Below are 43,929 nucleotides of genomic sequence, written 5' to 3' on the forward strand. Positions count from 1 at the left end.
GCTGATAATTATATGGCCGCCCTCAAGCTTGCAGCGACGAGGATATGGATCGCCTCAGCTAATGAGTCTGTGTCCTAGGACAACGAGTGGGCACGCAACTACGGGTCCAGGATCGGCCCCAGGGACGGATGACGCTTCACCGCACAAAAGACGATTACCGCGGCCCTCGGCGTTATGTCCGCTACCGCACGAATCCGACTGCGAGGAACTTTGGGATGCCCCGCCTGTTCGCTACTGAGATCGGATAGTTGATTTCATATGACCAACCCACGGAGAAGCAACATGGCCAATCAGGGCGGATCACACGAACAGCACGTCAAGGCAGGCGAACAGAGCCACAAAAACACTGGCTCGCAGAAGAGCGCCTCCTCCGGCGAAAACCAGGGTTCTGGAACCCGCGGTGGCTCGCACGAGCAGCACGTCAAAGCAGGTCAGCAGAGCCATAAAAATTCTTGACCAGATTGCCGAGAGGCGCGCTAGCGCGGGCCTTTGTCGGTTTTCTACGTAAATTTCTCGCCGCAGACGCAGTACGTGGATGGCTGTAGAAAACGCGTGGCGGCTCCTGCGCTTCAGGTTCGAATTTGCCCAACCTGATGCCCATCGGCGACAACAAGCATCTTGCTCATTTTGATAAGGACCTCAGATGCGGAAGTCTGATCAAATCACCGCTCCGCCTCGAAAACTAAAGTTGGAAGTAACCGGGCCTCAGCCGACGCTCCCGCTTGCTAGCTTCGTTGCCTTTGCCTCACTTGCTTCTGCGATGGCTGGAGTCTTTGTATGGATAGTGATCTATGGTGCCGCGGGTGGCTGACGCAGATATTCAATCCATGACGCGACTATACCAGTTCGCAACTCGCCGGCCACAGAGATGAGCTACGGTAGAAGTGAGCTGCCTTGCACGAGCGAAACAGCGGCTTCAAGAACGTCGCTCTTTCGCCCTGGCACATAAGAAATCGAGTATCTGGTAGGCAATGCAGCTTTCCCCGGTGCCACCAGTCCGCTGCCTCGATACACCCGGGACGAAGAAGCCTCAGTGGGCAACTAGAGATCCAGTTTCGATTGTCTCATCCATTGATCTTCTTCCAAATTGCTCGCTCGGGCGAGCTTTTTGCTCAAAGGACCAGATATGCCTAAGTTGTTTCTACTCTTTCTAATCTCGGCACTGAGCAGTTGTAGTGTCACTGGCAGCGGGAAGCCCGTGGCAGATGGTATAGCTCCCATACCCGGCAGCATAACTTACGGAGGGCAACCTCGTACCAAACTGTCGAAATCGCCAGTCGGAACTGGTTTCAGCCACGAATTCTATAACCAGACCGGTAATCGCGTGGTCGAGCGATATGTAATTCAGCCAGATCGATCGTTGAAGATTACGAGCCAGGAAATCATAAACCTACCCGAGAACGACAATTAATGTAGATCGGTCAAATGCAGGAGAGGATAGGCAGCGGCTCACCTCACCGAGTCTACAACCGCCTCCTCATTCTTGCAGCGAGCTGTGCTGTTCTGTGTGTCAATAGCGCCGGCAACGGTAGCCTTATCTCGACCACCGAACGCTCTACCGATCTCTCCATATCCAAGGGCGAACTTTTGACGCACTTCCGACATGAGCAGCCGGCGGGCGGTAACCACTCGCTTTGAAGAGCAGCGACCAACGACGTCCGGATAGCTAACCTTAAGTTCAAGGCACCTTTTCTTAATGTAAGTTACCTCTGCTCGAACCCGTCGATTTGCGACGTGCAACTGGTAGGCTCGAACATGTGCATCGAAATAGATGGTGGCCAAAGTCCAGCGAGGGGCGTGCTCGAGTGCAAGAGGCCTGGTAGCCTTTTTTGAAGCTAAGCGTTGAGCGGCACGTGCCAGCCTTTTCTGGCGCTGCTTATGGTCATGCAACAAGCGCGAATGATAAGGCGTAATGTCTATTCTTTTGAGGGTCATCGCATACATCTTGGCGCAGATAATCCGGCCCTGAAAAGCCAGACACCGTCGGATGAAGAAAAGCGAGTTCGCTCCGACGCTCCACTGCGTCGGACGAGGTCTCAAGAATTACGATCCAGCCGCATGGGAGCCAAGGCTCCGAGATCGCCTCTTTTAGATGCATATTGGAGAGGCTCTTTTCAAGTGAAACGCGCGGTGATCTCTCAAACTTTCAGCCGTGTTCCGCTATGATGAGTTTGGCTATACGGAGTGGGTGTTCTCGCCACCCTGATGTTACTTTGCTTGCGTGGGCCGGAGCGGGATATGGGGGAAGCGACCGTCCACCGGTCGAGAAAGCCGGAACCGTTTCACCGTCGATCACGCCGACGTCCAATGCAGCGACGAGTAGCGGCACCGGAACCCTGAAACCAGCAAATAACGACCCACTCGTAGAGCGGTATCCTCGCACGCTTAGTGAAGGGTCGGACCAATGGGGTATTTTGGGTGCTTCGCATGGAAAGTCGTGAGCAGTCTCAACGCCCGCGCAGCGACATCCTCGGCAAGTTGTATTTCGGACAAAGCGAGATCGGCAGCAACCGCGAGGATCGCGCTACCGACGGAGCGCATAGCTAACTCCAGACCGTCGTCGCCCTCATCGCCTGCCCAACTCGCATTGCGCTCAAGTGTCACCGCGATCTTTTCCAGGACAGCTTGCCGCAGCGGTGCAGGCAGATCCCTCAGCATCGGACTATTCCGGGTAACGTCGCTGTTCGTCGGCATTTCGATCCTCCGGTTTTCGGTTAAACAAAATGCGCGCCAAAAAGATGCGTAGGCTACCGGACACTGCCTGCGTTGCCGCGAGCTTACGGCCGATTCCTGGCGGGAGCGTAACGCTGGTGACCTTGCGCTAGGTTCCGAAAACATCGACCCCTGCTTCGTGCGGTGAAGTGGTGAGAAATGATTCTGGATATCGATATCGTGCTTGATTGGCAGCAGCGCGGAATGAATGCCCGTACCCTTGGCTTTTCCTCCGAGGACTGTCCGCAGAAACGTGGCATTGACCACTCGGGTGATCCCCATGCACATGCAAAGACTGATGCGTGGGACTTCGGGTGGGCAATCGAACACGCTGATCGCACATCGCGAACCATCGTCACCCCTCCAGTGTTTTGGCCATCGTTAAGGCCTGGATCGTGAACTGGGCCTGCAGTGGTCCAGTGGTCCCGACGAGGCTGGTCGACCAAACAGCGGTGGAAGAAGTTTGACATCGCGGGTGAATGCGCCCTTACGGTCCAAGACCAGGCAGAAAAACCTTTCGGACCTAATGAAACTATCTCGTCCGCGACCTGTTCGCTGACATGAGGCGTTCGGTCCGCCTTCCGTGCTGGATACATGAAAAGCATCTACCGGGCGCCTCTCCATTGACGAACTCCAAATTGGCCCGCTCAGGCGGGCCTTTTTTGTCAGCGTGCCATTGCTACCACCCGCCGTCTACAAGATGTTAGTGCGAAAATTTATTCGGACCGAATGGCGTCCTTCGCATCCATCCGACGCGCTTTGTCCGCGCTAATCATACTTGGGATCATTATTCGGTTTTCGATGTTCGGCTGGAGGTGACAAGGAGACGATCATGAATTTGACGGCGACCGGGGAATTATTCTTAGCCCTGCGACGGATGCTTATAGAGCACGAGCTTCTGTTGGAGCGCAGAAACCGCCTCCAAGACTAATAGTCGGCTGGGACCGGTTACCAACGTCACACGTTTTCTGAAAACGTGGATCGGATAGCCGCCTGCCCGGCACAAGGCCACGTCTAACAAGTTTCAACAGGTTGCCTTCGCTCCGGAGTAAACGAGTCGGATGCAGGCCCCTGACTGCAAATAATTTGCGGCATGGCAATTTATTCGATGTTGGGTTCACGTGCAGCAGGTGTGCTATATTCTCTAGCCCAACACTGGTCGATTAAGTTCAAAGGAAAGGCCTTGCAATTAAGAAACCGCGCACGACTTATATACGTAGTGACAGCTTGTCTGTAGGGCGCTGTTACCAAGGGTGCAAAACCTTGCCCCAACAAAGGAGGACGATATGTCTTCCAAATCAGCCACTGCCGCGCTTAGCAAAGCCAATTTCACCCTGATTAGGGAAGTCTTGCGAGATGCTGGTCTTCGGGGCGTGGATTCACTCGGAAGCTCAGATGTGAAACACGGTGCGTTGATCTTCCTTACTGCCGAGTTCGGCCCCGGCGTTCGAACAAGAGGCGCACTCCCCGAAGCTATCTTTCCGCGAGGGGGGCCGGTTTCTGTTGTCCGGCCTTTGAAAGAACAAACGATACACCGTTGGACCGACGAAGGTGGTCAGTAATGGGCATTTCGTTTCCGAATTCAGCCCGCAGCTTTGACGGCAAGAACCGATGTGTACGTTTCACCGGCTATGACGGGATGCTCGAAATAAAGTTCTACTTGTCAACCGAAGTTCTAGCCTCCGAGAAATCTCAACGGAGTGTGAGCGAAGGTGAATATCTCACGTCTTTTGATACGCTTCGGCCAAGAATTCTGAAAGCTGCAACCTCTGCCTATTCCATCAATCGAAGCCGCAGCATCATGTTGGACCTTACGCATTTTCGTTGAGCATACCGTGATCCAGAAAGGATATGGACGTGCATCATCAACCCAAGTCGGTCCCTCTGGTCCAATCAAGTTTAGCGAAAACCGTACATGTCAGCGAATTCGCAAGAAGGTTTCGGTTGGATCACGCCGAAGAAAACCGGCTACGCAAGCTTCTGGGTCCGATCGCCAAGGAAATAGACCTGCTCAGGAATGCCGGCAGATAGCTGGCGCTATCACCGGATATGCTCACCCAAGGATTGTTATGACCATATGTAATTTCGTCTCGATTATAGTTGCTCCAGACAGATGGAATGTTCGCGTCGTCGAACAAGGTGTCATGATCGAGCGCGAGTTTCTGACTGAGTCCCACGCCCTTGCATGGGCGTCCGGTCAGCGCATTAGGTTGAACCTGCCGAACTTAACGATCCCATTTCCTGATCAGATGCGCACGTCTAGCTAGGCAAGACCTCTGCCCCATAAGGATCGAGATCCCGCAGTTCGACGAGGAGCCGATCGATGTCACATGGGATCCAAAGAAGAATTTGAGAGAACGTCGGCGCCGCTGGTCGTCGCCTGAACAGCTCTGACAGCGGTTTGATTGGGGCCAGTTCCGCCTTTCACGATACGGTGTTCGCAACGTGACCATTCGCGCCAACCTCTAAGCGTCGTCCCCCGTAAAAATAATAGTACTCGTCTCCTATTACCGCAGGAGAAATCAATGATTGAGTACGAAACTAAGACGCCGCAGTTCACCAGCGATCGCGCTGCTGTATATGAATTCGCGAAAAAATATCGAGTTGGCGTTGACGATGCTGAGCGAATTTATCTTAAGATTGGTGCTTTGGCGACTGAAGAACAGTTTCTCGCCGAAGCGAAGCTCCCTGCATCGAAAATGACGACGTCGATCGACAAGGTCGCGGATGCCCGATGTGCACCGTGCAGAATTTTGTCTCGTACAACACCTACTAGGAGCGAACTCCGGTTCGATTTTTCCAATGAGCACCAGACACGTTGAGAATCCCAAAGGCGCAGACTTACCGTCAAGCCAGCGACTGCTGAATCGATACAGGCAGTATCTTCAGTTCGCGGACATGAAGATTTCGGCGGGCGACCGTATCGGCGCGGAAAATGACTTCCAGCACGCCGAGCATTTTCTTCGCAGCGCTGCAGAACAGAAAGATACGGATCAAATATGACTGGATCAGTTGCCTTCGCCTCTCCAGGCGGAATCTCAGAAAAAGCCTGGCTCAAGATCCTGTCTGGATACCGCAAGCCCACATTAAGTCGTAGCTTCTATGAGCTTGCAGTGACGCTTGTCCCCTTCTTGCTTCTGTGGGGAGCAGCCTGGATCGCGATTCATTTCGGCTACTGGATTGGACTGATCCTAGTGTTTCCGGCCGCCGGGTTCTTGCTCCGGCTGTTCATGTTGCAACATGACTGCGGGCATGGATCGTTTTTTGGAAAGCGCCGTTGGGACGACTGGACGGGACGCGCTATCGGCGTTCTAACGCTCACACCCTACGACTACTGGCGTCGGGCGCACGCTGAGCACCATGCCTCTGCGGGAAACCTTGACGAACGAGGCGTCGGCGACATCACGACGCTGACCGTGGCTGAATATCGAGCTCTACGCCCACGCGGAAAATTGGGCTATCGCTTATACAGGCACCCCTTAGTGATGTTCGGATTAGGCCCAGCTTTTTTGTTTTTGTTCAAGCAGCGCCTTCCCTTCGGCATGATGCGATCGGGCGCTTTACCCTGGCTCTCGACAATGCTTACAAACGCCGCTGTCGCAGCATTAGCCGCGTTCTTGATCTGGGCCGTCGGTCTGGTGCCGTTTCTTTCGATCCACTTGCCAATCGTGCTCCTAGCCGGCTCAGCTGGCGTGTGGCTGTTCTATGTCCAGCACCAGTTCGAAGACACCCATTGGTCCAAGCCACCGGAATGGGCTTTTCCGCATGCCGCCATGCATGGCGCCTCGCATTATGATCTGCCGCGGCCGCTGAGATGGATCACCGGCAATATCGGCATGCACCATGTGCACCACCTATCCAGCAAGGTGCCGTTTTACCGACTGCCAGAGGTTTTGAGGGATTATCCGGAACTGGCGGATCTTGGCCGCATTAGTCTGGGCGAAAGCATCGCTTGTGTCAAACTCATCCTTTGGGACGAGGTTTCGCAGCGGCTGATCTCCCTTGAGGAGGCGAAAACGCTCCCGTAGGGCAGCTCCAACGGTTTGCCAATTGTACGGTCACGGACCCCAGTTCCCGCTGCAACCTGTACGGGCGGACCAGTTAGCATTGACCTGAACCCGTTCAGTGTCCCAAACTTTGCGTTGGAGGTACGAGCACCTGGTGTAAATCCGTGCACCCCGTCCGGACCAGGCGATCAACGTGGCTTCGGCGTCGGATTTGGCGTCGACCCTGGTCACAGAGGAAAGCATCGCGACAAGCGCGAGCACCATTCCCAGTCCGGCGAGCCAGCCCTTCAGCTTCGCCAGGATCATACCGGAGCTTACTTTCGACACTTGGTGTTCCACCAGCACTGGATGACGTCACGGTTTTCCGTAAACGCTGCCATGCGGCGGCGTTGTAGAGGTGGCCCTCGTGGACTTGGTTGCGGGTGCCGAACTTGAACCGGCGACCCCTTGGTGAGCCAAGTAAGCTGCCGAGCTGTCCTTCTCCGCATTATTTGGAATAACTGCACTCGGTACTCATATGAGGCCATGAGCAGCGGCCACCGTATGCGGCGATACCTTCACCGCCTCATCTCAAGGAGACAATCATGACAGAAAGAGAAGACGCCTCGGCGCCAGCGTCAGCCTATGAACCAAAGGTTTTACCAAGAAGTTCAGGATCACCCTCGAGGAAGCAGCCAAGATCATTGATCAGTACGGTTCCGCGTTAAATGCCGCGAAGCATTGGTAGCGCCGTCGCTGCCATTTGTTCGTAGTTGGTTCATGTGCGTACCAGGATCTATCGTCCAATTCGCATTTCCCATTATCGCGGTTCTGATGGATCGGACGATGACCGGCTCCATCAGTCACATGAGATAGCAGGCTCTTGGGAACCTCTCAGACCATGATCAGTTTTTATAGACTGACATGTTCAGGAGGCTGTTATGGTTGCTTCGTTTCTTTTGAGCGGTTTTGTAGTTATCGTGCTTGCATGTCTCGGCATCTGGTTCGCCAAAGGCTGGAATGACGATGGTACTGTTTGTCGAGATCGTGAGGCAAAACGCGAGCAGTGGCGTAATCTACAGGCTGAGCGCGCCGAGTGGCGTGATGCGTCACGCCATAGCTAGCCAGTTACAACAAGACGGCTTGTGTAGCAGCGTTCGCCGCTGAGGTAAAAGACACCATAACAACATGTTGGGCAGTCCGCTTAGAGCGGCGTGCCGGCCTTTTCATCGGAACAGCCGAAGACGGTGGTAACCCTGAGCCGCGGTTTGTTTATCACATTGACGGGATTTGAACCGGTGCCCCGCTATTTCAAATTCGCACAATACCAATGGTTTATGGATCCACGCGCTGGAGCGGAGCGATGCGAAGCGGACCAGTCAAAGGGCTCGGACAATCATCTGGAGCAAGCTCCCTGGAGCGATCTCGAGAGGTAATTGGGCGGGATTTGACAAGGATGCACGATGGTCGCAGCTCTAAAAGTACCGGGGCAGCAAATAAAGAGCCCCTGTGTTCTCCGCAGGCGCAGAGGCCATCGAACCGTCTCCCGGAAACCGCAATGAATAGTGGAGGGATAGGGACGTCATTGAAAATCAGTGCATATGGAGTGGACGGCCACAAATTTTCGCGACTGCTTCTTAACCGGCCACAAGCGCGCGTATCTTGGTCACGATATGATCGATTTCGTAGGGCTTGGGAAAAAACGGGACGCCCGTTGGCAAGACAGTGGCTTCGGGAATGCCCCTGCCAGAAGTAACGATGATACCGATTGGCGGCCATCGATCCCGGACAAATGCGACAAGCTTTAGGCCATCCATCGACCCTGGCATATCAATATCAGTGAATATCAGCCTAATTTCGGGGTGGTCCTCAATCATGGCAATCGCGCTGTCAGCACAATCGGCCTCGAAGACCTCGAAACCGGCAGATTGAAGCTCATCAGCGATACCGAGCCGAATGAGGGCCTCGTCTTCGACCACGAGGACGGTGATTTTTACAGAATGCATGAGCCATGTCTTTGCTGTTGGAGCGGTTTGGCTCTGCTTCAAGCCAACAACGTTTGAATGTCTGATATCGTACCAAATAGTCTCGGGGTTCGTTCGTTCCAGTAGCTTTCAGACATTCTTGAAATTATTCCCGAGCTCGCCGATCGATCCGCGCCTCGTCGTCAACTGAGCGCCCAGATCGTTAGCGTATCCTTGATCTCGTCCCTGCTGTAAAAAAAACCGCTCAATTGGTTTGTCGCCTGGCTATTCGCTGATGGTCGTTCGCATGAAGGAAGATAGGTCTCGAAGTAGCTCTCACCTGAGCAAGAGGTCCCATAATGAATTACGCCACATGCAAATCCCGCATCGCCTTCGCCATGTCCTTCGACGGTGGCAAGCCGAACAGCCGGGCATATTCCCGACTGAACTGGTTCGGGCTTTCATACCCCACCTCGAACGCGATCGAGGTAGCACTGCCCTGCCCCGCGATCAGTTGCGAGCGGGCATGAAGAAGGCGAATGCGCTTCTGGTACTGTAGGGGACTGAGCGCCGTAACCGCTTTGAAGTGGCGGTGAAACGCCGAAACGCTCAAGGCCACCATTTCGGCCAGCGCCTCCACCCTGATCTGTTCGGCGAAATTTCTCCGGATCCAGTTGATGGCAACACCGATGCGGGATAGTGCCGTGTCCGGCGAGGCAATATCACGCAGCATCCATCCAAGCGGCCCCTGAAGGACGCGGAACAGGATCTCGCGCTCGTAGGCGGGAGAAAGAACGGCAATCTCGTCCGGACGCTCCATCAGCCGCAGCATTCTGATCCAGGCATCGAGAAGGTCTTCGTTGACGGGAGCGACCGAAAAGCCCGATCCAAACAATGTGCTGCACACATTGACGGGCAGATCGCGAATAAGCCCCGCGACGATGGTCGGATCCAGCGTCAGGCTGACTGCGAGATATGGCGCACCTGTATCCGAAGCATGGATGGATCCTACGGCCGGAAGATCGACGGACATCACGAAATAGGTTGCGGGATCATATCGAAAGGTACGGTCCCCCACAGTCATGGTCTTCGATCCGGTCAGAATCAGGTTGATCATCGGGTCGTAGACCGCCGATAGCTGGTGTTCCGGGATTTCCCCCTGCACCATCGCGACGCGCGGGATACCCGTATCCGTGCGCCTGTTTTCGGCCTTGGCGGCCAACATTCTGAGCTCTTGAAGCTGCGTTTCCATGATCGGACCGTGGCAGAGGCTTCCGGCACGCGCAAGACGAAAGCAGGAATAGGCAAGTTTCAAGGAGGAATGGGTGAGTGCGCGCACCGTGGTGGGCTTAGGTTGGAAACACGCCAAACGCACGGAGACACAAAATGAAGATCGCCATCATCACCGGCAGCAGCAGAGGGCTGGGAGCCTCCACCGCCGTCAAATGCGCCGGACGCGGCATGGGTGTCATCGTCACCTACAACAGCAATCCGGACAAAGCGGCCGAAGTCGTCGCTTCCATCACCGCGACAGGCGGCAAGGCGGTCGCGCTGAAGCTGGATGTTGCCGACAGCCGCTCATTTGCCGAATTCCGCGGCGCCGTTGCCGTCCAGCTCCACAACGTCTGGGGCCGTCAGACATTTGACTTCCTCGTCAATAACGCCGGCTATGGCCTCTACGCACCATTCCCTACGGTAACAGAGGAACAGTTCGAAGGCCTCTTCAACGTCCACCTCAAGGGTCCGTTCTTCCTGACGCAGGCACTGCTTCCGCTGATGGAAGACGGTGGCCATATCGTCAACATGACCAGCGCCACCAGCCGTGTCGCCACATCGGGGGTCGCACCTTACGCCTCGTTCAAGGGTGGTCTCGAAGTGCTGACACGCTACATGGCCAAGGAGCTCGGCGAGCGCCGGATCCGGGCGAACTCGATCGCCCCGGGGGCCATTCGCACCGAGCTTGGCGGCGGCCTGAACGACGATTTCGAAGCAATGCTGGCAGGACAGACCGCGCTTGGCCGTGTCGGCGAACCTGAGGAGATCGGCGGCGTCATCGCCAGCCTGCTGTCGGAAGAAAACCGCTGGATCAATGCTCAGAATATCGAAGTCGGCGGCGGCTACGTCATCTGAACCAGGGATAGCACCATGCTAGATCACGTCTTCATCTCGGTCGCAGACATCGACCGTTCGATCACCTTCTACGAAAAGGCGCTCGCCCCGCTCGGCATCGCACATGTCGTCGATTACGACGGCATGCAAGGCCCTGCCGGGCATCCCGACCTGAAAGGGTTCGGCGCGAACGGGCGGGTGTTCTTCTGGCTCCGTGCGGGCGTGGTCGAAGGCCGCGCTGCCCATGTCGGCTTTGTTGCGAATGGCACGTTGGAAGTCGATGCCGCCCATGCCGCCGCAATCGCTGCAGGCGCTTCGGAAATCCACCCGCCAGGCCCGCAGCTTCACTACGACCCGCGTTATTACGCCGCCCAGGTCAGAGACCCTGACGGCTACAGCCTCGAATTCGTCTACAAGGAATGGCAGCACTGACATGAAGAAACTGATGATTTACGGCGCGACGGGCTATACCGGTCGCATGGCTGCTCACCACGCCACAGCAGCCGGAACCCCAATTGTCCTCGCCGGCCGCACGCGAGCAAGCCTTGCGTCACTCGGTGAGGAACTCGGAGTCGAACACCGGGTGTTCGCTCTCGACGACGACGGCCTGATTGACCGCTCACTGGAAGACATTGCCGTCATCCTCAACTGCGCGGGCCCGTTTGCGACGACCGCCGACATCCTGATGCGGGCAGCAATCCGCAACGGCTTGCACTATCTTGATGTCGCCGCAGAACTGGACGGATATAGTCTCGCTGAAGTGCTTGATGACGCGGCGAAGAGCGCAGGTGTGATGCTTCTGCCCGGCAGTGGTGGCAGCGTCGCGATGCTCGGATGCCTGGTCGGCCATGCCGTCGACAAGGTCGAAAACCCTCGCCGGATCATGGTCGCCATGCATGTCGCAGGCGGTCTGTCACGAGGTTCCGCCGTAAGCGCGATGGGAAGCGTCACCACCGAGACCCTGGAACGGGTGGATGGCAGGCTGGTTGGCCATGCCGCCGGAAGTATCCGGAAGTTCGATTTCGGCAATGGGGCGGTCGATTGTTTTCAGGTCGCTCTGCCCGATCTCATCACTTTGGGGCAGTCGACAGGCATTCCGGACATCGCGACCTTCGTGCATGTCACGGGTGACGGGTTCCCACAGGGCGATCTCTCGAAACTTCCCGACGGTCCGAGCAAAGCCGAGCGTCTTGCAAACCGATATCAGGCTGCCGTCGAAATCACGGACGCCGAAGGCCGGGTGACACGCTCGGTTCTCGATACGGTGAACGGCCACACGTTCACCGCGACGGCGGCTGCCGAGGCGGGACGTCGGGTCCTGGTCGGAGAAACGCGTCCCGGTTTCCAGACCCCAGCAGGTCTGTTCGGCAATGGATTTGCCGAGACGATCGCCGACACCACGATCATCGACATCTGAGGTGCCTGTAATGCAGAAGCTGGTCGAGAACTTCATGGGAGCCACGAATGCCTTCGACATGGAAGGGACGCTTGCCCTTTTCGCGCAAAACGCCGTGATCGATGATGTCTCCGTTGGCGACGCGTTCGTCGGCAAGGGGGGTGTCCGCACCTATCTTGAGCGCTTCTTCGTCGGATACAACACGGCAAGCAAGCTTATCTCCGTCAAGGAGCTGGACAGCTTCAATGCCACCGTCCGTCTCGATTTCACGGGCGACTTCGGCCACGAGGTCGGCATTCTCGCGATCGCGGTCAACCCCGACGGTCTGATCGCGCGGATCGACGCCGACCTCGAATAGCAAATCTCGACAACCAACCACCACCATTGGCGCGCCTTGAAGCGCCGATGCCGGAAAGGCTCTCATCCCGTGAGCCTCCGGCAAAGGAAGGACTGAACCCATGACAACGATTTCCACGATCGCCCAGCACACCGCCGACAAGCTCGCCATTGCCGAGGCACTTTATCGATACGCCGCCGGTATAGATCTGCGTGACAAGGCGCTGTTCGCATCCGCACTGACAGAAGATGCCGTTTCGGACTTTCGTCCGGCCGCGGCCAAGGCGGGCTTCGAATATCCCGTTATCGAAGGCATAGACGTGCTCGTTGCAGCCATTTCGACGTCACTCAGCAGTCTGGACACGACCCACACGATCAGCAACCAGCGTGTTACCATCGACGGCAACACGGCGCACCTGGAAGCGCTGGTCGAAGCCCAGCACGTGCCGCGCAGCGACAGCACCCGCCATTACCTCATGAAAAACCGCTATGATGTCGATCTGGTCAGAAGTGGCAACGACTGGCTGATCAGGCGGATCGTCGTCGACAATGTCTGGCGGTCCGGTGACCCGACCGTTCTATCCGTCGTTTAGCGCGGCATTCCGGAACATGCCGTGCTTCATCTGTGATAACAACGCGCCACGTTCCGGACGTTAAGCAGTGCAGGAAGAGCGTCATTCATCTTGAGTGGAATCGAACCATCGACCAGCTCATAATATTTTATAACTAGCTGATTTTGCAGTGTTCCAATGCACTCGGGCCCGAGGCGAGCCACATAAACCGCCATTATAGGACTTTTGGTGTACCGGCTGACCGCCGAGAAGTTGGGCAGGCATCGCTAAAACGATACGAGGCGAAGGTCGCCAGCCATACTAGTCATGGTGTCACCCTCGATACTCGGCCGCGGTGATTGCCGTAATCGCCTTCCCACGGCTTTGCGACAGTCTTTACCTTTGCCGCGGCGGCAGAAAACGATCGGACGACATCTACGCTGTCCTATAGTTGGCCCCTTTCATCGCGACGGACGTGGTAGCGTACCAGGGCACCCTTTGATATTACGATCGCGTCGCAGCCAGTGGACAACGCCGAGCGCAGGTAGACGAGCCCTGGGCCACCGGTACGGAAATCGGTTGGTCCCGCCTCGATCACGATATCGGCGCCGCTCTGCTCTAGAAAATCGGGCCCCGGCTGAAGGACTACCGCGCTGAAAAGATCGACATGGATTGCCGGCGCTGCGATCGATACGGCGTCTATGACCGCAAGGCGCTGGTAAAGAAGTTCGGCGCATCGGTTGAGTTTGTTGAAATCCGTCGTCGCCTCGCGATCGGCTGCGATCGGCGTGGATCTGACCAATGCGAGGCCCGTTTTCCCTGCCTTTTGAGTGCCGGGGTTCTGATCGAGCCGAGATACCAGTCAGCGAAGACGACGGCTCACGAGAACGAGCACGAGCCCGAACGTGAAGACTGGCAGGGGGTAAGCCAGCGCCGTCGGATATTCCCAAGGCCAGGGTGGGACATCGCTGCAGCCACCTGCGCCGGAAAGGCCGCAGGACAGGCCTGCAACAAAGTACCAGAGACCGGCTGCAAACCCGCAGATAGCCATCCCTGAAAAAAGAAACACGCGCCTCATGGTACAATCCTATGGGAAGCAGCTATAGGGCGGCTTTCACCGCCAAGCCCGTACGCCTTAATTCTCGCTCGAATTGCCGTCAGAGGAAGGCAGGACTGCTACGACGGTGATCCGTTCACAGATAACCGGTGTGTCCTCGGTAAAAGGGTTGCCGCTACTTGCGGCGTAGCTTCGATACCAATCACCGATTTTGCTTCGAAACCATGTCATGCTGCGGTCGCCTTCACCGTAAGCGAAAGCAAATTCCTCTGACACCTGGTTGAAGGGGACGATATCGACGGATGAGGTTTCAACGATTGCCCGCGCCTCTCCTCGTCCGTCCAGCAGGACACTGAGAGCACCTTTGTAAGGGATTTTACCGTCGGGAAACTCCCAGAATGGAGAGGATGTGGCTGTCTTGATGCCATCAAGGATCAGGCGCGCGCCCTCGTCAGCTGAAACGGGCGACGAGCCAATCGATATGGGACCAAAACACTGATCTTCTCTTCCAGGCATAGTTTCGGCAATTATCTTGGTACATGACTCGATATCCATCTCACCCCCCGGACAGTTTCGTCGTTGCAGACAGATCCAGTTTGTAGCCGATATGGGTGGCGCTGAATCCGAGCCGATCATAGAAGCGGTGCGCATCCGGGCGCTGCTTATCCGTCGTGAGTTGCATTAAAGAGCATCCACGGTCACGGCTAAACTGGCTTGCCCAGACGAACACTGCTTCGCCGATATGCTCGTTACGTCGACTGCTCAAAACTCTTACTGCTTCGATCTGAGCTCGCTTGGCTCCGCCTCGAGACAATCCCGGTATGAAGGTCAGCTGGAAGGTGCCGACGATTTCACCCTGATCCTCGACAGCACATAGAAACTGGTTCGGATCCGCAGTGATCTCCCGGAATGCTGCTTCGTACTCGACGTAAGCCGCGTCCGTTTGGGCTTCCCTTTCCGCCCCTAAAACATCATCTGCCAGAAGCCCGATAATGGCCTTTAGATCCGCTTCGGTGGCCTGTCGGAAAATCAAATCTGACATTCTTCTCTCCTTTGGACATCAGATCCAACGCTATGCAGCAAATTCGAAAGCGTCATTGCGGTCTGGCCATAATGAACTTCTGCATCTTGAAACGAATGAAGTCCTCACCGTTTCTGTGAACTATTTCCTGTTCAATCACGTCAAAGCCAGCGCGCTCAAATGTCGTCCGCGCTGCGAGACTGGCTTCAGTGTAAAGCCGATCGATCCCGTTCTCTCGCGCATAAGTTTCCGCTGTAAAGAGCAAACGGCTGGCTACACCCCGTCCTCCAAACTTCGGATGCACAAAGAGCATATCTACGTGGCCGTCGGGTTCGAGGTCTGTAAAACCCGCGACTTGGCCCTCCAGCTCGGCTATCCAAGTTGGTTTCTCCATTCTACGGCGTTCCCAAAGATCCCGGTCAACACGCGCCCATGCATCAACCTGCGAGGGGCTATAGTATCTCGAACCTGTTTCCCTGATAGCGGAGAGAAAGACGGAAATTACGTCATCGAGGTCGTTCTGTTGATAGAGGCGGATCATGCGCCGTAGAACCTTTTATGAAGTTGATATGCTTCGCCATAAGCCAGCTCCGCCGCAATCACCCGCGGCGCTCCGCCTGGTCGACGGATGCTGAGTATTCTCTTTGTCGCATCGCCCCAGTATCAGCGACCTCCTAGCCGAGTCACACTCGCCTCCAAAGCATGTGAAGCAAGGGATATGGTCGCCCCTCGGAATCAGTGTCCGATCGCGCTTGCTGCTCGAAGCCTAAAACTTTGTAAAAGCCTGTTCCGGAGATGGACTGCTCGTTCACGTCGACGGTCACTTCGTTCCGGGTCTCCATGAACGAATGCAGAAGGAGCCGTCCGATGCCTTGCCCTCTGCTCGTGGCGTGGACGAACAAGGCATCGACATGATTTCCGGTCGTGCCCATGAACCCATGCGGTACGTCGTCGGCGTCAACCGCGACCACGAAATCGCCGGTCGGTAGGTACGATTTCTCGACTAGCTCAGCGATCTCCGTAAAGTCCTTTGGCAAGAGGAAGTCGTGTGTCGCCTGAACCGAAGTGAACCAGATCTGGAAGTTGCGCGCTAGATCTTCGGCTCTTGACGCCCTCAGAGTGAACATGCGGCCTCCTTGAAAAGGTGCATCGCTGCATACTGCAGAAGGATAATGGTCTTGCCGTCGCGGATGCGGCCATCGGCGATCATAGCCAGAGCCTCTTCGATTGTCGGCTCCAGACGTTCGATGTCTTCACCTTCGTCTGCGTTGCCGCCGCCATCGGAGACTTCATCAGCAGCCGAATAGGCCGCCACAAAGAAGTGCAAGCGCTCGGTCACCGATCCAGGGCTCATGAACGCGTCGAACACTTGTCTCACATCGCTGACGCGGTAGCCGGTCTCTTCCTCCACCTCTGCCTTAATCCGATCTTCCGGTGTTGCCTTGTCCAGAAGTCCAGCGGGTGTTTCAATTAGGAGATCATCGTGCCCGTTGACGAAAGCAGGGTAGCGGAACTGCCGTGTGAGCAAGACCTTTCGGCGTTGCACATCGTAAAGCAGGATCGTCGCGCCATTACCGCGGTCGTACGTCTCTCTGCTCTGCCTCTGCCACTCTCCGTCCGAACGGCGGAAGCTGAAGATCGTCTTCTTAAGGATATACCAGTCGTCCGACAGGGTGGTCACCTGCTCGACCCTAACTCGATCTGCGACAGACATTTACATTCTCCATCAATTTTGCGCGATATTGCACGAATTCGCGATTCGTGCAATAATCGGAGACCGATCAGCGCCAGTGGTGGAACGATGAACTCGACCGACATAATAATTGGCGACATCCACGATGCACCCGGCCCCTAACCAGTGTCTGCGTCAATCAACGCATTCCGCTCGGCGCCTGAATATCCGCGACCTGCTAACTCCCTCACAATGTGAAGGGGGTATTCACCAAGCACTGATGAAAGGTGGATATGGCTTCGCTGCATCAAGGCTTGCCCAGACGTTTCCCCAAGTAGCCATCGGGCTGGGCTACAGTGCTGGGGGCACCCTGTTATGGAAGGCTGTTTGCTTGGGCATGCAGGTCGAGGCTTTAATATGCGTCGCGTCGACAAGACTACGTGACGAGGATCCGAAAGACATACAGGTCCCAACTCTTGTTGTGACAGGCGAGCTCGACCTTTTGCGCCGAGTAAGGACTGGGCAACTGGAAGCGGTGTTCGGCACATCATCCTGCATGGATGCGGGCACGGGTTTTATGGGACTGATAAGGGGCGCGTCGCGGCCCGGTTCCATATTCGGGAATTTCTAGAGGCAATCGAGAGGCCAAATTGACGAACCAATACAGCGTGAAGCCAGGTGCAATTTAGATTGCAAAGGTCTCCAAGAATTCATCTCAAAAGGAAGTCCACATGCTGACCACTGAGCGCAAAGCGCTGCTTCTCGATAGCCTCGGCAAGGAAGGCCGGATCATTGCGAAGGATTTCAGCGAAAAGCTCGGGCTTTCGGAAGACACAATCCGCCGCGACCTTCGAGAGTTGGCAGGTGAAGGACTGCTGCAACGCGTGCACGGCGGCGCTCTTCCGGTCTCGAAGGCACTCGGGGATCTTCCGACACGCCGTAATGTTTCTGCCGATGACAAGGCGGAGATCGCGAAAGTTGCCGCAGGGATGGTCAAGGAGGGACAAATCATCTTCTTGGACGGCGGCACGACGACCATTCGGATTGCTCGCGCCCTGCCGAAAGCGCTAAAGGCGACCGTTGTGACGCACAGCCCTGACGTCGCAACTGCGCTTCTTGACCATCCGGGAGTGGACGTGGAGCTAATTGGCGGCCGCATCTATAAGCATTCGAACGTCTCTGTAGGTTCAGTTGCCATCGAAGCTATCGGTCACATACGCACGGACCTATATTTCATGGGCGTCACCGGCATCCATCTTGAGCACGGTCTTACAACGGGGGACCGTGAGGAAGCAGCGGTTAAGCGAGCGATCTGCCGCCAGGCTGCGGAGACCATCGTGCTCGGTTCGAGGGAAAAACTCGGTGCCGTGTCTCCCTACAGCGTCGTCAGCCTAGATGACATCGATGGGCTTCTCGTGAGCAGAAAATGCCCGGAGGATTTGCTCGGGCCTCTTCGTCAAGCTCCCGTGCAGATCGTAGGCATATCCTCGTGAATTGGATGCTGCAGCTTTGGTTGCCCTCAAGAACGCGTTTCCAAGGAAACGAAGATCTTGAGTGGAGATACCGCGACCCGTTCCACGTTTGATGTCAAGCAAAAGCAGCTTCGGCGCAGGGCCACGCCGCCCTCAATGGGGCGGCTCGGCGGCAATCAGCGCTTCGAAAGCGGCCTCTTCCTCGGCAAGCTTCGCCTCTGCGGTCGCCAGCTCGGCCGCGATCTCGCGGCGCTCGGCCTGATCGATAGATGCTGCAAGTTCGGCACGCAGTTCCTGAATGTGGTCGTAAGTGGTCATCGTCAGCTCCTTTGAATGAAAACAAAGGTCGCCAACCGATAAGGGAGGGTCTGGGTCAATGACGGCCAAAGGCCGCCTACGGGGCGTGGGGGAGCCGATTTCGTGGCGCAGCGGCGAAATCGGGGGTACCGCGCATCATTGACGCAGACCCTCCCGTTCGTTGTAATTGGCTCATGTTGAGAGAGATAAAAAACCTCTCCGTAGTCCGCCCTCTTATCTTCGATCTTTCATGACTGTTATCCGCGAAACTCTTCGATATCATGCCGCCGCCAGCCGAGTTTATGCAGACACCTGGATGGTGGTCGACATTTTCACCGGCCTCCCGATCGTCGTCGGCGGTATCGTCATGGACGGGCTATCAGATGAGCGGGTCAATGAATTGGTTGATGAGCTGAACTACGAGGATCTGGTCTGCGCGACAAGCTGCGGCCTGACCCCTGACCATGACCCTGTTCTACAGATCCTATTTGATCACCTTCGGATTGCTGCTTGGGGCTGTCGCCGGCCTCGTCCTTTATCTCGATCAGACGGATGCAATCTCGCTGCATTGGGCCTTCACGGCCCTGGCATCAATTGCCGCCGTCGCCGGAGTCATCCTCGCGGCCACGGGCGCATTCGGAAAGCCCGCAACGGTGGTACGCTGGGCAGACAATGCGTCGTGCCATGCCGAAGGCACGGCTTACGTGTCGCTGCTCGCCTTGCCGGTCTTTGGTCTTCTGTAGATGTGCCGCCGCGACGACAAGCCTACAGTGAGCCCAATCAGCGAAATGTGGAACAAGCGCAAAAAACGGCGCGCGCGTCGTTCGTTGTAGTCATGCAGATAAGTGTGTCAGTCCCAACGGCGTTCATCGCGGGCGCGATCATCCATTGCAAAGCGCATGGCAGCCGCCCGACTGCACCGCCTGCGGTTCATAATCGTTTCTACGAGATCACGGCGGCGCGCTTCAGGCATCAAAGCGAATACATTTCGAAATTCGCGATCAAGACGCGACGTTCCCCAACCTGTAGTGGACAAGAACCGGCGAATATTGGCCCATATCCAAATGGCGACAACACCGATGCCTGCACCTACGAGAACCGTTTCCAGGATACCCATGATCTACCCCGTCGTCACAACCGACGAATGAGTAGTGCATATCTTCCCGTCTTACGATCTGAGCTTACTACCATGGTTAAGGCGGCAATATTCGTTCTTGAGTTGGCCCTCAGTGCCTTGTCGCAGATAGGTTCTGCTCAACCTCCGATAAAAGCCTGACAGCCTCGAGGACCGTGACGGCCGCTCCTTCGAGATCGGCTGCGATCGTCTCATGATCGCGCTCGATCCGCTCGCCCAACGCGTCCATATCCTGCCAGCGTTCATACGCGACGGCGCGCGAGGCAAGCGCTCTAAACCGCAACGTCTTGCTTAGCTCCTGAAGAACTGCGTCGCGTTCTGAAGCGTTCATTTCGGAGAATATCTTGCGGTTCGATCCGCCAAAATCCTGCGCCATACTCAATACTCCGTGGCTGTTTCGGGACTCCAACTGCAGTTCGTGGAATTCGGTTCCCGTAACGAAAATCGAGCATCGCTAATACACTAACCTGACATTGACTATGAAACCGATGGAACAATGACATGCTGCACTGCAGCCATATGTGTCGCTCGATGAGCAAACATGATGATTGGCTTAGAGCTGCAGAGGAAGCCTGCAGCTATCGACGCGTGTACGCGTTGGCCCAGGAAATATCGATCGAGACCATCGATCTAAAATTAAAATCGGCTGCGGATGATGTCGTCGAGGTGCTGAAGGATGTCGTCGGGTTGGCTCTTGCGCCTTCCGACACTCTCAAGGAGGCGAGGCGGCGCTTTACCGTTCTTACGAACGTCCTCGCTGGCACAACCGAAATGGAACAGTTTGTCATCTCCGCTGGTTCTCCCTCTGAACAGGTAGAGGAACTGCTATGTCAAATTCTGGAAAAGGTCGCGAACAGGACCGCGCACGAGTTGCCGGCAATCAAAACCATGAAGTCCGATACGAGGCCGACAAAGAAGGCGTCTCCAGGGAGATGGTGAAGGACACCATCAAGGAAGTCGGCAACAGCCGCGACAAGGTTGAAGGCGAGTTGGATCACAAGAAGTGAGTGGCCCTAGACCACTCACCCCGCCAAGCGACTTCGTAAAACTTGCGTCCAGTACGATGGTGCGGTCTGCTCTTCAGTCCAATCCCCTTCACCGGCCTATCGAGACCGACGACGTTTTCAGCAAATTGCTGGCCCGTCTGGATGGCGCTGAGAAATCACGCGTTCAGAACCGATAGGCAGCAAAGCGGCCTTGTCCACCCGCGTCGGTTGATCCATATCCGATATTCAGCTGCGCCAGACTCCCGGCACGCTGTTCCCCTCTGGAGGTTTTAGCCTCTCAATTTCAAGGGCCGCGCTCGCGCAGGCCCTTTTTCTTTGTGTGCCAAGACTCGTAATCACGGTTGAGAGAAAATCCCTGACGCTGAAGCTTGCTTTGCATGCCCAAGGATGGCAGAGCGGAGTTCCGGTATCCAATTCAAGGAAAACTCCATGCCGGACCTAACCACCATCCTTATGTTCGCTTCCGCCGCTTTGGTTTTGACGGCCACGCCAGGACCGGACATGCTTCTCATCGCCTCTCGCAGCGTAAGCCAAAGCCGCACAGCCGGTCTCCTCACCTTTCTTGGGATAGCATGCGGTACTTATTGCCACGCCATCGCTGCAGCCCTCGGTCTGGCCCACCTTCTCAGGACTGTCCCAGCGGCTTATGAACTGGTTCGCTGGGCGGGATGCGCCTATCTGTTATATCTCGCGGTCAAGACGCTGCGAGCCGATGCACTCGCCGGTGTCCCAGCCAGGGCAGTGGCGAGCATGTCGAAGCTACGTATCTTTTCCGAAGGCTTGGCGACCAACCTCCTCAATCCGAAAATGGCGCTGTTCGTCCTCGCGCTGTTCCCGCAGTTCACCGCACCGGGGAATGGGTCAATCGTATTGCAGATGTTGGCCTTGGCGACCATCCTAAACGCGGTGGGATTTGCTGTGAATGGCTCGATTATCCTGATCGTTGGACGAGCAAAGAAGGGCGTGAAACTCCCCGCACAGTTTGCTCGCCTGCCGAATTATTTTCTGGCCACGGTCTTCGCAGGACTGGCTTCGCGACTAGCGTTTGCAGGAAAGACCTAAGAAGGAGAGCATCACACCCGCGCGGTTTAAGGTGTGCGTTATGCCGAATTGACGATCGGTTTCTTCGTGTCGGTCCCGTCGTAACGGGACGAGTTGACCTCGCGACCGACACGATGAAACACCAGCTCATCGTCTATCTGGCGATTGAGCAACAGCGCCTTAGCGTCGTGACCCTTGATTTCGGTATCCTCTAGCCGACAGAATAGCCAGGCTTGCAGAAACCGAGCGCGTTGCAGCCGAGACGATCGCCGCCGAGCGCAAGGCGAGGGCGGAGAAAACGATGCGGCTGCGAGCGGCCCGGCTTCAGTCCGAAAGCGATGAAGCCAGCGACGAAGGCAATTGATCATGTCGCCAACTATTTGCGGATAGATCTCGTTGCCTTGGGTATCGCCGTCGTTTCGGTCGCAATCGTCGTGGTGACATGACAGCCGTGGAGCCGTCATGATTCCTTAATTCGACAGAATGAACCAAAAATGGTATCATCCGGCATCGTCACCCAATTGCCAGTGGGCGGTGACGACTGAGAGTTACCACGCTCCCGCCTGCCAAACAGGGAGTACCTTTATGCTTCAGTCAGTTGGCATGCAGCCCGGATTGTCAGATATTCTGCTGGAACGGGCAAGCCGATATACCCCCGATCCGGTCGAGCAGGCAAAGCTTGCAGACCGCACAATTGCCGTCGCGCTCGACAATGTCGATTTCATCGACGACCCTTACCCTCGGCTGGCGCTTTATAACGCCATGCACCGTATCGTGCGGGAGGATCATCTTAAGGTTTCCAAGCCAGCGTCCAGCAAAGCTCAAAGCTAGAAGCTCAGGGGGAGGGGAACTATCCCTTCCCCCTTATGTTCGCTCCGTATGCACGGAGGAACGCATGCCAAGATACTATTTCAATTACCGTATCGCAGGGGAGCTAGAAACCGATCACGAGGGGAGCGAGCTTCCCGACGAGGAAAGTGCCGTGGAGGAAGCCAAGGCGTGCGCGCGAGAAATCTTGGCGAGGAAAGTGCTGGCGAGCGAATTGATCAACGGCGACGTGTTCGAAATAACGACTAGCGCTGGAAAGGTCGTGAGAACCTTGCCTCTCCGTTCGGTACTCAACCTCAAATGAGAAGGCAGCGCCCTATTTCCGGAGTGAAGAACTTCGGCCGCACGGTCGTTGATACCGTGATCTGGCTTGTGTGTCTTTCAGCTGTGGTCGTCACAGGCTGTTTTGTCATGTTGGATTGGTAGACCGGTGGTCTAGTGCATCGAGAAATACGCCGCTGACGCCGCGCGTTGGGCGCGGTAACAATCCTGATCCTCGTCACCTGTCGCTACCTCGGAACCCGTCTGCTCGTCGGGCAGCAACCGCCAGCGCCACTCCGCGATCTGGTTTCCGGTAAGGCCGTGCGACCAAACCTCGGCAACCTCATCGCCTTCGTGGTAACCGACCCAGCGATCCCTTTCAGGCGGCAGAAGCCAGCGTAATTGTTGGTTCAAACGAAATTCCAGACCGATGACAAAGCAATAATTTAGATTGCAGTGTCCGGGAAAAACCTTGGATCGTCAAGTTTCGGCGGTCTTCAATCGCCCGTAGCCTGACGGATCGCGTTCAGGATCTCGACGAGAACCTGCTCTCCGTCCTCTGTAATATGGGCGCGATCGCTATTAATCCGGATCAGGCCAGCTTCGATGAGCTCTTCCTGTCCCTTGCCGCTGGCCTTATGACCGGCTCCGTCGTCCAAAACCACTTCTTTGACCGGCTCGCCGCTGGTCAGTTCGTGATAGGCCGCAAATACGAGGATGGATCGAGCATCGTCAGAGAGGTTCATCTTGAAATCCTAGTTGCAACTTAACTCAAACACCCCGATCCGCGGATCGATCCAAACTAATATCGGAACGATGTGTCGCGCGGCGGGTTGACCCCACGAGCGGATCGTTAAACGGCCGACGATGGACTTCCCCGGCGTTTTGACCGGATAGCAACTCGAACGACGTGCGCTACCGCTGGCAGATACAGGAGGATCCTATGGGTTCGACATCAGACAAAGTTTCCGGCAAGGCTAATGAGCTGACCGGCAAGGCAAAGCAGGCAGTCGGTGACGCCACCGATAACCGCAGCATGGAAGCGAAAGGCGCAGCGCAGGAAGCCAAGGGCGATGCGCAGCAGGCCAAAGGCCATGCAAAGGACGCCGTAAAGGACGTCGTTGATAAAGGCTAATCAGCTTTGTGCTTCCCAGCACTCTGGCCCGCTTTCGAGCGGGCCTTTTTTTGGTCGCGAAGGGGGCCCTGCGAGCTATCAGCACGGCGGTTCCAAGTGCCGTGGAGCAATGGCAGGCGATCTCAGAGTCTTGGCTACCCTCATCTCCGAGTAGCCAAGGTGATTGCTGATGACGCCCAAACGCTCATATTCTTTTTCGGGACCGCCGTAAAAGTCTGCCGCAACTTTCTCAAGTCCTAATCGGTCGATTATCGTGGCGTCGCCTCGGGTCGAACGAATGAGCATCTTACCTTCAAGGGTATGCATGGCGTTCGTAATGCTCGGCCGTCTTACTCCCATCAGGACTGCGAGCGTGTCGTGAGTAACGGGAAGATGCTCATGATCGCTCCTATCATGGCACATCAGCAACCAGCGAGCGACGCGTTGCTCCACGGAGCCTCGCGCGTTCGCGACGGCAGCGCTGGCCGCTTGTACAAAAGCAAAATCTAAATATTTTCGCGCAAACTTTCGCAATGTAGGACAGTGCTGAAGAATGATGGCGAAATCGCTTCTATCCAGACGGAAAGCCTGACCTGAGACAACGATTTGCGACATCAACTGTACTTTCCTCACGTCCGCCAAGTTTGACGCACCCAAGAAACCTTCTAGGCCGACCATGCCAATTTCGATATTGAATTTGCTGCCTAACCTGTACGTCACGGAAGCAATGCCACCTTCAACAAACCATACGTGGCTGGTCTCCACGTCAGGAGACGTCAGCACGTGACCTTGCTCAAGAGCCACGGGTGTCAACAAGGGCTTGATCGTCGTTACTTCTTTCTGCGGCAAGGCCGCCAAGATGAAGTTGCGAAATTTCCCAGCCATAGTTCGACTCTTTGGCCTCCAGCTAGGCAGTTAAAAATAGTGCACCAAACGAAATAGAGCACACCTTCGCTCAGGCAATAATTTGACCCCTCACGAGACGCCCATCGCCTCGCATCTCTCCAAAAACTCGTGCACAACGTGTCCAACGCGTTGCTAAGAGGGCCGACCGAAAATATTCTCCAAGAGACGGGAGAGGGTGATGACGCGTGATCAACGACGAAAATCTTCGAAAAGGCACGCCAAAATGCCCTTAGTCGAGGCATCACCCTGGATGATGACCCATTTTTCTAGACGCGGTCGAGCACTGGAGTGCTGGAGACATTGAAATGGATGAATTGCGGGCAAAATATGCCCTGCTTGTCTCCAAAAGATCCAAACGCGTTCAACACGAACGATTTCATCTAAACCGCGCCGCACCCTTCGTTGCTTCTCGCCCTGGAAACGAATTCAAAACCTAGCCCGCTTCGCAGGTGTTACAGCCTGTTTAGTATTCGTCATCGTCCCAATCGATCGCAGGCTTGCTGCTCGATGGCATAGCTTTGCCGCTATCCCACTCAGCACTAGCTTGTACCCAATGCTGATGGTCCTGTCCCTCCGGTCGGCCGGCCTCTTCCCAAAGCTGATACGAGCGTTTTGCTATCCACTCTTCGCGGTCCGTTCCCATCAATCACTCCTCGTCGATCGGTCGCTACAGCGGATTCGATCGTTGCCCAAAAGAATTGATTTGGCGGAGTTGAACTCGTCGTCAAGCCTAAAATTTGTTGTCGTCTTCGATCATCTGGACGTCGATATTCGCGGGCTCTAGACCTAGCTTGCCAGCTATTGACACTTTCAACGCATCCACATTTGGGAAGAACACATGAGGGTCTGAGACTTGATCCGAAACGTCGGCACCAAGCCGGTCCTTGACATCAAGAACACGAAATTTCTCTCGGCCGTTATCTGCGAAAGCAAAACGTGCGTCAAAGCCAGTACGTTGTGTCATGACCAATGGTCCATCATCAGAGGAGTAGAAGCATCGGCCACTTTCGGCTCATATTCCAGATAGGGCAGAAAAGACGGAAAGACAGGGCTGTCGTAAGGGAGGGACACAATGGCCGATCTCATTGATTAACCCGTTTGGGACCTATCTCAGCATACTGTTTAGGATGCTCGGGCTTGCTGCTGCTTCTGGACATGAAAACAACAGGACAGCCTTGACTGATCTATAAAACCGTTGAACTTGCACCACTAATATCGATCGTGCGTTGTGTTTGTGGCTACGCCGGACATTACAAAATCTTCGATGGAAGCTCTCGCTGCAATCAGCCACTTTCGTCGCCAGCGGCGGCTAGCAAATCCTGGGTTGTCGGTGGTCGAAGGCTATCATCGGCGACTGTGGCAAAGTTGGAGCAAAAAAATCTTGTTCGTGAGCTCGCCTTCAAAGGAGAGCCAGCCCTCGTATTGACCGATAAGGCTAAAGCGATCCTTTCAAGCAATTAGAAGTAACTAGAAGAAAAGCTAGCCTCAGACATCTCCAGAGCTCCGGCGGTTGGTGATTTCCGGCGGCCCTGCTTTGCTATCGCTCGCATTCCATGCCGAATTTAGCGCGTGATCGCCAAGATCCAACCGGGAACAGAATTCGCCCTGTCCAGTTTACTGCAAAACCGTGGAGGACGAACGTGGCTGCACATCGCGCGCAATGGAAAGGTCATCTTAAAATCGGGGAGCTGAGCTGCGCCGTTGGTCTGTACACTGCTGCATCGACCTCTGATCGCATCAGCTTCCACATGATCAACGAGAAGACCGGGAACCGGTTGAAACGCGAATTCGTTGACAGCGAGACCGAAGAAGTCGTTGAACGCGACAGCCAAGTGAAGGGCTTCGAGACCGGCAACGGCGATTATATCATGATCGACCCTGAGGAGGTCGCAGCCGTTATTCCCGACTCTGACAAAATGCTGGAGGCGGAGGCCTATATTCCGTGCGGCAAGATCGATGACGTCTACTTTGACAAGCCTTACTATCTGGTCCCGGTGGACGATGCGGACCAGGACGCATTCACCAGCATGCGCGATGCTTTGAGCAAGACCAGCGCTACAGCAATCGCCCGGACGGTCCTGTTCCGAAGGATGCGCACTGTCCTGATCCGGGCCCATGGAAAGGGCATCATCGCAACAACGCTCAATTTCGACTATGAGGTCAGATCTTCGGACGAGGCGTTCAAGGATGTGAAAAAGATCAAGGTCGAAGCGGAAATGCTCGATCTTGCGAAACACATTATTGGAACAAAGAAAGGCGACTTTAACCCGGCGAAATTTGATGATCGGTACGAAGCGGCCCTTGCTGCGCTGGTGAAAGCAAAGGCGGAAGGCAAATCTCTGCCGAAACCAAAGCCGGTAAAGGTTTCCAAACCAAACGATCTCCTCAAAGCCCTGCAGGAGAGCGCAGGCATGGACAAGTCGAACTCCAAGAAGCCTAAGGCCGCCAATGCCAATTCTGGAAAGAAAGCGGCCACGTCCAAATCCACAAAAAGCCGGGCAAAACCTGCTCAGAAGAAAGCGAGCTGATAGATGGCACCGCGTCGCCCTTACTGGAGAGGCTATCTCAAGCTATCGCTCGTCACCTGCCCTGTCGCCATGACACCTGCGACCTCGGGTTCGGAGAAGGTACGCTTTCACACCTTAAACAAAGACACGGGCAACCGTGTCGTCTCACAGTACATCGACAGCGTTACCGGAAAGCCGGTCAAGGATGAACACGAGGCGAAAGGCTACGAACGCGGCGAGAACGAGTACGTCTTGCTGACGGATGACGATCTAGAAGCGGTTGAGCTAGAGAGCGTCCGAACGATCGACATCGAGACATTCGTTCCGCGCGGAAGCATCGAATGGGTGTATCTTGAGACGCCCTATTACCTTACCGCCAATGATAAGATTGGCGACGAAGCGTTCGCCGTGATCAGACAGGCTATGGAGGCGGAAGACGTTGTCGGCATCTCCCGGGTGGTCCTTGGTCGTCGCGAGCGTGCAGTGGTACTAGAACCTCGTGGCGAGGGCATAGTCGTGTGGGCTCTGCGCTTTGGCGACGAAGTGCGGCCGGAGACGGAGTATTTTACCGGCATAGACAAGAAGTCCGACGCGCAGGGGGTTTCTGGGCTGGAGAAAGTCATCAAGAAGGGACTGAAGGACTGGTCCCCGGCCATGGTTTCGGACCCTATCCAGGAAAGTCTCTTAAAACTTATCGACCAGAAGAAGAAGGCGAAAAAACCGACAAAGAAGGCTCCTGCGAAATCGAGAAAAGACGATTCCGAGAAGAGCAACGTCATCGATATCATGGACGCCCTAAAGAAATCGGTCTCGAAGGAGCTGAAATCGCGCCGAGCTGGTTGAAGCTTGCCTTGTACCGTGGGCAACCTAGATTTGACGCATGACCCCAGCTCGCGCCATTGTCCTTCAAAGTCCGGTTCCGAATAGTGATCGTATTCAGGCGCTGGTAGACATATGTCTTCTGGACGACGTTGCGCTGATCGCTATCAGCGGCCGGGATGCGTTCAAACTGGAGGCGGAAGTAGACTGGTTGATCATCGGTGACGGAACCACACCGGAGCGCATCATATGCACCTCGACCCACACTGATGACGATGACCAAGACGCACTTGGCGATGCTCTGTGCTTGGCAAGGTCGTTTTCGGGAGGCATGGTTACGTCGATCGCGTCGTGGTTATCGGGCACGCGGTGATGAGATACCGGTCAACCCGATAGATCGTCTAAACTATCGTCCTCAATTCTCTGGAACAATCCTGCGCCGCATCGATTGAGTCGCTGAAAGGCGCAGCCATTCGGCGATTTTGTTTCCTCTGTTCGAGGTACCAGTAATGCGTAGCCGCTCCAAACCGCTTCTCCGCGAGATCACGTGGCAAAGTCGAAGCCACGAAAACGAAGAGACCCGGCGCAACCCCAACTTCCCTTCGACAAACTGCCGGAGCGTATCGAGCCCGCCCTCGCTTTGCTGAAGCCAAGGGCACCGCAGGGGGATCAGTGGCTTTTCGAACTGAAATTCGACGGCTACCGTCTGGCAATCCATATCGAGCCGCAAGGTGTTCGAATCTTGACGCGTGGAGGCCACGACTGGACGGACCGTTTCCCAACCATCGCTGAGGCGGCCCGTAAACTTGACGTCGGAACTGCCATACTGGACGGTGAGGCGGTGGTGTTGGACGCCGAGGGCCGCTCAGACTTCAGCGCGCTTCAGCGGTCGCTCGGTGGACGGGGTGGCAAACGAGCCTCCGCAGAAGCAGTCTTCTACGCTTTTGACCTCCTGTATTTCGACGGTCACCTCTTAACGAACACCGAGCTGTCAGTTCGCCGTCACCTGCTAACCGACTTTTTGGACAACGGCGACGGCGGGATACGTCTGTCGGAGGAGATGGAGGGCGACGGTTGCGAGCTATTGGCGACGGCATGCGCACATGGCCTAGAAGGTATAATTGCCAAGCACCGGGATAGTCGATATCGCTCCGGACGTGCTGGCGACTGGATCAAAATCAAATGCATTCAAAGCGAGAGCTTCGTCATCATCGGATATGAGCAATCATCAGTCGCCCGGGGCGGCATCGGAAGCCTCCTCCTTGCAGCCAAAGACGGTACCGCCTTACGCCATGTTGGGTCCGTGGGAACCGGGTTTAAGGAGAAAGACGTCGTTGCTCTTCGATCTACGCTCGACAAGCTGAAAACCAAACGACCGGTCGTACCGATCAAAGGCAAAAACCTCGTTTTCGCCCAGCCCACACTCATTGCCGAAATTGAGTTTCGCGGATGGACGGATGACGGCAATCTTCGTCACGCATCATATAAGGGCCTACGAGAGGTCCAAGACAACGCAGACATCTACAATCTTGGAACCAAGACCTAAGGCTAGCCTCGGCTCCGAGGAGGCGTAAATGCTCAGGATGTTTTCGGAAACAACGGCGTGATGTTTGTTTCATCCGATGGAACCGAACCAGCGCCTCGACGCCTCGCAACGGCTTCGACGTTACGGAGGACCTTCGAAAGTCCCTCGGCTTGCCGATAGTAGTCTGGCTTCTCAGGTAATGTCAGGTTGAACTCGATGCTTAACTTTTCAATCAAATCCATCGCTCGGGCTGCAAGCCGGGCATAGCCTTCAATCCGTCGCTCGAAGAAACCATCGTGGTCGTTTTTCGAGAGATCCAGGCTTTCCAACGCGTTTTCGAGGTTGATCACTCTGTTCGCGAACCACAACATTTCGTCACCCAGGTCTTCACCAAGAAGCTGCCAGTCGACATCCTTTGGCAACGAAAGGACCGGCTCCGGGATGTGAAAGGCGAATTCAACCTGATCGGCAGGGTTAAACTCTGGCACATCGTGAACTGCGGCATAGCAAGAGCCGACGTAATCATCGAGCGCAAGGACCGAGAGCATTGCCAAGCTTCGAGCGTCCCTCCGTTTCTTCCCGGGGCGAAAGAAGGTTTGAACCGCCCGTCCGATTGAACCACTTGTACCGAGAGCGTACCCCCCAGCGCCAATCACAGCACCAAAGATCATCAAGCCTTGCATCGTAGTGAGAAAGTCAGTCACCAGATACCTCATTCGTATTGGGAAACCTTGGAGTCGGGCGGGAATCAGTATTGCATCTGAGAGTTTGTTCCGAATCTGCGATCAGGCAACTTCGGCGTTTGGGCCAAGCCTAAATCCACAGCCATCAAGGTAAATCTGTCATAGGAGATGTGGTGCCTCTCATGACCTTGCAAGGTCTGTAGAATTTACGCATGCGTCCGGATCTACTCACTGGTTACGGCGCGATATCAGAGGGTGCGCGGCCCAACCTTGAACGACGTCAGAAAGGCTGCTCCGTTGAACATACGAGGATGATCTGGGATTGATGTTGCGGGCTAACCTTGTTTGACAGGGATTTCGGGCGTGCGAGACAGTTGCGTCATCTCATGCGCGTTCCGATTTGAACGTCACCACCCGGTAGATGTAAATGACGACTAAGATCGCCAGGACGGTCGTTGAGATAGGATCAACGTAATCCTGTATAACACTGTACGCCTGCCCCAACAGAAACCCGGCCATCGCCAACGCGGCGGTCCAGATAAGAGTGCCGATCGTCGAAAACAGCAGAAACTGGCCTAAGGGCATGTTCGCGACTCCAGCGGGCACTGAGATAAGCGTGCGAACAGTCGGGATCAGCCGTCCCAGTAGCACGGACGATTTCCCGTGCCGCTTGAAGCGCTCCGAGGCAGCATCCACGTCGGATGGCGACATGGTAAGCCATCGCCCATGCTTTTCCGCGAGGCGACGCACTCCGTCGTGACCGAGACGGCGGCCGAGATAGTACCACGGCAGCGTCCCAAGCAGCGATCCGACGGTGCCCGCGAGCATGACGGTCACTATGCTCATGTCGCCTTGAGTGGCGAGATAACCAGCCAGTGGCATAATCAGCTCGGACGGGATCGGCGGGAACACGTTTTCCAGGAACATCAAAAGCCCGATCCCGAATGGACCGAGCTTCTGCATCAACGTCTGCACGAAAGCTTCCATCAGATATGAGCCCTAACGCGAAACGTTCTCACATTTCAACCTTGGCGTTGTCGCCCATATCCGGACGGGCGCTGGATACGGCAGCCGCCGCCATTTTAACATAACTGATGATGGTGCCGGGGCTATCCCAGTATTCAGCCGACGAAGGCGTAACTTTCAAGATCCGGATCGAGGGATCTTCGGGACTATCCCACCAAGCCTTAGCTGGCGTTGCCCAAAGGTCGCGGATATTCTCCCGATCGTTCTGAATATCAGCAGTTCCGGAAATCGAGACATATTTCTGCCCCTTCGAGTCGGCGAAGGCGAGGCACACATTGGGATGACGAGCAATTTCTTCATCCTTGTGGCTTGCGACGTCAGTCAGGAAGTAGAAGGCGTTTTCGTCGCGCTCACTGTAAGCCGACATCGGTCGCGCTCGAAGATCGAGCCCGCTCTGCGTGGTTAGCATGCAGAAGCCGATCTTTTCTGCCAGTTCCCAGACCTTCGTGTTGTCGTCATCCAGATGCGCCATTTGTAATCTCCTGCTGTTGCAGCCTGAGAACGACAGGCGTTCCTGGAAGTTCCGCCTGTGTCCCTGCTATGACGCATGGGCGACGATAACCGCACGATCGTTTGCAGGTTGGACTCTGTCGTCGAACTTCTGGTCCAGCAGATCAAGGATATCCTGCACGCCGAACGGCTTGGGAATGAACGTCCAGTCGCTGGCCAAGCCATCCGTAACTGCCCGGCCCGAGGTGACGATGATCGCTGTACTCGGCGCATGGGACGCGACCATCGCCGCCAGATCGGTACCGCTAAGGCCTCCCGGCATATCGACGTCTGTTATCATAAAATCAAACGCTGGGTTGCGCCCGATCACACCTATCGCTTCAAGGAAATTCGAGGCCATAGAGACATGATAACCTTCATCGATGAGTGCTTCTGCGAGTACAAGGCGGATGAGAGGTTCATCTTCAACTATAAGGACAGAACGCGTGGACATGGCAGGCCTCCGTTGACGTCATTTCACTCACAACTCGTCCGGACCGATGTTCGGCCTGCCCCGTCGCCTATTATTTGTGAACATATTTAATAAAATACCAACTGATCGAAACGCATCCCATCATTTGGATACGCGGTTTCGATCGATATGCGTGTTGCCCCGGGAGGATCATGCTGTGCGCTTGGACGCCTTGTCCAGACGCTTGATAGCTTGCTCTAGCGAGCGCTGCCCGTCGCAGTAGTCCTGCCAAGCCGTGCTGTCCTTCAGAAGACCAGGAACTGTACGGATGGTGAAGCGCTTTGGATCGAGGCCCTTTTTCACTTGGCTCCAATTAAGCGGCATCGACACGGTCGCACCGGGCCGAGCACGAGGTGATAGCGGCGCGACCGCCGTCGAAGTTCTGTCGTTGCGGAGGTAGTCCAGGAATATGCGACCGTTCCGTTGCGCCTTGGACATCTTGATCAGGTAAAGCTCGGGGTTGTCCCTTGCCATCGCCTGGCAGACATTATGGGCAAACGCTTTGCCATGATCCCAGTTCAGCTTCTTGCCCTTCGGCACCAATAGCGGCGTAACCACATGGAGACCCTTGCCCCCAGTCGTTTTGCTAAAGCTGACCAGGCCCAGTTCCTCCAACCGATCCCGGATCTCACGCGCGCCCTCGATTACCGTATCAAAGTCGACATCTGGACCGGGGTCCAAATCGAACACCAATCGTCCAGGGACTTCTGGCTGATACGGCTCGCAATTCCAAGGGTGTAGCTCCGCTCCACCGATCTGCGCGACTGCGGCAAGGCCTTCGACGCGGTCGATCTGCAGATATGGCTGTTTATCCCCGGATACCTTGACCTGTTCAATCAGGTTAGAGGTTCCCTGCATGGCATGGCGTTGGAAAAACTGCTCGCCGCCGATGCCGTCGGGCGTGCGAATGATCGAGCAGGGCCGCCCCTTGATCTGATCAATAAGCCAAGGACCGACTGCTTCATAATACTGAGCAAGTTCAACCTTGGTAACCGGCTCGTTGTCGAGCGCATCAGGCCAAAGCTCCTTGTCTGGGCTTGAGATCAGCACGCCCATAACATCAACCTTCGCGCCCTTTCGCAGGCGAGAGTTCTTTTCACGAACAGGGGCAGGTTTCGCACTTTTTTTGGGATCGGGAGTATCGACCTCATCCGGCTCTGCAGGTTTTTCGGCTTCGACCTCCTTTGCAGGTTTGTCCTCGCGCAAACCTTTGAATGAAGCCTGTCGCACCTGACCGTCGGCGGTCCATCCTGCGAATTCGATTTCGGCAACCAGTTCGGGCTTCAGCCACACGATATCAGCGGACTTCTTTGGGGCTCCTATTCCTGTGAACGGGGATTTTGAAGCCTCTACCTTCTTGAGCTTCGGCAGAATCTGATCGACCACCTTCGCACCGTAGCCCGTCCCTACCCTGCCTACGTAGACGAAGTGATCGTCGCGATAGACGCCGACCAGCAGTGAGCGGAACGCGCCGTTTGTCGTCGCATAAGCGCCGATCACAACCTCATGCCCTGCCCTGCACTTCGATTTGGCCCAAGTATCGCTGCGACCCGACTGATAAGGGGCATCGCCCTTCTTTGAAACGATGCCTTCAAGTGACAGGCGACACGCCGACTTCAGGACAGCATCACCTCCTGTTTCGAAGTGCTCGACAAAGCGCAGTCGTGGATCTTCGCCTGAATCTGACAAGAGAGTGGACAGGCGCTCCTTCCGCTCGATCAACGGCTCAGCCCGCAAGTCGGTCTCACCGTCAAACAAAAGATCGAAGGCAAAAAACACCAGATCGTCGGTCTTGCCCTCCGACAACGCAGCCTGGAGAGCGGCAAAGTCGGGCGCGCCGTTTTCGTCTAAAGCGCATATCTCACCATCGATGATAACGTCGGGGAGCTGCGCGGCAGCCTCAGCAATCGCCGGGTACTTGCCCGTCCAGTCTAGGCCTTTCCGGGTCTTCAGTGTGACCTTTCCACCTTCGACCCGCATCTGAATACGGTAACCATCGAATTTGATCTCATGTATCCAGCCCTTGGCTGAAGGCGGCCGCTGCAGGGTCTCACACAGCTGGGGTGCGATAAAGTCTGGCACTGAAGATGACGCAGCGCTGCGCTTTTGCCCGGAAGTTACTTTCGTCTTTCTGGGCGCTGGCCCGGGCTTCGCTTTCGTACCAGCTTTACGTTCCTCAGCGGCGAGCCCTTCGCTGCTGTCCCAAACCGCATCAGCTCCAACCTCGCCTCCTGTCGTGATGAAGGGCTTGGGTTTCCGCCCTTTTCCCGATGCAATCGCCTCCATCGTCCGATCGGAGGCAACGGACGTGGTGTTCTCTTCAAGAATAGATGCGCCGTCCTCCTCGACCGAATGTTCGTCATTGTGTTTGATCAGAAGCCAGTTAGTTCGTTTTTCGCCCTCGCGGCCGCGCATGCGCACGAGTACGAAGCTGCCGTGTAGCCGCTCGCCTTCGAGGGTGAACTTGAAGTCGCCCTTCGCTAGAGCCTGCTCGGGTGCCTTGTTACCTTCCGGTTCCCAGTAGCCACGATCCCAAAGCATCACTGTGCCGCCGCCGTATTGACCTTTAGGAATTGTCCCTTCGAAGTCGCCGTAGTCGAGCGGGTGATCTTCTACCTCGACCGCCAGACGCTTGTCTTGAGGATCGAGCGAGGGGCCCCTCGTTACCGCCCAAGACTTGAACACGCCATCCATTTCGATCCGAAGATCGTAATGAAGACGCGTTGCATCATGCTTTTGGATGACGAAACGTCGACGGTTCGAAGGCCTTACTTCGACCTCACCACTAGGCTCGGCGGTCTTCTTGAAGTCGCGCTTTCCGCGATATTTGCTAAGATTATCCGCCATCTTCGAGCCTCATCCTGGTGCGAACGCTAAATGCCGAGAGAAGTCTCAACCCCGCCGTAGCCGTTCAATTTGCCGAGATTTCCGTCGCGCCCAACTCTTGATAGGCGGAGCGGACGACCGCTTCCTGGTCGGCCGCGATATCGGCAGAGACTTCTATTTCAGCTGAGAGCGGGGCATCGTCGCGCGCATCCTCGTCTACCGTTGCTGCATCACCGCCGCTAACATCGGTACCGGCGGAATTATCGGAACCACTGGTCTCTACGAAGATGTCAGACCGATCGATACCAAGCTTTTGAACGAGATGTTCGACAGCTAGGTCAGCGGATTCTCGGGTCGAAAACACTGCCGTGATGGTCTTTGTACTCATGTCAGACATTTTCGGGTCCTCTCCGGTTACGCGGTTTGCTGAAATTCGTTCAGCTGACGGATCATCGCCAGCGCTGCGGCAACGGCTTGATCTTCGTCACCGCTTGGATCGGCAGACATTCTGACAGTGATGAGGTCATTGCCCTCGCCCTTGAATTCGACAGTGACGGTCGTGTCAGTGGTTTTTGCGACGTTGATATTCATTAGCAGCATAGAGCTACACCTCCGTCGAAAGCGAATAAGCGTGCGTTATGCGAAACTCCTCCGGGTCCATAAACCGTTCAGTTCCGCCAGGTTCATCTTCTGGGTGAGAGATTTTTAGATCAACGTGGGAAGGCAGGGTCATCGCCTGCTCGATGTTCATGATCCCCAGCGGAATGATGCCCTCTTCTCCCTCGGCGACCACCTCAACGACCTTCTTCTCCATCACTTATCTCCTGCCAAATAAATCTGCCTCCTGAACTACAAGCTGGGCGCTGTAGTTCCCGGCCAAGGCGCGCGTCGTGACGGAGCAGGAACGAACAGTGCCGGTGTTGGTTGTAATTGCAGAATGGAGGATCTGCTCAATGAGAACCACAACACCAAGCGAAGAAGCGAAGGCGCTCCAGGTACGACCGATCAGTCTCCCCGATGGGAAGGACCGCAGGAGAATACACCTCGCGGCTATTTGCCAGCGAAGGACGATCCGGATCGTGACGAGGACGCTGTCGGCGAAACAAATGCCGATCCGCAAAAGACCGGTTTGACTGACGCCATGAAAACAAAGGATGATCCAGATGTCTAACCCTGAAGACGATGCAAAGGGTCAATACGCTCCGTCCCAAGCGGATCGCAAAGCTTCGGGAGTACACAGCGCGAAGCCTACGGTTATCACCGGTTCAGAAGATGCGACTGTGCATCGCGATCCACCCGGCAAAAAGGCCGGTAAGGACTGGGACATAAACTACGATCCGTCAGAAATGAACGAAGGCAGCTTCAGAGGCTCACGCTAGCTCTCGTGAACGCATAGATCATCTAGCGCTCGTACTGGGGGTAATCTCTGCGGCTTGAGTGGGCACGGTTCGCTTCGCTCGCATTTCGACGCGCTAGTGATCCGATTATGGGAACTTTCGCAGCCTATGATGATTGGACGTCCGCGCGCTGCCTAGAAGGGTGCGGGCGGAGCTTATTAGCTTGCTACACGGGAAGAATATGACCGATTTCGACCGAGACGATTTCCAGGAAACTATCCAAGATCTTTCAGGGCTGTTAGCGGAGCCGAATGCACATTATCAGGTAGTCTGGAAAGTCGAGTACCTTAGCCAAAGCGACTGGTATCACTTTTATGGCATGGTGAGAAATGGCCAGTCGTCCGGTGTAGGGCATGTCTACGATCGCCTTGAACGTCAGGCCAATAATGTGTCCCCTCAAGAATGCATTTCGGTTGCGCTGGGTTTTCATGCCAATGCTTCTATTCATACATATGGTGGAAGGCGTTCAGTCAGCACAGACATCCTTGAAGAGATCGAAACAAAAGGTGCGGCTGGCGCGGAAGTAATACGGCTGGGGGTAGAAGCCAGAAGCAAAGAAGCCAGTGGACGGAAAGTCATGTCTGTAACGGATGTCGCGTTCATCGGGCTTAGGCACAGTGTCCAAGCTGAGTGTCTGTTAAGTTTCACGACCAACGAGCCGTCGATTAAGTGGTGCCGAGACCGTCGATTTATCAGCGCCCTTCCTGATATGCCTCACAACGGCGGCAAATGGCTCAAGGCGGATAGTAGAGATCGGTAACCCCTCAGCTTAGGTCGTGCAGGTCCGCGTTTCGGGCGCAACAGAAAATTCTGAAAACTGCACCTGAAGTCCACTTCCTTGTGGTGAACAAGCGGTCGGCCCGACCAGATAAGTTTTGGCTCCCGAAAATGGTGCCAAACGTAAGAGAGGCCAGGTTAACCCGTCCGTGGATGCCTGTATTCGCATTACTCCCTGCATAAGTGTAACACGGACGAAAAAGTCCTCGGCATGGATAGGACGGGCCACAGACCAATCTGACTTTCCATCCGTCACGACGGTGCTTAGAAACGCCTGACCGTCAGTGAACTCCACGCCCGCTTTAACCCATTTGGTCTCGTCGATCCGCACCATCAGTCCGGCCTGGTCATACAGATCGCGGTATCTGCCCTTCACTCGAACTTGCGCAGTAAAGCCATCGCCAGTCGGTACACCGAGAAAGTGACCGCTGTCTCGGATAAAGCCGTAAAATGTCTCGCGCCAAAAATCCGTGTTTGCACTTGTCGTGATGCTGAGAACGTCCTTCTCAAGGCTCCAGATCGATGGCTCGTTAAGCCACGACGCCGTTTCGAACGATTTCATCATGTCTCGACTCTTTACGTTACGATCTGGTTGATGTGATCTTGAGGAATATGCCCCGGGCCAGAGTAGCGAACCTTGTCGCCGGTCATCTGTCAGGCGAGCCTGTCAAAGGATTTCCGAACAAGTCGATGGGCACGGGTGGTTTGACCTTTTCGTCATAGCCGAGTTCTGACACGCGCCCTCCAAATGATCGCGGGCTATTTGGCCGACCGGACCAGAGCACAAACTCCACTTTCTCGCCCGCCTTAATATCCCGGTGGGCTATGAAGTAACCTCGATGATCTGGAGCGTTCTGATGGCCGGCCTTTTCATTCTCGAAGAGGCTAACATCACCAGGCTTCGCCTTGTAACGCATTCCGGCTTCCTTCGCTTATAACGACAATGACACTATGATGGAGATAGCGTTGAACCCCCGCTCGACCAGTTGCATTTACGGCACCTGCGAAATAATCACGATCTTGACGTGACCCTACGCGCCCTGGTTCGGTATCCAAATCGCAGAGGTGTCATCTCCATATGGTTTGGCCGTTCCATCCAAAACGCGTACGCCAACCCAAGCACAGACGACAGCGTCCAAAGCGTCCTCGAATGCTTTTAGCTCATAGCCTCGGCATCCTAGATCGGGAAGCGTCAATGCGGTCGCGACTCCGCGTATCCTAGTTTCGAGCAGTTCGATTATCCCGCCCCAAACCTCGTATAATTTCCGGCGACGGGTTAAGCGATCGTCTTCCGGCCAGTATGCGCGCGCTTTCCCATGCTTGTAGGGAAGCCTGCGGTTCGCGACCGCGAGTTCGATCAGGGCTGGGTGTGGATAGACCTCAATCAAGGCTGGAAGAGTTCCGCCTGACGTGATGAGAGGATATCCCTCGCGCGCGAAGCCTTTTGTCAGATCGTCACTAAGCCTGCCTGGCCGCAATGCACTAGGAGTATGGGTTCCGGCATGCCGAGCCCCGTACAAGGATGATACCTTGTTGTCGGAAACCCTACGGGAAACGATCGGGAGACGTGACAACGGCATATCAATCGCCACGAGCGTGACCGGCGCCCCCACCAGGGATGTTGCCGCTGCCAGAAGAGCCGATGGTTCAGGCATAGACCCGCGAGGCTTCTTGCGCTGAACATCTATTACCTGTGATGTGAATGCCTCATAGGATGCGGCAACTGCGGAAAGTTTCCAGCCAAGCGGCCCCTCGACCGCGAGAGCAACCCCACTTGGCTGGGTAGCGGTCCATGCGGCGTCGATGCCAAGAACGACTTTCAATGCTTCCCGCTCCTTCCGTCGTGTCACTGCGCTGCACGATGGCACCAAAGCAGTGCCGCTCTCCTTGACTAAACAGAGTGAAACCGGCTCCACGCCTTTCAGTCAATCGTATCCTTCGCAGCACCACCGCGTTCTACGGAACGGAGTGCGTCATTGCCAGTTCATACTGCGGCATCAGGAACAGACGAATGAATTTTGCACAAACGCGTGTAGTCCATGAAAGCGTGGGCAACTGGACTGTGGATTCCATCGGAGATGACGGTGAAGTTACGGACGACTTTTTAGCGGATGAGGAAAAGGTCATCGAGCATGCCAAGCAAATCATGATCATCAACGGGTTCACTTGTGCAGCATCTCGGACTTCCTGCTGTTCACCGGCTTGCGGTAGCAATGATGGGTTTAGCCATCGCGTTCCTTGCAGCAGCGATCGGATACTCCCCCCTCGCCTTCATCGCTCTCGGTCTATTCGGCTTCGGCTACATCGTCGCAACGGGCGCCCTTCTCATCTGGGGTGTATCGATCTACAGCAGACACCCTGCACTTGGTCTGAGTGTGCCCTTTCTCACTGTTGCTATCGGTCAAACCGTTGGAGCGCCGATCTTCGGCCTACTATGGGATATCGGTGGAAGCGCCTCGGCTCTCGCAATCTTCGCTATGGTCATGGCAGCTGGTGCAAGCTTCACCGCTGCGAAGAAAGCACCCTCTGAATATACCGCCAATCAGAGCGAATAGGTGGCGCGGTCAGTGATAAGTCCTGACCTACTATGCTGGTGAGAGGCGTAATGAGGACCAACACCATCCAACCAACGTTCTAGGCGGCATAGTCAGAGGAGGTCCACGAGAAGAACGCCCTGATCCATCTCGCATCACGAAAAGCCAATCGACGGCTGCGCCGCCTTTGACTTGGCTGCTGCGTTACCGCGTTGGCTTCCTAGTCATCGCCGCAAGTGAAGCCGAATTCGGACTGGCTCACGCGCGTGTGCGAAAAGCGAGAGAGCCCTGTACTCCTTTCTGCGAAGAAAGAACGCCACAATCTGAAAATGACTGACGTTGCTCCCCTTACAGCCGCAGAAGGGCTTGACCTAGGAAAGTTTGTCCGGATTCGCTGGCCCTGTTTGCGTCGTTCCGGCTTCTGGTGATTGGTCGATCACAGAAGGCGACCCCCTTCGCGAAGCGGTCCATCCCAACGCCATATCCTCTCGGAATACTTCTGGAGAGCTTCACGACATGTTCCGCAGAGTAAATGCCTGGCAGTTCTGGCATCATTGCGGAGCAAACAGGGTAAACCACTAAAAAAATATACACCGCGAACAGTTTTTGGAACCATTTATGTCTTCATGCGTTCCGCGCTTCCTGAATGGGGGGACGAATGACACAATCGATAACCGGTACAACGATGTTTTACGACAGCGTGGCCAAAAGTATGTTCATGGCCAATGGCGACAAGTTCGAGTATATGATCGGATCGTTCAAGACAAAAGCAGAAGGTTTTGAAGCGGGAAGTGCGAGATGCCGGCGCCTAGGCTGGCCCATTACAGGCGGTGAGCATGAGAATGCAGCAAAAGTTGCGTGAGGCGCTTCACGGCTATGGCGCAGCGATGACCGTCATTCTTGCCGGTCTTATGCTTGTTTGGTTTCTCCGGTAAAGCAGGGCAGCGCCGCTCGCCTCGATCAGTAGGATTTCAATGCTCCATGATGGTTCGATTATGAGATGGCACCTGCGCGAGTTCTGCAAACAATGAAAGCCATCTCTGTTGTTGAAGGGGAGATGGCGGAGCGCATCCGCACGTTTGACTGGAACGGATCTGGCATTGGTGCCTTTGGGTCATGGCCGAGCGAGTTGCACACAACTGTCGCCTTATGCCTGAGTACTGACATCCCCACCGCGATCTACTGGGGGCCTGAGTTTCGGCTGCTTTACAATGATGCCTGGGCTCCCATCGCAGGGGAAAAGCATCCTTGGGCGCTCGGGCGCGCTGCTTGCGAAGTTTGGTCAGACATCTGGCACGTGATCGAACCACAGCTTGCCTCTGTTATCGAACGGGGAAAGGGGTTCCGTATCGCGGAACAAATGCTTCCAATGCTACGCGGTGGACGCATCCAGAATACACATTGGGATTATAGCTTCGCGCCGATCTTCGCAGCAGATGGGTCCGTCGTCGGGATCTTCAATCAGGGGACAGAGACCACAGCTCGACTGACGGCTGAACGCGCTTTGCGTGCAAGCGAAGAGCGGCTCGAATATGCGCTGGGCGCATCCGAGACTGTTGGAACCTGGGACTGGGACATCCCAAACGACAGAGTGGTCGCAGACTCTCGGTTTGCGAAGATATATGGCGTTGACCCGGCAGTGGCCGCTCGCGGCGCGCCGATCGCTGAGTTTTTCACGTCGGTTCATCCGGACGATGTCGCTCCTCTTCAGGATGCGATCTCAGACGCTCTGGGAACGGGCGCGCCTTTTTCGCATGAATACCGTCTGATGGACCCAAATGGATCGACCCGTTGGGTTGCGGCACAGGGTCGTGTAACCCGCGCGCCGGATGGAACACCCCTTCGGTTCCCGGGCGTTTCCTTCGATGTTACTGACAGGCGCCTCATCGAGACTGCATTGCGGGAAAGCGAAGAACGCTTTCGCGCAATCACAGACTCTATCGACCAGATGATCTGGTCCACGCGCCCTGACGGCCATCACGATTATTATAACCAGCGCTGGTACGACTTCACGGGCGTACCGCAAGGATCGACCGATGGAGAAGCATGGAACGGCATGTTCCATCCTGACGATCAGGATCGCGCCTGGTCTACCTGGCGCCATTGCCTTGCCACGGGCGAACCGTATCATATCGAGTATCGCCTTCGCCACCGCAGTGGCGACTACCGATGGGTGCTCGGGCGCGCGCAGCCCGTCAAGAATGACGCCGGCGAGATCACCCGCTGGTTCGGCACCTGTACCGACATTCAAGAAATCGTCGACGCACGCGAGGTCCTGGCGAAATCGAGAGAAGAACTTGCACGCGAGATCGAGGAGCGGACGGCCAAGCTTGTCGAGGCTCAGGATCAGCTGCGCCAAGCCCAAAAAATGGAAGCGGTTGGGCAACTGACGGGCGGCATCGCCCATGACTTCAACAATATGCTTGCGGTGATCCTCGGCTCCGTCAACCTCCTCGAAAAGCGTCTTGCCCGCGGAGAAACAGATGTGGGCCGTTATATCGAAGCTGCAAAAGACGGGGCGAACCGTGCAGCGTCCCTGACACACCGCCTGCTGGCATTCTCGCGGCGGCAACCGCTCCAGCCAGAAGTCATAGATGCAAACCGAATGATCGCCGGCATGTCGGAAATGCTTACCCGCACCCTGGGTGAGCTCGTCTCGGTAGAGACCGTCCTTGCAGCGGGACTATGGAAGGTCCACGCCGATAACAGCCAGTTGGAGAATGCCATCCTAAACCTGGCTGTTAACGGCCGCGATGCGATGCCATCGGGAGGAAAGCTGACAGTCGAGACCGCCAACTCGTACTTATCCGACGAGTATGCGCACGATCATGCAGTTGCTGCTGGACAATATGTCATGATCGCGGTTTCCGACACGGGGACAGGCATGACCCCGGAGGTCATCGCGCGGGCTTTCGATCCATTCTTTACGACAAAGGAAGTCGGCAAAGGGTCTGGCCTCGGACTCAGCCAAATCTTCGGCTTCGTCCGTCAGTCAAATGGCCATGTGAAGATCTATTCCGAAGAGGGAGTGGGAACTGCGGTCAAGATTTACCTTCCGAGATACGACGGTGAGGGCAATTCATATGATAGTCCAGACAAGGTAAAGCCGGCAGGGCGGGGAAGCATCACCGAGATAGTTCTTGTCGTCGAAGACGATCAGCGTGTTCGCGCCTTCTCGACAGAAGCGTTGCGGGAGTTGGGATATACCGTGTTGGAAGCCAGTTCGGGCGCGGAGGCTATCGGCTTGATCCACGCCGGGCTTCGGCCCACACTACTGTTCACCGACGTCGTGATGCCGGGCATGACGGGTCGTGAACTGGCAGATACGGCCTCGAACCACATCCCAGGCCTGAAAATACTGTACACGACAGGATATACTCGCAACGCCGTGGTTCATAACGGCGTCCTTGATAAGGAAACTCATCTGCTCCAGAAGCCTTTCAGCCTGGACCAGCTCGCCGAAAAGATTCGAAAGGTTTTAGACTTCTGACGACCTTCCGAGATGCTCAGCGCTGGCGTGCCGCTGGCACATTCCGCAGCCTGCTGGTCGGGTAGGTGTCTGTCGCCTCATGTGAGGCTACGACGAAGTAGCCAATGCCGCGAGACCGACCACAAAGATTCCGATTGGTATCAAATGAGAAAATTCCCGGTGACGCACCACGGTTGCTGCCGCTACCGATATGATGACGGCACCGACAATCAAGCCTGCCATCTGAGTGGCAGGCAAGGCAACCAGCGCGGCAGTTGCAAGTTCGAGCAAACCAGTCAACAGGCACCACCATGGGGGATAGCCCCAACGAACAAAGCTTTGCCGTTGGGCTGCCGGGCCGATAGCATTGAACAGTCCGGCACCAGCGAAAGCGGCAACGACAAGCCAGGTAAAAATCGTATGCAGCATGAGCGCTTTCCCGAATTGTTCTTTAGCGTCGGAGTGAGAGCGGCGGTGCAAAAGTCTGCCACGGTAGCGGCGTGATAATCACGTCGTAGGGGCGGAGTAAAATCCGGCCAC

Annotated in this window: 57 protein-coding genes, 1 tRNA gene and 2 pseudogenes; 29 read left to right on the forward strand and 31 right to left on the reverse strand. The window is 55.6% G+C overall.

Going from position 1 to position 43,929, the window contains the following annotated elements:
• Positions 1-282: 282 nt before the first annotated feature.
• Positions 283-456 carry a hypothetical protein gene (locus GAO09_RS29560; RefSeq protein WP_209018609.1) on the forward strand — a complete coding sequence of 58 codons (174 nt, stop codon included), beginning with the start codon at positions 283-285 and terminating at the stop codon, positions 454-456.
• Between the two features lie 670 nt (positions 457-1,126).
• On the forward strand, positions 1,127-1,411 hold the full coding sequence (locus GAO09_RS29895; protein ID WP_235937933.1) for a hypothetical protein: 285 nt from the start codon (positions 1,127-1,129) through the stop codon (positions 1,409-1,411).
• A gap of 38 nt (positions 1,412-1,449) precedes the next feature.
• On the opposite strand, the gene GAO09_RS30435 is transcribed toward GAO09_RS29895, so the two are convergent.
• On the reverse strand, positions 1,450-1,944 hold the full coding sequence (locus GAO09_RS30435) for a helix-turn-helix domain-containing protein (protein ID WP_153352900.1): 495 nt from the start codon (positions 1,942-1,944) through the stop codon (positions 1,450-1,452).
• A 441-nt stretch (positions 1,945-2,385) separates the two neighbouring features.
• Positions 2,386-2,694 (reverse strand): hypothetical protein, encoded by a 309-nt coding sequence (locus GAO09_RS04725; RefSeq protein WP_153352901.1) that lies wholly within the window; start codon positions 2,692-2,694, stop codon positions 2,386-2,388.
• Between the two features lie 1,579 nt (positions 2,695-4,273).
• Here GAO09_RS04725 and GAO09_RS04730 point away from each other — a divergent pair.
• The 4 genes from GAO09_RS04730 (at position 4,274) to GAO09_RS04745 (ending at position 6,740) form a co-directional block, all read left to right on the forward strand.
• Positions 4,274-4,540, forward strand: a complete 267-nt coding sequence (locus GAO09_RS04730) for a DUF1488 family protein (RefSeq protein ID WP_153352902.1) — start codon at positions 4,274-4,276, stop codon at positions 4,538-4,540.
• Positions 4,541-5,237: 697 nt separating this feature from the next.
• Entirely contained in the window at positions 5,238-5,534 is a 297-nt protein-coding gene (locus tag GAO09_RS04735) for a hypothetical protein (protein WP_153352903.1), read from the forward strand.
• 100 nt (positions 5,535-5,634) lie between these two features.
• The gene (locus GAO09_RS30440; RefSeq protein WP_420796136.1) at positions 5,635-5,715 is read left to right on the forward strand and encodes a hypothetical protein; all 81 of its coding nucleotides are present in this window, start codon (positions 5,635-5,637) and stop codon (positions 5,713-5,715) included.
• Positions 5,712-6,740 (forward strand): fatty acid desaturase, encoded by a 1,029-nt coding sequence (locus GAO09_RS04745; protein ID WP_153352905.1) that lies wholly within the window; start codon positions 5,712-5,714, stop codon positions 6,738-6,740. Before GAO09_RS30440 ends, GAO09_RS04745 begins: the two co-directional genes overlap by 4 nt.
• A 396-nt stretch (positions 6,741-7,136) precedes the next feature.
• Here the strand turns inward: GAO09_RS04745 and GAO09_RS04750 are convergent.
• Positions 7,137-7,205 (reverse strand) — tRNA-OTHER (locus GAO09_RS04750).
• 434 nt (positions 7,206-7,639) lie between these two features.
• Here GAO09_RS04750 and GAO09_RS04755 point away from each other — a divergent pair.
• The gene (locus tag GAO09_RS04755) at positions 7,640-7,822 is read left to right on the forward strand and encodes an FtsB/FtsL family cell division protein (protein WP_153352906.1); all 183 of its coding nucleotides are present in this window, start codon (positions 7,640-7,642) and stop codon (positions 7,820-7,822) included.
• A 513-nt stretch (positions 7,823-8,335) separates the two neighbouring features.
• Here the strand turns inward: GAO09_RS04755 and GAO09_RS04760 are convergent.
• Both GAO09_RS04760 and GAO09_RS04765 read right to left on the reverse strand, forming a co-directional pair.
• Positions 8,336-8,704 (reverse strand): response regulator, encoded by a 369-nt coding sequence (locus tag GAO09_RS04760; RefSeq protein WP_153352907.1) that lies wholly within the window; start codon positions 8,702-8,704, stop codon positions 8,336-8,338.
• A 322-nt stretch (positions 8,705-9,026) separates the two neighbouring features.
• Positions 9,027-9,914 carry an AraC family transcriptional regulator gene (locus GAO09_RS04765; RefSeq protein WP_153352908.1) on the reverse strand — a complete coding sequence of 296 codons (888 nt, stop codon included), beginning with the start codon at positions 9,912-9,914 and terminating at the stop codon, positions 9,027-9,029.
• 134 nt (positions 9,915-10,048) lie between these two features.
• Here GAO09_RS04765 and GAO09_RS04770 point away from each other — a divergent pair, with 134 nt between their 5' ends.
• The 5 genes from GAO09_RS04770 to GAO09_RS04790 all read left to right on the forward strand — a co-directional run bounded on the left by GAO09_RS04770 (position 10,049) and on the right by GAO09_RS04790 (position 13,096).
• Positions 10,049-10,792 (forward strand): SDR family NAD(P)-dependent oxidoreductase, encoded by a 744-nt coding sequence (locus tag GAO09_RS04770; RefSeq protein ID WP_153352909.1) that lies wholly within the window; start codon positions 10,049-10,051, stop codon positions 10,790-10,792.
• Between the two features lie 15 nt (positions 10,793-10,807).
• Positions 10,808-11,203, forward strand: a complete 396-nt coding sequence (locus tag GAO09_RS04775) for a VOC family protein (RefSeq protein WP_153352910.1) — start codon at positions 10,808-10,810, stop codon at positions 11,201-11,203.
• 1 nt (position 11,204) lies between these two features.
• Complete coding sequence (locus GAO09_RS04780) at positions 11,205-12,188, forward strand: saccharopine dehydrogenase NADP-binding domain-containing protein (protein WP_153352911.1); 984 nt, start codon at positions 11,205-11,207, stop codon at positions 12,186-12,188.
• A 10-nt stretch (positions 12,189-12,198) separates the two neighbouring features.
• Positions 12,199-12,525 (forward strand): nuclear transport factor 2 family protein, encoded by a 327-nt coding sequence (locus GAO09_RS04785; protein ID WP_153352912.1) that lies wholly within the window; start codon positions 12,199-12,201, stop codon positions 12,523-12,525.
• Between the two features lie 100 nt (positions 12,526-12,625).
• A complete protein-coding gene (locus GAO09_RS04790; RefSeq protein ID WP_153352913.1) occupies positions 12,626-13,096 on the forward strand; it encodes a nuclear transport factor 2 family protein in 471 nt (156 codons plus the stop codon).
• A 403-nt stretch (positions 13,097-13,499) separates the two neighbouring features.
• Here the strand turns inward: GAO09_RS04790 and GAO09_RS04795 are convergent, their stop codons facing one another.
• From GAO09_RS04795 to GAO09_RS04820, 6 genes are all read right to left on the reverse strand, one after another.
• Positions 13,500-13,856, reverse strand: a complete 357-nt coding sequence (locus GAO09_RS04795; RefSeq protein ID WP_153352914.1) for a hypothetical protein — start codon at positions 13,854-13,856, stop codon at positions 13,500-13,502.
• Positions 13,857-14,189: 333 nt separating this feature from the next.
• Entirely contained in the window at positions 14,190-14,666 is a 477-nt protein-coding gene (locus tag GAO09_RS04800) for an ASCH domain-containing protein (protein ID WP_209018612.1), read from the reverse strand.
• Position 14,667: 1 nt separating this feature from the next.
• On the reverse strand, positions 14,668-15,153 hold the full coding sequence (locus tag GAO09_RS04805) for a GNAT family N-acetyltransferase (RefSeq protein ID WP_153352916.1): 486 nt from the start codon (positions 15,151-15,153) through the stop codon (positions 14,668-14,670).
• Between the two features lie 52 nt (positions 15,154-15,205).
• Positions 15,206-15,673 (reverse strand): GNAT family N-acetyltransferase, encoded by a 468-nt coding sequence (locus GAO09_RS04810; protein WP_153352917.1) that lies wholly within the window; start codon positions 15,671-15,673, stop codon positions 15,206-15,208.
• Between the two features lie 142 nt (positions 15,674-15,815).
• Positions 15,816-16,259 (reverse strand): acetyltransferase, encoded by a 444-nt coding sequence (locus tag GAO09_RS04815; protein WP_153352918.1) that lies wholly within the window; start codon positions 16,257-16,259, stop codon positions 15,816-15,818.
• Positions 16,247-16,846 carry an NUDIX domain-containing protein gene (locus tag GAO09_RS04820; protein WP_153352919.1) on the reverse strand — a complete coding sequence of 200 codons (600 nt, stop codon included), beginning with the start codon at positions 16,844-16,846 and terminating at the stop codon, positions 16,247-16,249. Before GAO09_RS04820 ends, GAO09_RS04815 begins: the two co-directional genes overlap by 13 nt.
• Before the next feature lie 689 nt (positions 16,847-17,535).
• Between GAO09_RS04820 and GAO09_RS04825 the strand changes: the two genes are divergently transcribed.
• On the forward strand, positions 17,536-18,297 hold the full coding sequence (locus GAO09_RS04825) for a DeoR/GlpR family DNA-binding transcription regulator (RefSeq protein WP_153352920.1): 762 nt from the start codon (positions 17,536-17,538) through the stop codon (positions 18,295-18,297).
• A 132-nt stretch (positions 18,298-18,429) separates the two neighbouring features.
• Here the strand turns inward: GAO09_RS04825 and GAO09_RS29565 are convergent, their stop codons facing one another.
• Positions 18,430-18,594: a hypothetical protein gene (locus tag GAO09_RS29565; RefSeq protein ID WP_209018613.1), complete on the reverse strand. Its 165-nt coding sequence runs from the start codon at positions 18,592-18,594 to the stop codon at positions 18,430-18,432.
• Positions 18,595-19,037: 443 nt separating this feature from the next.
• On the opposite strand from GAO09_RS29565, the gene GAO09_RS04830 reads away from it, so the two are divergent.
• Positions 19,038-19,316, forward strand: a complete 279-nt coding sequence (locus GAO09_RS04830; RefSeq protein ID WP_153352921.1) for a hypothetical protein — start codon at positions 19,038-19,040, stop codon at positions 19,314-19,316.
• 107 nt (positions 19,317-19,423) lie between these two features.
• On the opposite strand, the gene GAO09_RS04835 is transcribed toward GAO09_RS04830, so the two are convergent.
• Both GAO09_RS04835 and GAO09_RS04840 read right to left on the reverse strand, forming a co-directional pair.
• Complete coding sequence (locus GAO09_RS04835) at positions 19,424-19,690, reverse strand: hypothetical protein (RefSeq protein WP_153352922.1); 267 nt, start codon at positions 19,688-19,690, stop codon at positions 19,424-19,426.
• A 109-nt stretch (positions 19,691-19,799) separates the two neighbouring features.
• Positions 19,800-20,084, reverse strand: a complete 285-nt coding sequence (locus GAO09_RS04840) for a hypothetical protein (protein WP_153352923.1) — start codon at positions 20,082-20,084, stop codon at positions 19,800-19,802.
• 451 nt (positions 20,085-20,535) lie between these two features.
• On the opposite strand from GAO09_RS04840, the gene GAO09_RS04845 reads away from it, so the two are divergent.
• The 4 genes from GAO09_RS04845 (at position 20,536) to GAO09_RS04860 (ending at position 22,888) form a co-directional block, all read left to right on the forward strand.
• A complete protein-coding gene (locus GAO09_RS04845) occupies positions 20,536-20,715 on the forward strand; it encodes a DUF3606 domain-containing protein (protein ID WP_153352924.1) in 180 nt (59 codons plus the stop codon).
• 429 nt (positions 20,716-21,144) lie between these two features.
• Positions 21,145-21,777 (forward strand): LysE family translocator, encoded by a 633-nt coding sequence (locus GAO09_RS04850; RefSeq protein WP_153352925.1) that lies wholly within the window; start codon positions 21,145-21,147, stop codon positions 21,775-21,777.
• Positions 21,778-22,341: 564 nt separating this feature from the next.
• Entirely contained in the window at positions 22,342-22,587 is a 246-nt protein-coding gene (locus tag GAO09_RS04855) for a hypothetical protein (RefSeq protein ID WP_153352926.1), read from the forward strand.
• A gap of 64 nt (positions 22,588-22,651) precedes the next feature.
• Entirely contained in the window at positions 22,652-22,888 is a 237-nt protein-coding gene (locus GAO09_RS04860) for a DUF6894 family protein (RefSeq protein ID WP_153352927.1), read from the forward strand.
• Positions 22,889-23,019: 131 nt separating this feature from the next.
• Here GAO09_RS04860 and GAO09_RS04865 read toward each other — a convergent pair whose 3' ends face one another.
• Positions 23,020-23,259, reverse strand: a complete 240-nt coding sequence (locus GAO09_RS04865; RefSeq protein ID WP_153352928.1) for a hypothetical protein — start codon at positions 23,257-23,259, stop codon at positions 23,020-23,022.
• Between the two features lie 83 nt (positions 23,260-23,342).
• Complete coding sequence (locus GAO09_RS04870) at positions 23,343-23,591, reverse strand: hypothetical protein (RefSeq protein ID WP_153352929.1); 249 nt, start codon at positions 23,589-23,591, stop codon at positions 23,343-23,345.
• A 197-nt stretch (positions 23,592-23,788) separates the two neighbouring features.
• Here GAO09_RS04870 and GAO09_RS04875 point away from each other — a divergent pair, with 197 nt between their 5' ends.
• Positions 23,789-23,980, forward strand: coding sequence for a CsbD family protein (locus tag GAO09_RS04875; protein ID WP_153352930.1), 192 nt, complete (start codon positions 23,789-23,791; stop codon positions 23,978-23,980).
• A gap of 78 nt (positions 23,981-24,058) precedes the next feature.
• Here the strand turns inward: GAO09_RS04875 and GAO09_RS04880 are convergent, their stop codons facing one another.
• From GAO09_RS04880 to GAO09_RS04890, 3 genes are all read right to left on the reverse strand, one after another.
• Positions 24,059-24,844, reverse strand: a complete 786-nt coding sequence (locus GAO09_RS04880; RefSeq protein ID WP_153352931.1) for a Crp/Fnr family transcriptional regulator — start codon at positions 24,842-24,844, stop codon at positions 24,059-24,061.
• A gap of 484 nt (positions 24,845-25,328) precedes the next feature.
• On the reverse strand, positions 25,329-25,508 hold the full coding sequence (locus GAO09_RS04885; RefSeq protein WP_153352932.1) for a DUF2934 domain-containing protein: 180 nt from the start codon (positions 25,506-25,508) through the stop codon (positions 25,329-25,331).
• An 87-nt stretch (positions 25,509-25,595) separates the two neighbouring features.
• The gene (locus tag GAO09_RS04890; RefSeq protein ID WP_153352933.1) at positions 25,596-25,829 is read right to left on the reverse strand and encodes a hypothetical protein; all 234 of its coding nucleotides are present in this window, start codon (positions 25,827-25,829) and stop codon (positions 25,596-25,598) included.
• Positions 25,830-26,505: 676 nt separating this feature from the next.
• On the opposite strand from GAO09_RS04890, the gene ku (GAO09_RS04895) reads away from it, so the two are divergent.
• The 4 genes and pseudogenes from ku (GAO09_RS04895) (at position 26,506) to ligD (GAO09_RS04910) (ending at position 29,737) form a co-directional block, all read left to right on the forward strand.
• Positions 26,506-27,393, forward strand: coding sequence for a non-homologous end joining protein Ku (gene ku, locus GAO09_RS04895; protein WP_324185302.1), 888 nt, complete (start codon positions 26,506-26,508; stop codon positions 27,391-27,393).
• Between the two features lie 3 nt (positions 27,394-27,396).
• Complete coding sequence (gene ku / locus GAO09_RS04900; RefSeq protein ID WP_153352934.1) at positions 27,397-28,215, forward strand: non-homologous end joining protein Ku; 819 nt, start codon at positions 27,397-27,399, stop codon at positions 28,213-28,215.
• A gap of 37 nt (positions 28,216-28,252) precedes the next feature.
• A complete protein-coding gene (locus GAO09_RS04905; protein ID WP_153352935.1) occupies positions 28,253-28,564 on the forward strand; it encodes a hypothetical protein in 312 nt (103 codons plus the stop codon).
• A gap of 136 nt (positions 28,565-28,700) precedes the next feature.
• A pseudogene (ligD, locus tag GAO09_RS04910) lies at positions 28,701-29,737 on the forward strand (non-homologous end-joining DNA ligase).
• A gap of 32 nt (positions 29,738-29,769) precedes the next feature.
• Here the strand turns inward: ligD (GAO09_RS04910) and GAO09_RS04915 are convergent.
• The 8 genes from GAO09_RS04915 to GAO09_RS04950 form a co-directional block, all read right to left on the reverse strand.
• Entirely contained in the window at positions 29,770-30,420 is a 651-nt protein-coding gene (locus GAO09_RS04915; RefSeq protein ID WP_324185304.1) for a hypothetical protein, read from the reverse strand.
• Between the two features lie 363 nt (positions 30,421-30,783).
• Positions 30,784-31,386, reverse strand: a complete 603-nt coding sequence (locus GAO09_RS04920; protein WP_153352937.1) for a DedA family protein — start codon at positions 31,384-31,386, stop codon at positions 30,784-30,786.
• Between the two features lie 28 nt (positions 31,387-31,414).
• A complete protein-coding gene (locus tag GAO09_RS04925) occupies positions 31,415-31,897 on the reverse strand; it encodes a pyridoxamine 5'-phosphate oxidase family protein (RefSeq protein WP_153352938.1) in 483 nt (160 codons plus the stop codon).
• Positions 31,898-31,963: 66 nt separating this feature from the next.
• On the reverse strand, positions 31,964-32,368 hold the full coding sequence (locus GAO09_RS04930) for a response regulator (protein WP_153352939.1): 405 nt from the start codon (positions 32,366-32,368) through the stop codon (positions 31,964-31,966).
• Positions 32,369-32,536: 168 nt separating this feature from the next.
• A complete protein-coding gene (gene ligD / locus GAO09_RS04935; RefSeq protein ID WP_153352940.1) occupies positions 32,537-35,233 on the reverse strand; it encodes a DNA ligase D in 2,697 nt (898 codons plus the stop codon).
• Positions 35,234-35,297: 64 nt separating this feature from the next.
• Complete coding sequence (locus GAO09_RS04940; RefSeq protein ID WP_153352941.1) at positions 35,298-35,609, reverse strand: hypothetical protein; 312 nt, start codon at positions 35,607-35,609, stop codon at positions 35,298-35,300.
• 17 nt (positions 35,610-35,626) lie between these two features.
• Positions 35,627-35,812, reverse strand: a complete 186-nt coding sequence (locus GAO09_RS04945) for a hypothetical protein (RefSeq protein WP_153352942.1) — start codon at positions 35,810-35,812, stop codon at positions 35,627-35,629.
• 4 nt (positions 35,813-35,816) lie between these two features.
• Entirely contained in the window at positions 35,817-36,026 is a 210-nt protein-coding gene (locus GAO09_RS04950; RefSeq protein ID WP_153352943.1) for a hypothetical protein, read from the reverse strand.
• Between the two features lie 123 nt (positions 36,027-36,149).
• On the opposite strand from GAO09_RS04950, the gene GAO09_RS04955 reads away from it, so the two are divergent.
• The 3 genes from GAO09_RS04955 (at position 36,150) to GAO09_RS04965 (ending at position 37,369) form a co-directional block, all read left to right on the forward strand.
• A complete protein-coding gene (locus GAO09_RS04955) occupies positions 36,150-36,383 on the forward strand; it encodes a hypothetical protein (RefSeq protein WP_153352944.1) in 234 nt (77 codons plus the stop codon).
• Complete coding sequence (locus GAO09_RS29905) at positions 36,376-36,591, forward strand: hypothetical protein (RefSeq protein ID WP_153352945.1); 216 nt, start codon at positions 36,376-36,378, stop codon at positions 36,589-36,591. The genes GAO09_RS04955 and GAO09_RS29905 overlap by 8 nt, the downstream gene beginning before the upstream one ends.
• 199 nt (positions 36,592-36,790) lie before the next feature.
• Complete coding sequence (locus GAO09_RS04965) at positions 36,791-37,369, forward strand: hypothetical protein (RefSeq protein ID WP_153352946.1); 579 nt, start codon at positions 36,791-36,793, stop codon at positions 37,367-37,369.
• A gap of 4 nt (positions 37,370-37,373) precedes the next feature.
• Here GAO09_RS04965 and GAO09_RS04970 read toward each other — a convergent pair.
• From GAO09_RS04970 to GAO09_RS04980, 3 genes and pseudogenes are all read right to left on the reverse strand, one after another.
• Positions 37,374-37,951 (reverse strand): annotated as a pseudogene (locus GAO09_RS04970) (DUF1349 domain-containing protein).
• Between the two features lie 82 nt (positions 37,952-38,033).
• Complete coding sequence (locus tag GAO09_RS04975; RefSeq protein WP_153352947.1) at positions 38,034-38,303, reverse strand: hypothetical protein; 270 nt, start codon at positions 38,301-38,303, stop codon at positions 38,034-38,036.
• A gap of 114 nt (positions 38,304-38,417) precedes the next feature.
• Positions 38,418-39,041: a DUF429 domain-containing protein gene (locus tag GAO09_RS04980; RefSeq protein ID WP_274379749.1), complete on the reverse strand. Its 624-nt coding sequence runs from the start codon at positions 39,039-39,041 to the stop codon at positions 38,418-38,420.
• Positions 39,042-39,554: 513 nt separating this feature from the next.
• Here GAO09_RS04980 and GAO09_RS04985 point away from each other — a divergent pair.
• The 3 genes from GAO09_RS04985 (at position 39,555) to GAO09_RS04995 (ending at position 43,410) form a co-directional block, all read left to right on the forward strand.
• Positions 39,555-39,941 (forward strand): hypothetical protein, encoded by a 387-nt coding sequence (locus tag GAO09_RS04985; RefSeq protein ID WP_153352948.1) that lies wholly within the window; start codon positions 39,555-39,557, stop codon positions 39,939-39,941.
• Positions 39,942-40,578: 637 nt separating this feature from the next.
• Complete coding sequence (locus tag GAO09_RS04990) at positions 40,579-40,782, forward strand: hypothetical protein (RefSeq protein WP_153352949.1); 204 nt, start codon at positions 40,579-40,581, stop codon at positions 40,780-40,782.
• Positions 40,783-40,947: 165 nt separating this feature from the next.
• Entirely contained in the window at positions 40,948-43,410 is a 2,463-nt protein-coding gene (locus GAO09_RS04995) for a PAS domain-containing protein (protein WP_209018615.1), read from the forward strand.
• An 87-nt stretch (positions 43,411-43,497) separates the two neighbouring features.
• On the opposite strand, the gene GAO09_RS05000 is transcribed toward GAO09_RS04995, so the two are convergent.
• Positions 43,498-43,818, reverse strand: coding sequence for a DoxX family protein (locus GAO09_RS05000; protein WP_153352950.1), 321 nt, complete (start codon positions 43,816-43,818; stop codon positions 43,498-43,500).
• Between the last annotated feature and the right edge of the window lie 111 nt (positions 43,819-43,929).

Origin of the sequence: Endobacterium cereale, assembly GCF_009617585.1 — a bacterium.
GTDB lineage: Bacteria > Pseudomonadota > Alphaproteobacteria > Rhizobiales > Rhizobiaceae > Neorhizobium > Neorhizobium cereale.

What these genes read in the sequence shown, in the direction of transcription:
- GAO09_RS04800 (WP_209018612.1), bottom strand. Translation starts at nt 14,666, where the DNA reads ATGGATATCGAGTCATGTACCAAGATAATTGCCGAAACTATGCCTGGA.
- GAO09_RS04815 (WP_153352918.1), bottom strand. Translation starts at nt 16,259, where the DNA reads ATGTTCACTCTGAGGGCGTCAAGAGCCGAAGATCTAGCGCGCAACTTC.
- GAO09_RS04890 (WP_153352933.1), bottom strand. Translation starts at nt 25,829, where the DNA reads ATGACACAACGTACTGGCTTTGACGCACGTTTTGCTTTCGCAGATAAC.
- GAO09_RS04840 (WP_153352923.1), bottom strand. Translation starts at nt 20,084, where the DNA reads ATGGCGCAGGATTTTGGCGGATCGAACCGCAAGATATTCTCCGAAATG.
- GAO09_RS04965 (WP_153352946.1), top strand. Translation starts at nt 36,791, where the DNA reads ATGACCGATTTCGACCGAGACGATTTCCAGGAAACTATCCAAGATCTT.
- GAO09_RS04760 (WP_153352907.1), bottom strand. Translation starts at nt 8,704, where the DNA reads ATGCATTCTGTAAAAATCACCGTCCTCGTGGTCGAAGACGAGGCCCTC.
- GAO09_RS04920 (WP_153352937.1), bottom strand. Translation starts at nt 31,386, where the DNA reads ATGGAAGCTTTCGTGCAGACGTTGATGCAGAAGCTCGGTCCATTCGGG.
- GAO09_RS04810 (WP_153352917.1), bottom strand. Translation starts at nt 15,673, where the DNA reads ATGATCCGCCTCTATCAACAGAACGACCTCGATGACGTAATTTCCGTC.
- GAO09_RS05000 (WP_153352950.1), bottom strand. Translation starts at nt 43,818, where the DNA reads ATGCTGCATACGATTTTTACCTGGCTTGTCGTTGCCGCTTTCGCTGGT.
- GAO09_RS04955 (WP_153352944.1), top strand. Translation starts at nt 36,150, where the DNA reads ATGGAGGATCTGCTCAATGAGAACCACAACACCAAGCGAAGAAGCGAA.
- GAO09_RS04945 (WP_153352942.1), bottom strand. Translation starts at nt 35,812, where the DNA reads ATGCTGCTAATGAATATCAACGTCGCAAAAACCACTGACACGACCGTC.
- GAO09_RS04990 (WP_153352949.1), top strand. Translation starts at nt 40,579, where the DNA reads ATGACACAATCGATAACCGGTACAACGATGTTTTACGACAGCGTGGCC.
- GAO09_RS30435 (WP_153352900.1), bottom strand. Translation starts at nt 1,944, where the DNA reads ATGTATGCGATGACCCTCAAAAGAATAGACATTACGCCTTATCATTCG.
- GAO09_RS04725 (WP_153352901.1), bottom strand. Translation starts at nt 2,694, where the DNA reads ATGCCGACGAACAGCGACGTTACCCGGAATAGTCCGATGCTGAGGGAT.
- GAO09_RS04885 (WP_153352932.1), bottom strand. Translation starts at nt 25,508, where the DNA reads ATGGGAACGGACCGCGAAGAGTGGATAGCAAAACGCTCGTATCAGCTT.
- GAO09_RS04775 (WP_153352910.1), top strand. Translation starts at nt 10,808, where the DNA reads ATGCTAGATCACGTCTTCATCTCGGTCGCAGACATCGACCGTTCGATC.
- GAO09_RS04790 (WP_153352913.1), top strand. Translation starts at nt 12,626, where the DNA reads ATGACAACGATTTCCACGATCGCCCAGCACACCGCCGACAAGCTCGCC.
- GAO09_RS04905 (WP_153352935.1), top strand. Translation starts at nt 28,253, where the DNA reads ATGACCCCAGCTCGCGCCATTGTCCTTCAAAGTCCGGTTCCGAATAGT.
- GAO09_RS04880 (WP_153352931.1), bottom strand. Translation starts at nt 24,844, where the DNA reads ATGGCTGGGAAATTTCGCAACTTCATCTTGGCGGCCTTGCCGCAGAAA.
- GAO09_RS04875 (WP_153352930.1), top strand. Translation starts at nt 23,789, where the DNA reads ATGGGTTCGACATCAGACAAAGTTTCCGGCAAGGCTAATGAGCTGACC.
- GAO09_RS04730 (WP_153352902.1), top strand. Translation starts at nt 4,274, where the DNA reads ATGGGCATTTCGTTTCCGAATTCAGCCCGCAGCTTTGACGGCAAGAAC.
- GAO09_RS04940 (WP_153352941.1), bottom strand. Translation starts at nt 35,609, where the DNA reads ATGTCTGACATGAGTACAAAGACCATCACGGCAGTGTTTTCGACCCGA.
- GAO09_RS04755 (WP_153352906.1), top strand. Translation starts at nt 7,640, where the DNA reads ATGGTTGCTTCGTTTCTTTTGAGCGGTTTTGTAGTTATCGTGCTTGCA.
- ligD (WP_153352940.1), bottom strand. Translation starts at nt 35,233, where the DNA reads ATGGCGGATAATCTTAGCAAATATCGCGGAAAGCGCGACTTCAAGAAG.
- GAO09_RS04995 (WP_209018615.1), top strand. Translation starts at nt 40,948, where the DNA reads ATGAAAGCCATCTCTGTTGTTGAAGGGGAGATGGCGGAGCGCATCCGC.
- GAO09_RS04930 (WP_153352939.1), bottom strand. Translation starts at nt 32,368, where the DNA reads ATGTCCACGCGTTCTGTCCTTATAGTTGAAGATGAACCTCTCATCCGC.
- GAO09_RS04975 (WP_153352947.1), bottom strand. Translation starts at nt 38,303, where the DNA reads ATGCGTTACAAGGCGAAGCCTGGTGATGTTAGCCTCTTCGAGAATGAA.
- GAO09_RS29895 (WP_235937933.1), top strand. Translation starts at nt 1,127, where the DNA reads ATGCCTAAGTTGTTTCTACTCTTTCTAATCTCGGCACTGAGCAGTTGT.
- GAO09_RS04765 (WP_153352908.1), bottom strand. Translation starts at nt 9,914, where the DNA reads ATGGAAACGCAGCTTCAAGAGCTCAGAATGTTGGCCGCCAAGGCCGAA.
- GAO09_RS04980 (WP_274379749.1), bottom strand. Translation starts at nt 39,041, where the DNA reads ATGCCTGAACCATCGGCTCTTCTGGCAGCGGCAACATCCCTGGTGGGG.
- GAO09_RS29905 (WP_153352945.1), top strand. Translation starts at nt 36,376, where the DNA reads ATGTCTAACCCTGAAGACGATGCAAAGGGTCAATACGCTCCGTCCCAA.
- GAO09_RS04870 (WP_153352929.1), bottom strand. Translation starts at nt 23,591, where the DNA reads ATGAACCTCTCTGACGATGCTCGATCCATCCTCGTATTTGCGGCCTAT.
- GAO09_RS04805 (WP_153352916.1), bottom strand. Translation starts at nt 15,153, where the DNA reads ATGTCAGATTTGATTTTCCGACAGGCCACCGAAGCGGATCTAAAGGCC.
- GAO09_RS04850 (WP_153352925.1), top strand. Translation starts at nt 21,145, where the DNA reads ATGCCGGACCTAACCACCATCCTTATGTTCGCTTCCGCCGCTTTGGTT.
- GAO09_RS04770 (WP_153352909.1), top strand. Translation starts at nt 10,049, where the DNA reads ATGAAGATCGCCATCATCACCGGCAGCAGCAGAGGGCTGGGAGCCTCC.
- GAO09_RS04925 (WP_153352938.1), bottom strand. Translation starts at nt 31,897, where the DNA reads ATGGCGCATCTGGATGACGACAACACGAAGGTCTGGGAACTGGCAGAA.
- GAO09_RS04745 (WP_153352905.1), top strand. Translation starts at nt 5,712, where the DNA reads ATGACTGGATCAGTTGCCTTCGCCTCTCCAGGCGGAATCTCAGAAAAA.
- GAO09_RS04835 (WP_153352922.1), bottom strand. Translation starts at nt 19,690, where the DNA reads ATGGGTATCCTGGAAACGGTTCTCGTAGGTGCAGGCATCGGTGTTGTC.
- GAO09_RS29560 (WP_209018609.1), top strand. Translation starts at nt 283, where the DNA reads ATGGCCAATCAGGGCGGATCACACGAACAGCACGTCAAGGCAGGCGAA.
- GAO09_RS04785 (WP_153352912.1), top strand. Translation starts at nt 12,199, where the DNA reads ATGCAGAAGCTGGTCGAGAACTTCATGGGAGCCACGAATGCCTTCGAC.
- GAO09_RS04825 (WP_153352920.1), top strand. Translation starts at nt 17,536, where the DNA reads ATGCTGACCACTGAGCGCAAAGCGCTGCTTCTCGATAGCCTCGGCAAG.
- GAO09_RS04830 (WP_153352921.1), top strand. Translation starts at nt 19,038, where the DNA reads ATGACCCTGTTCTACAGATCCTATTTGATCACCTTCGGATTGCTGCTT.
- GAO09_RS29565 (WP_209018613.1), bottom strand. Translation starts at nt 18,594, where the DNA reads ATGACCACTTACGACCACATTCAGGAACTGCGTGCCGAACTTGCAGCA.
- GAO09_RS04845 (WP_153352924.1), top strand. Translation starts at nt 20,536, where the DNA reads ATGTCAAATTCTGGAAAAGGTCGCGAACAGGACCGCGCACGAGTTGCC.
- GAO09_RS04855 (WP_153352926.1), top strand. Translation starts at nt 22,342, where the DNA reads ATGCTTCAGTCAGTTGGCATGCAGCCCGGATTGTCAGATATTCTGCTG.
- ku (WP_153352934.1), top strand. Translation starts at nt 27,397, where the DNA reads ATGGCACCGCGTCGCCCTTACTGGAGAGGCTATCTCAAGCTATCGCTC.
- GAO09_RS04780 (WP_153352911.1), top strand. Translation starts at nt 11,205, where the DNA reads ATGAAGAAACTGATGATTTACGGCGCGACGGGCTATACCGGTCGCATG.
- GAO09_RS04820 (WP_153352919.1), bottom strand. Translation starts at nt 16,846, where the DNA reads ATGTCTGTCGCAGATCGAGTTAGGGTCGAGCAGGTGACCACCCTGTCG.
- GAO09_RS04860 (WP_153352927.1), top strand. Translation starts at nt 22,652, where the DNA reads ATGCCAAGATACTATTTCAATTACCGTATCGCAGGGGAGCTAGAAACC.
- GAO09_RS04735 (WP_153352903.1), top strand. Translation starts at nt 5,238, where the DNA reads ATGATTGAGTACGAAACTAAGACGCCGCAGTTCACCAGCGATCGCGCT.
- GAO09_RS04950 (WP_153352943.1), bottom strand. Translation starts at nt 36,026, where the DNA reads ATGGAGAAGAAGGTCGTTGAGGTGGTCGCCGAGGGAGAAGAGGGCATC.